The 54,153-nt window shown below is 73.3% G+C and carries 56 protein-coding genes and 1 pseudogene (1 of these 57 running past the window's edge); 38 read left to right on the plus strand and 19 right to left on the minus strand.

All coding sequences use genetic code 11. The annotated features are described in order from the left end of the window. Positions 1-290 precede the first annotated feature (290 nt). Positions 291-560 carry a CBS domain-containing protein gene (locus ACZ7IF_RS14940; RefSeq protein WP_470969824.1) on the plus strand — a complete coding sequence of 90 codons (270 nt, stop codon included), beginning with the start codon at positions 291-293 and terminating at the stop codon, positions 558-560. Between the two features lie 259 nt (positions 561-819). Then, positions 820-1,155 (plus strand): MerR family transcriptional regulator, encoded by a 336-nt coding sequence (locus tag ACZ7IF_RS14945; RefSeq protein WP_470969829.1) that lies wholly within the window; start codon positions 820-822, stop codon positions 1,153-1,155. A gap of 45 nt (positions 1,156-1,200) precedes the next feature. Here ACZ7IF_RS14945 and ACZ7IF_RS14950 read toward each other — a convergent pair whose 3' ends face one another. Then, the gene (locus ACZ7IF_RS14950) at positions 1,201-1,692 is read right to left on the minus strand and encodes a DUF5994 family protein (protein WP_470969833.1); all 492 of its coding nucleotides are present in this window, start codon (positions 1,690-1,692) and stop codon (positions 1,201-1,203) included. A 303-nt stretch (positions 1,693-1,995) separates the two neighbouring features. Between ACZ7IF_RS14950 and ACZ7IF_RS14955 the strand changes: the two genes are divergently transcribed. The 3 genes from ACZ7IF_RS14955 to ACZ7IF_RS14965 all read left to right on the plus strand — a co-directional run bounded on the left by ACZ7IF_RS14955 (position 1,996) and on the right by ACZ7IF_RS14965 (position 4,658). Then, the gene (locus ACZ7IF_RS14955) at positions 1,996-3,195 is read left to right on the plus strand and encodes a PP2C family protein-serine/threonine phosphatase (RefSeq protein WP_470969836.1); all 1,200 of its coding nucleotides are present in this window, start codon (positions 1,996-1,998) and stop codon (positions 3,193-3,195) included. A gap of 95 nt (positions 3,196-3,290) precedes the next feature. Then, the gene (locus tag ACZ7IF_RS14960; RefSeq protein WP_470969840.1) at positions 3,291-3,743 is read left to right on the plus strand and encodes a pyridoxamine 5'-phosphate oxidase family protein; all 453 of its coding nucleotides are present in this window, start codon (positions 3,291-3,293) and stop codon (positions 3,741-3,743) included. A gap of 69 nt (positions 3,744-3,812) precedes the next feature. Then, a complete protein-coding gene (locus ACZ7IF_RS14965; RefSeq protein ID WP_470969844.1) occupies positions 3,813-4,658 on the plus strand; it encodes an alpha/beta fold hydrolase in 846 nt (281 codons plus the stop codon). Here the strand turns inward: ACZ7IF_RS14965 and ACZ7IF_RS14970 are convergent. The 4 genes from ACZ7IF_RS14970 to ACZ7IF_RS14985 all read right to left on the minus strand — a co-directional run bounded on the left by ACZ7IF_RS14970 (position 4,606) and on the right by ACZ7IF_RS14985 (position 7,366). Continuing rightward, entirely contained in the window at positions 4,606-4,800 is a 195-nt protein-coding gene (locus ACZ7IF_RS14970; protein WP_470969847.1) for an antitoxin, read from the minus strand. The genes ACZ7IF_RS14965 and ACZ7IF_RS14970 overlap by 53 nt on opposite strands. Positions 4,801-4,916: 116 nt before the next feature. After that, the gene (locus tag ACZ7IF_RS14975) at positions 4,917-5,225 is read right to left on the minus strand and encodes a hypothetical protein (protein WP_470969850.1); all 309 of its coding nucleotides are present in this window, start codon (positions 5,223-5,225) and stop codon (positions 4,917-4,919) included. Between the two features lie 351 nt (positions 5,226-5,576). Continuing rightward, positions 5,577-6,410: an alpha/beta fold hydrolase gene (locus tag ACZ7IF_RS14980; RefSeq protein WP_470969853.1), complete on the minus strand. Its 834-nt coding sequence runs from the start codon at positions 6,408-6,410 to the stop codon at positions 5,577-5,579. Between the two features lie 101 nt (positions 6,411-6,511). After that, positions 6,512-7,366, minus strand: a complete 855-nt coding sequence (locus tag ACZ7IF_RS14985; protein ID WP_470969856.1) for an L-threonylcarbamoyladenylate synthase — start codon at positions 7,364-7,366, stop codon at positions 6,512-6,514. A gap of 185 nt (positions 7,367-7,551) precedes the next feature. Between ACZ7IF_RS14985 and ACZ7IF_RS14990 the strand changes: the two genes are divergently transcribed. From ACZ7IF_RS14990 to ACZ7IF_RS15015, 6 genes and pseudogenes are all read left to right on the plus strand, one after another. Further along, positions 7,552-8,097: an RNA polymerase sigma factor gene (locus ACZ7IF_RS14990; RefSeq protein WP_470969860.1), complete on the plus strand. Its 546-nt coding sequence runs from the start codon at positions 7,552-7,554 to the stop codon at positions 8,095-8,097. Beyond that, complete coding sequence (locus ACZ7IF_RS14995; RefSeq protein WP_470969863.1) at positions 8,085-8,591, plus strand: hypothetical protein; 507 nt, start codon at positions 8,085-8,087, stop codon at positions 8,589-8,591. Before ACZ7IF_RS14990 ends, ACZ7IF_RS14995 begins: the two co-directional genes overlap by 13 nt. A 58-nt stretch (positions 8,592-8,649) precedes the next feature. Then, complete coding sequence (locus ACZ7IF_RS15000) at positions 8,650-8,982, plus strand: DUF3040 domain-containing protein (RefSeq protein ID WP_470969866.1); 333 nt, start codon at positions 8,650-8,652, stop codon at positions 8,980-8,982. 53 nt (positions 8,983-9,035) lie between these two features. Beyond that, positions 9,036-9,446, plus strand: a complete 411-nt coding sequence (locus ACZ7IF_RS15005) for a VOC family protein (RefSeq protein WP_470969869.1) — start codon at positions 9,036-9,038, stop codon at positions 9,444-9,446. Next, positions 9,446-9,664: pseudogene (locus tag ACZ7IF_RS15010) on the plus strand (helix-turn-helix transcriptional regulator); the annotation flags it as partial. The gene ACZ7IF_RS15005 and the pseudogene ACZ7IF_RS15010, both read left to right, overlap by 1 nt. 106 nt (positions 9,665-9,770) lie before the next feature. Further along, the gene (locus tag ACZ7IF_RS15015; RefSeq protein ID WP_470969872.1) at positions 9,771-10,226 is read left to right on the plus strand and encodes an iron chaperone; all 456 of its coding nucleotides are present in this window, start codon (positions 9,771-9,773) and stop codon (positions 10,224-10,226) included. Between the two features lie 170 nt (positions 10,227-10,396). On the opposite strand, the gene ACZ7IF_RS15020 is transcribed toward ACZ7IF_RS15015, so the two are convergent. After that, the gene (locus ACZ7IF_RS15020) at positions 10,397-10,990 is read right to left on the minus strand and encodes an MBL fold metallo-hydrolase (RefSeq protein ID WP_470969875.1); all 594 of its coding nucleotides are present in this window, start codon (positions 10,988-10,990) and stop codon (positions 10,397-10,399) included. A 105-nt stretch (positions 10,991-11,095) separates the two neighbouring features. Between ACZ7IF_RS15020 and ACZ7IF_RS15025 the strand changes: the two genes are divergently transcribed. Continuing rightward, complete coding sequence (locus tag ACZ7IF_RS15025) at positions 11,096-12,055, plus strand: GlxA family transcriptional regulator (protein WP_470969878.1); 960 nt, start codon at positions 11,096-11,098, stop codon at positions 12,053-12,055. On the opposite strand, the gene ACZ7IF_RS15030 is transcribed toward ACZ7IF_RS15025, so the two are convergent. After that, positions 12,036-12,983 carry an alpha/beta fold hydrolase gene (locus ACZ7IF_RS15030; RefSeq protein ID WP_470969882.1) on the minus strand — a complete coding sequence of 316 codons (948 nt, stop codon included), beginning with the start codon at positions 12,981-12,983 and terminating at the stop codon, positions 12,036-12,038. The two genes, ACZ7IF_RS15025 and ACZ7IF_RS15030, sit on opposite strands and share 20 nt — an antisense overlap. A gap of 107 nt (positions 12,984-13,090) precedes the next feature. Between ACZ7IF_RS15030 and ACZ7IF_RS15035 the strand changes: the two genes are divergently transcribed. Both ACZ7IF_RS15035 and ACZ7IF_RS15040 read left to right on the plus strand, forming a co-directional pair. Then, entirely contained in the window at positions 13,091-13,717 is a 627-nt protein-coding gene (locus ACZ7IF_RS15035) for a TetR/AcrR family transcriptional regulator (RefSeq protein WP_470969886.1), read from the plus strand. A gap of 8 nt (positions 13,718-13,725) precedes the next feature. Continuing rightward, on the plus strand, positions 13,726-14,316 hold the full coding sequence (locus tag ACZ7IF_RS15040) for a TetR/AcrR family transcriptional regulator (RefSeq protein ID WP_470969889.1): 591 nt from the start codon (positions 13,726-13,728) through the stop codon (positions 14,314-14,316). Positions 14,317-14,364: 48 nt separating this feature from the next. On the opposite strand, the gene ACZ7IF_RS15045 is transcribed toward ACZ7IF_RS15040, so the two are convergent. Both ACZ7IF_RS15045 and ACZ7IF_RS15050 read right to left on the minus strand, forming a co-directional pair. Continuing rightward, positions 14,365-15,582: an FAD-dependent monooxygenase gene (locus tag ACZ7IF_RS15045; protein WP_470969892.1), complete on the minus strand. Its 1,218-nt coding sequence runs from the start codon at positions 15,580-15,582 to the stop codon at positions 14,365-14,367. A 131-nt stretch (positions 15,583-15,713) separates the two neighbouring features. Next, complete coding sequence (locus ACZ7IF_RS15050) at positions 15,714-16,757, minus strand: aldo/keto reductase (RefSeq protein ID WP_470969896.1); 1,044 nt, start codon at positions 16,755-16,757, stop codon at positions 15,714-15,716. Positions 16,758-16,853: 96 nt separating this feature from the next. Between ACZ7IF_RS15050 and ACZ7IF_RS15055 the strand changes: the two genes are divergently transcribed. Together ACZ7IF_RS15055 and ACZ7IF_RS15060 are read left to right on the plus strand one after the other, a co-directional pair. Next, on the plus strand, positions 16,854-17,501 hold the full coding sequence (locus ACZ7IF_RS15055; RefSeq protein ID WP_470969900.1) for a TetR/AcrR family transcriptional regulator: 648 nt from the start codon (positions 16,854-16,856) through the stop codon (positions 17,499-17,501). A 29-nt stretch (positions 17,502-17,530) separates the two neighbouring features. Beyond that, positions 17,531-18,163 carry a hypothetical protein gene (locus tag ACZ7IF_RS15060; RefSeq protein ID WP_470969903.1) on the plus strand — a complete coding sequence of 211 codons (633 nt, stop codon included), beginning with the start codon at positions 17,531-17,533 and terminating at the stop codon, positions 18,161-18,163. Positions 18,164-18,172: 9 nt separating this feature from the next. Here ACZ7IF_RS15060 and ACZ7IF_RS15065 read toward each other — a convergent pair whose 3' ends face one another. Further along, on the minus strand, positions 18,173-18,565 hold the full coding sequence (locus ACZ7IF_RS15065) for a TOBE domain-containing protein (RefSeq protein ID WP_470969907.1): 393 nt from the start codon (positions 18,563-18,565) through the stop codon (positions 18,173-18,175). Positions 18,566-18,802: 237 nt separating this feature from the next. Here ACZ7IF_RS15065 and ACZ7IF_RS15070 point away from each other — a divergent pair, with 237 nt between their 5' ends. Continuing rightward, entirely contained in the window at positions 18,803-19,642 is an 840-nt protein-coding gene (locus tag ACZ7IF_RS15070; protein ID WP_470969913.1) for a SigB/SigF/SigG family RNA polymerase sigma factor, read from the plus strand. Between the two features lie 53 nt (positions 19,643-19,695). Here the strand turns inward: ACZ7IF_RS15070 and ACZ7IF_RS15075 are convergent, their stop codons facing one another. Beyond that, positions 19,696-20,124 (minus strand): ATP-binding protein, encoded by a 429-nt coding sequence (locus ACZ7IF_RS15075; RefSeq protein WP_470969916.1) that lies wholly within the window; start codon positions 20,122-20,124, stop codon positions 19,696-19,698. Between the two features lie 469 nt (positions 20,125-20,593). Here ACZ7IF_RS15075 and ACZ7IF_RS15080 point away from each other — a divergent pair, with 469 nt between their 5' ends. Then, complete coding sequence (locus tag ACZ7IF_RS15080; protein WP_470969919.1) at positions 20,594-21,955, plus strand: aminotransferase class III-fold pyridoxal phosphate-dependent enzyme; 1,362 nt, start codon at positions 20,594-20,596, stop codon at positions 21,953-21,955. Between the two features lie 270 nt (positions 21,956-22,225). Then, complete coding sequence (pucL, locus tag ACZ7IF_RS15085; RefSeq protein WP_470969925.1) at positions 22,226-23,143, plus strand: factor-independent urate hydroxylase; 918 nt, start codon at positions 22,226-22,228, stop codon at positions 23,141-23,143. 79 nt (positions 23,144-23,222) lie between these two features. Here pucL and ACZ7IF_RS15090 read toward each other — a convergent pair whose 3' ends face one another. After that, positions 23,223-23,666: a histidine phosphatase family protein gene (locus ACZ7IF_RS15090; protein WP_470969928.1), complete on the minus strand. Its 444-nt coding sequence runs from the start codon at positions 23,664-23,666 to the stop codon at positions 23,223-23,225. 241 nt (positions 23,667-23,907) lie between these two features. Between ACZ7IF_RS15090 and ACZ7IF_RS15095 the strand changes: the two genes are divergently transcribed. The 7 genes from ACZ7IF_RS15095 to ACZ7IF_RS15125 all read left to right on the plus strand — a co-directional run bounded on the left by ACZ7IF_RS15095 (position 23,908) and on the right by ACZ7IF_RS15125 (position 27,900). Further along, a complete protein-coding gene (locus ACZ7IF_RS15095; RefSeq protein ID WP_470969934.1) occupies positions 23,908-24,123 on the plus strand; it encodes a CbtB domain-containing protein in 216 nt (71 codons plus the stop codon). Between the two features lie 41 nt (positions 24,124-24,164). Then, positions 24,165-24,926 (plus strand): CbtA family protein, encoded by a 762-nt coding sequence (locus ACZ7IF_RS15100; RefSeq protein WP_470969941.1) that lies wholly within the window; start codon positions 24,165-24,167, stop codon positions 24,924-24,926. 48 nt (positions 24,927-24,974) lie between these two features. Further along, positions 24,975-25,220, plus strand: coding sequence for a hypothetical protein (locus ACZ7IF_RS15105; protein ID WP_470969945.1), 246 nt, complete (start codon positions 24,975-24,977; stop codon positions 25,218-25,220). Between the two features lie 161 nt (positions 25,221-25,381). Further along, the gene (locus ACZ7IF_RS15110) at positions 25,382-26,422 is read left to right on the plus strand and encodes a PucR family transcriptional regulator (RefSeq protein WP_470970419.1); all 1,041 of its coding nucleotides are present in this window, start codon (positions 25,382-25,384) and stop codon (positions 26,420-26,422) included. A 179-nt stretch (positions 26,423-26,601) separates the two neighbouring features. Then, on the plus strand, positions 26,602-27,186 hold the full coding sequence (locus ACZ7IF_RS15115; RefSeq protein ID WP_470969949.1) for a class F sortase: 585 nt from the start codon (positions 26,602-26,604) through the stop codon (positions 27,184-27,186). 90 nt (positions 27,187-27,276) lie between these two features. Next, positions 27,277-27,633 (plus strand): hypothetical protein, encoded by a 357-nt coding sequence (locus ACZ7IF_RS15120; protein ID WP_470969954.1) that lies wholly within the window; start codon positions 27,277-27,279, stop codon positions 27,631-27,633. Between the two features lie 57 nt (positions 27,634-27,690). Next, positions 27,691-27,900: a hypothetical protein gene (locus ACZ7IF_RS15125; RefSeq protein ID WP_470969959.1), complete on the plus strand. Its 210-nt coding sequence runs from the start codon at positions 27,691-27,693 to the stop codon at positions 27,898-27,900. 71 nt (positions 27,901-27,971) lie between these two features. Here ACZ7IF_RS15125 and ACZ7IF_RS15130 read toward each other — a convergent pair whose 3' ends face one another. Next, a complete protein-coding gene (locus ACZ7IF_RS15130) occupies positions 27,972-28,385 on the minus strand; it encodes a hypothetical protein (RefSeq protein WP_470969963.1) in 414 nt (137 codons plus the stop codon). 163 nt (positions 28,386-28,548) lie between these two features. Here ACZ7IF_RS15130 and ACZ7IF_RS15135 point away from each other — a divergent pair, with 163 nt between their 5' ends. The 4 genes from ACZ7IF_RS15135 (at position 28,549) to ACZ7IF_RS15150 (ending at position 33,950) form a co-directional block, all read left to right on the plus strand. After that, positions 28,549-29,376: a hypothetical protein gene (locus ACZ7IF_RS15135; protein ID WP_470969966.1), complete on the plus strand. Its 828-nt coding sequence runs from the start codon at positions 28,549-28,551 to the stop codon at positions 29,374-29,376. Between the two features lie 71 nt (positions 29,377-29,447). Next, positions 29,448-31,445, plus strand: coding sequence for an FUSC family protein (locus ACZ7IF_RS15140; RefSeq protein WP_470969970.1), 1,998 nt, complete (start codon positions 29,448-29,450; stop codon positions 31,443-31,445). Positions 31,446-31,998: 553 nt separating this feature from the next. After that, on the plus strand, positions 31,999-32,706 hold the full coding sequence (locus ACZ7IF_RS15145; protein WP_470969974.1) for a hypothetical protein: 708 nt from the start codon (positions 31,999-32,001) through the stop codon (positions 32,704-32,706). Beyond that, the gene (locus ACZ7IF_RS15150) at positions 32,694-33,950 is read left to right on the plus strand and encodes a sensor histidine kinase (RefSeq protein WP_470969977.1); all 1,257 of its coding nucleotides are present in this window, start codon (positions 32,694-32,696) and stop codon (positions 33,948-33,950) included. Before ACZ7IF_RS15145 ends, ACZ7IF_RS15150 begins: the two co-directional genes overlap by 13 nt. An 18-nt stretch (positions 33,951-33,968) precedes the next feature. On the opposite strand, the gene ACZ7IF_RS15155 is transcribed toward ACZ7IF_RS15150, so the two are convergent. Further along, positions 33,969-36,068 (minus strand): PhoX family protein, encoded by a 2,100-nt coding sequence (locus ACZ7IF_RS15155; protein ID WP_470969982.1) that lies wholly within the window; start codon positions 36,066-36,068, stop codon positions 33,969-33,971. A 295-nt stretch (positions 36,069-36,363) separates the two neighbouring features. Here ACZ7IF_RS15155 and ACZ7IF_RS15160 point away from each other — a divergent pair, with 295 nt between their 5' ends. After that, a complete protein-coding gene (locus ACZ7IF_RS15160) occupies positions 36,364-38,244 on the plus strand; it encodes a VWA domain-containing protein (RefSeq protein WP_470969986.1) in 1,881 nt (626 codons plus the stop codon). A gap of 81 nt (positions 38,245-38,325) precedes the next feature. On the opposite strand, the gene aspS is transcribed toward ACZ7IF_RS15160, so the two are convergent. Further along, positions 38,326-40,158, minus strand: a complete 1,833-nt coding sequence (gene aspS / locus ACZ7IF_RS15165) for an aspartate--tRNA ligase (RefSeq protein ID WP_470969991.1) — start codon at positions 40,156-40,158, stop codon at positions 38,326-38,328. 136 nt (positions 40,159-40,294) lie between these two features. On the opposite strand from aspS, the gene ACZ7IF_RS15170 reads away from it, so the two are divergent. Next, positions 40,295-42,544: a SpoIIE family protein phosphatase gene (locus ACZ7IF_RS15170; RefSeq protein WP_470970426.1), complete on the plus strand. Its 2,250-nt coding sequence runs from the start codon at positions 40,295-40,297 to the stop codon at positions 42,542-42,544. Positions 42,545-42,635: 91 nt separating this feature from the next. Here ACZ7IF_RS15170 and ACZ7IF_RS15175 read toward each other — a convergent pair whose 3' ends face one another. Beyond that, complete coding sequence (locus ACZ7IF_RS15175; RefSeq protein ID WP_470969995.1) at positions 42,636-43,619, minus strand: pirin family protein; 984 nt, start codon at positions 43,617-43,619, stop codon at positions 42,636-42,638. A 209-nt stretch (positions 43,620-43,828) separates the two neighbouring features. Between ACZ7IF_RS15175 and ACZ7IF_RS15180 the strand changes: the two genes are divergently transcribed. After that, a complete protein-coding gene (locus ACZ7IF_RS15180) occupies positions 43,829-44,263 on the plus strand; it encodes a hypothetical protein (protein WP_470969998.1) in 435 nt (144 codons plus the stop codon). A gap of 285 nt (positions 44,264-44,548) precedes the next feature. On the opposite strand, the gene ACZ7IF_RS15185 is transcribed toward ACZ7IF_RS15180, so the two are convergent. Continuing rightward, positions 44,549-45,010 carry an SseB family protein gene (locus tag ACZ7IF_RS15185; RefSeq protein ID WP_007265129.1) on the minus strand — a complete coding sequence of 154 codons (462 nt, stop codon included), beginning with the start codon at positions 45,008-45,010 and terminating at the stop codon, positions 44,549-44,551. A 176-nt stretch (positions 45,011-45,186) separates the two neighbouring features. On the opposite strand from ACZ7IF_RS15185, the gene ACZ7IF_RS15190 reads away from it, so the two are divergent. From ACZ7IF_RS15190 to ACZ7IF_RS15210, 5 genes are all read left to right on the plus strand, one after another. Continuing rightward, positions 45,187-47,013, plus strand: a complete 1,827-nt coding sequence (locus ACZ7IF_RS15190; protein ID WP_470970003.1) for an acyl-CoA dehydrogenase — start codon at positions 45,187-45,189, stop codon at positions 47,011-47,013. A gap of 136 nt (positions 47,014-47,149) precedes the next feature. Then, the gene (locus ACZ7IF_RS15195; protein WP_470970007.1) at positions 47,150-47,884 is read left to right on the plus strand and encodes a hypothetical protein; all 735 of its coding nucleotides are present in this window, start codon (positions 47,150-47,152) and stop codon (positions 47,882-47,884) included. Between the two features lie 101 nt (positions 47,885-47,985). Next, the gene (locus ACZ7IF_RS15200; RefSeq protein WP_405979838.1) at positions 47,986-49,278 is read left to right on the plus strand and encodes a M18 family aminopeptidase; all 1,293 of its coding nucleotides are present in this window, start codon (positions 47,986-47,988) and stop codon (positions 49,276-49,278) included. A 99-nt stretch (positions 49,279-49,377) separates the two neighbouring features. Continuing rightward, a complete protein-coding gene (locus ACZ7IF_RS15205; protein WP_470970010.1) occupies positions 49,378-49,719 on the plus strand; it encodes a hypothetical protein in 342 nt (113 codons plus the stop codon). A gap of 91 nt (positions 49,720-49,810) precedes the next feature. Continuing rightward, the gene (locus ACZ7IF_RS15210) at positions 49,811-52,060 is read left to right on the plus strand and encodes a hypothetical protein (RefSeq protein ID WP_470970013.1); all 2,250 of its coding nucleotides are present in this window, start codon (positions 49,811-49,813) and stop codon (positions 52,058-52,060) included. A 6-nt stretch (positions 52,061-52,066) separates the two neighbouring features. Here ACZ7IF_RS15210 and ACZ7IF_RS15215 read toward each other — a convergent pair whose 3' ends face one another. Continuing rightward, positions 52,067-53,935: an NHL domain-containing thioredoxin family protein gene (locus tag ACZ7IF_RS15215; protein WP_470970016.1), complete on the minus strand. Its 1,869-nt coding sequence runs from the start codon at positions 53,933-53,935 to the stop codon at positions 52,067-52,069. Positions 53,936-53,985: 50 nt separating this feature from the next. Further along, positions 53,986-54,153 carry the 3' end of an ATP-grasp domain-containing protein gene (locus ACZ7IF_RS15220; RefSeq protein WP_470970019.1) on the minus strand. Its footprint extends 657 nt past the window's final position, so the window shows 168 of its 825 coding nt (coding positions 658-825); its start codon lies off the right edge, out of view; it ends in the stop codon at positions 53,986-53,988.

Below are 54,153 nucleotides of genomic sequence, written 5' to 3' on the forward strand. Positions count from 1 at the left end.
TAAGGGGATGCGCCCGCGGTGCCCCCCCCCCCCCCCCCCCCCCGCCCCCCCCCCCCCCCCCCCCCCCCCCCCCCCCCGGCCGCGCGTTTTTCCGTTGTCCTGCCGCCGCAGGGAAACACCCGGGCACGCCTTCCGCCCCCACCTCCGATTCCGCAGATTCCCCGATTCCGTCGGCGCGGCCTTCGTTCCCGATTCCGTTCGCACCGGCATTTCGGAATTCATTTCACGCCGGTGCGAGTGGTGCGGTTTTCGATTCTGCGACGCCCTCTCCCGCTCCGCAGGAGGTACCCGTGACACCTGTCCGGACCCAGTCCCACGCCGCCCATGCCGAACCCCAGCTCTATGACGACATGACCGTCGAGGTGGCCCTGTCGGTCATGGCGAGCGCCCGCGCCGAGAGCCTGATCGTCCGCGAGGACGACGGCCGCCGCGTCGGCCGGGTCACCCGAGCGCTGCTCGACGCCTTCCGCGGGAGTCCCGCGTACACCGACAGGGTGCGGCTCCGCGAACTCCTCGGCCGCCGGGAACCGTTGCGGACGGGCACTTCCGCGGTGGTCTGACCGCCACACGAGGGCCGGGCCGGCGCACGCCGGCCGGGCCCACCTCCGTCTCCCGCCCCGTCCCGCACCAGCCCCTCCCTGCCCTGCCCTGCCCGCCGCGCCCTGGTACCGGCGACACGGCGGGGAGCAGTACCTTCGGTGAGTCGCGCGGACGCGGGAAGTCGGCGCGAGACTGAGGCCGGCAGATGGTGCGGTTCCCTCGGGGCCCTGGTGCGGTACCGCGCCGGGGCCCCGAGGCGCGGCCCACGGAGAGGTGAGAATGGCAGCAGACAATTCGATCGGCCGTCTCGAGGACGACGACTACCCCGCCTACACGATGGGGCGGGCGGCGGAGATGCTCGGTACGACCCCCGGATTCCTCCGGGCCATCGGCGAAGCCCGGCTGATCACCCCGCTCCGCTCCGAGGGCGGGCACCGCCGGTACTCCCGCTACCAGCTGCGCATCGCCGCCCGGGCCCGGGAACTCGTCGACCAGGGAACCCCCATCGAGGCCGCCTGCCGCATCATCATCCTCGAGGACCAGCTCGAGGAGGCCCAGCGCATCAACGCCGAGTACCGGCGCGCCGCCGAGCCCGAGCCGCCGGCCACCGACTGAGGCGGGCGTGCGGCACCGCCGCCCGCGGGGGTTCCCGGCGCCGGGTCACGTCGGCTCCTCCCGCCGGGGTGCGGCCGTGGGGGCGACGAGGATCTCGGCGGCCGATGTGAGGTTGTCGGCGCGGACCGCGCGGGCCATGGCGGCGCGGGCGGCATCGGGTGCGGTGCCGGGCGGTATCACCAGGAGCGCGAAATGGTCCTGGTCGCCGCGGGTGATGAGGACGGTGCTGTCTCCGACGGCATCGGAGTCGAGGTGGACGATCCGGTCGTCCACGACCAGGCGGGTGGGCAGGCCGTTCCAGGCCGAGGCGTCCAGGCCGACGCGGGTGATGGGCCCGAGGTGCTCGGTCAGCGCGCTGATCAGTGCGGGAAGCTCGCCTTCGACGTCGCGCGAGCGTGGCCACCACGCTCCGTCGAGGATGCCTTCCCGGGAAGCGGTGGTCTCCAGCCGCAGGAGGGCCGTACCCGGCTGGACCGCCGTGTGGATCGCGTCCGGCAGGGTCATCGGGGGTGTGCGCGGGGTTTCGGCGTCAGCCATCGTGGTCCGCCCGTCTACGGGGTCCGGCCGCTCCGGCCCGTGTCTGCCAGAGCCCGCTCTGGCTCTGCCGGGGAGGCCGCGCTGCCGGTCCTCTCACGGTACTCCCGGGCCAGGGCGGCCGCCCGACCGCCGCGGGCCGGAAAGCGCCCGGCGGCAGCCGGCCGGAGGTCCTGGCCGTGGGGTGCCGCCAGGCGTTTTCCGGCCCGGATGCCGTGTGGCGTGCCCGGTCGCCGGGGCGCATCCTGGAGGCCACGCCGCCCGTGCAGCCGGACGCCGGCCCGCCGCCCGGTTGGAGGCAACAGGATGACCGTCGGAGGGTGCGGGGACCGGGACCGCTCGGAGAGCTTCGGGGAGGAACTGCTCGGAGGGCTCCTGGACCGGGCGCACGAGCTGCCGCCGCACCAGGTCGGGCCGCTCGTCGCCGAGACCGTGGCCCGGATGGGGGGCCGCGACCCGCAGATCCTGCTCCAGGACTACGGACAGCAGCAGCTGGTCCCCCTGCCCGCCGACGGCGTGGCCGAAGGCGGTCCGCAGCCCATCGACCGGTCCGAAGCCGGCCGGTGCTTCCTGGAGTCACGCCCCGTCGAAGTCACGACGCCGGACGGCGTGCGGATCCACCTGCCCCTGCTGGACGGCGGCGACCAGGTGGGGGTCCTCTCGGTCACCCTGGACGTGATGGACGACGACGCCCGCCGCCTCCTGGGCAGGATCGCGGGCCTGGCGGCCGATCTGCTGCAGACCAAGAACGGCTACACCGACCTCTTCTTCCGGACCCGCCGCAGAGAACCGATGAGCGTGGCCGCGGAGATCCAGTGGTCCCTGCTGCCCCCGCTGTCGATGGTGATGCCGCGCGTCGCGGTCGCGGGAGTCCTGGAACCGGCCTACGACGTGGCGGGGGACAGCTTCGACTACGCCCTGAACGGCGACGTCCTGCACCTCGCCATGGTCGACGCCATGGGGCACGGCCTGGACGCGGCCACCATGGCCACGGTCGCCATCGGCGCGTACCGCCACGCCCGCAGGATCAGCATCGAGCTGTCCGAGATCTACCTCTTCATGGACCGGGCCGTCGCCGAGCAGTTCGACCCGGACCACTTCGTGACCGCCCAGATGATGCGCCTGGACACGGACACGGGGCGCCTCCAGTGGGTCAACGCGGGGCATCCCGCGCCCATGCTGATCCGCGGCCACCGCGTCGTACGCCGCCTGGAGAGCCCCACGACCCTCCCCGTCGGTTTCGGAGGGGACCAGCCGCAGGTCAGCGCGGTGGCCCTGGAGCCGGGCGACCGCGTCCTCTGCTTCACCGACGGCCTGATCGAGGAACACGAAAGCGGCCAGGAACAGTTCGGCGAGGCGCAGCTGATCGACTGGGTCAACCAGCTGGAGCAGGACGACCGCGGAATCCGCACGGTGGCCCGGGACCTGTCCCACACCCTCAAGAGGGCACGCGGCGAGACCACCTCGGACGACGCGACGGTCGTCCTGTTCGAGTGGCGCGGATGACGGAGGGGCCGTCATGGACGGCTTCGCACCGGGCGCGTAGCGGCAGCACCGTACGCTGAACCGTCCCTCACCCGAGCCGACTTGCCGGAGGAACCATGACGACCGCGCCGCCGCGAAACCTCGGCGAGAGACTGCGGGACACCCGCGAACGGCTTGAGAACGACGTCGACCTGTGGCTCGCGACCTCGGGCGCACCGGGCGGCGCCCACCTCGTACCGCTGTCGTTCCTGTGGGACGGGACGGCGTTCCTCGTCTCGACCCCCCGCGCCTCGGTGACCGGCCGCAACCTCCTGGCCGACGGCCGGGTGCGGCTCAGCCTCGGACCGACCCGCGACGTCGTCATGGTCGACGGCACCGCCGAGCCCGCGGACCTCGCCGGCCTCCCCCCGGGGACCGGCGACACGTTCGGGGCCAAGACCGGCTTCAACCCGCACGACCTCGACGACTACCAGTACTTCCTCATCCGGCCGCACCGCGTCCAGGCCTGGCGCGAAGCGAACGAGCTGCGCGGGCGCGACCTCATGCGCGACGGCCGCTGGCTCGCCTGAAAGAGCGCCCGTTCCCACTGTCCGGCCTGCCCGCACGCGTGGGGCCGGCCCTTGTCCGGAGGACCCCGCATGACCTGGTCGCAACACGTCGTCGTCCGCGAGGGCGTCCGCATCTCCTGCCGCGACTGGGGCGGCTCGGGGCCGCCCGTCGTCCTGCTGCACGGCCTGGCCGGGCACGCGGGCGAATGGGACGCCATAGCCCGGGAGCTGAGCCCCCGCCACCGGGTCGTCGCCGTGGACCAGCGCGGCCACGGTGCCGGCGAGCGGCGGCCGGGGGACGTGTCCCGGGCCGCGTACGTCGCGGACACCGTCGCCGTGTGCGAACGGCTCGGCCTCCGGCGACCCGTCCTGGTCGGCCAGTCGCTGGGCGGCCACACCGCCATGCTCGCCGCCGCCGCGCACCCCGGACTCTTCCGCGCGCTGGTCCTGGTGGAGGCCGGGCCGGGCGGGCCCGCCCCTGACGTGCAGGCGGAGATCGGGGGGTGGCTCGACTCCTGGCCCACGCCGTTCCCGTCGCGGGAGAGCGCCGTCGAGTTCCTCGGCGGCGGCCCGGTCGGCGAGGGCTGGGCGGCCGGGCTGGAGGAACGCGACGGCGGCTGGTGGCCGTGCTTCGAGCGCGACGTGATGGTCGGGTCGCTGGCGGAGAACGCCCGGCGGGCCTTCTGGGACGAGTGGTCGCAGGTGGTCTGCCCGACCCTGGCCGTGCTCGGCCAGTCCGGCTTCATCGCGCCCGAAGAGGTCGGCGAGATGCTCCGGCTGCGGCCGGAGACGGTGGCCCTGAGCGTCCCCGGGACCGGACACGACGTCCATCTGGAGCGGCCGGACGTCCTGCTGGACGTACTCCGTGAACTGCTGGCGGAAGTCAGCCCTGTGGCGGGTGCTCCCGGGGCTTGTCGGTTCCCAGCTGCTCGTTGATCTTCTGCTGGGCCATGTCGACCTGGCTCTGGTACTTGTTGCCGGTCCTCTCGTCGAAGGCGTCGCCCGCCTTGTCGACTCCCTGCCTCACCGTGTCCTCATGGCCCTTCAGCAGGCCCTTGAGCTTGTCGAGCATCGACATGGGTTCCTCCTTGCGGGTGCCGGCACGCCCGGAGCGCGGCCGGCACAACCAGCATCCGCGCCTTCGCCGGGAGCCGCACCCCGGAGCCGGACGGGCCGGGCCGGGGACGTGCGGCGTCAGGGCAGGTCGGGGCCCGCGATCTCGCACACCGTGTCGGTGAAGGCCCGTACGCGGGCGCTCTCGCCGGCCGTCGGCCAGAAGAAGCCGTAGCCGACGGGCGGGGCGTCGCCGAAGGGGATCCAGACCACGTCGGGCCGGGCGTGGTAGCGCTCCGCGCCCCCGCCGGCGGGCGAGACCCCCTTGCCCCGGCCTATGAGGCTCAGCAGCTCCGTCCAGTACGTGACGGCCGGCGCGAGGACGACGCGCAGGAGGTGTACCCGGCGCTGGTCGACGCCCTCTCCGGCACCGGCCTGGCCTGTCTGCACGTCGTCTTCGCCGACCCGGACCAGCCCCTCTTACAGCGCATCCGCAAGCAGTGGGCGGGCACGCTGATCGCCAACCCGGCGCTGCCGTGGCCGGGGCCGCTGCCCGCCGACGGCGGCCGGCACGAGGCCGAGCGGCTGCTGGCCGCCGGAGCCGACCTGGTCTCCCTCGGCCGCGCCTTCCTCGCCAACCCCGACCTGGTGGAGCGGCTGCGCGTGGGCGCCGCCCCCAATCCCCTGCGGGACGAGGGGCTGATGTACGTGGGCGGGGAGGACGGGTACACCGACTACCCGTGCTGGACGACGCCCGCCGCCCGGCCGCGTGACCCGGGCGTGCCGCTCCCCGGAGCGCGGTCATCCGCCGCGCCGACGGGAGCCGTGCCCGTCCGCGAAGGAGATCAGGCGCTCCGCGTAGGCCGCGGGGTGGGTGATGTGGGGGATGTGGCCGGCGCCTTCGAAGGTGTGCGTCTGCGCCTGCGGCAGCGCCCGCGCGACCCGGTCCGTGATCGCGGCGAACCACGGCGGGCTCTCGGTGCCCTTCGACAGCAGGGCGGGCCCGGTGTAGCCGGAGAGCAGGGCGAGGTCGAGATCGGCCCACTGCGGATCGGCCTGCTCGTCCAGGAAGGTGGGGGCGTTGGCGACGAAGGTGTCGCGGACCCGTTCCGGCAGGCGCTCCCAGGCACCGGGTTCCAGCACGACCTCCTCGACGAACTGCCGTACCGCCGCGAGCGGCCGGTCCGCCCGCAGGTGCTCCAGCACGGATTCGATCTTCCGGCCGCCGGCGGCGGCCGACGGCAGCAGTTCGAGGTCGTCGGCCACGAGGCCCATGAGCGGGGGGTCGTGGACGACGATCCCCCGGAAGATCTCGGGCCGTCGTGCCGCCAGGCCGAGTACGGTCGAGGCGCCGAAGGAGTTGCCCGCCACGTACGCCGGGGCGAACCCCAGCACTTCCATGAGCGCGGCGAGGTCCTCCTCGTCCTCGAACCGGGATCCGGGCCCCGCGGGGCGCTCGCTGCGGCTGTGCCCCCTCCGGTCGTAGACCAGCACCCGGAACCTCGGTGCGAGGGCGTGCAGGACCGGTGCCCACGTCTCGTGGTCGCCCCAGGAGCCGTGCACGAGGACCAGCGGGTCGCCGTCCCCGCCCGCCTCGTAGAAGAGTCCGACACCGTTCGCCTCGACCCGTGACATCCCCGTCTCCTCACCGAAGGGCGGCGGCCGGGAGCCGCTGCCCGCGCCCGGTGCCATTGAGTCAGCGCGCCCGGAGCGTGGCAACGCCCCGGCGCCGTACGTCACGCGTCCGGGCGACCGTCGTCCGGGTAGGCCCGGGCCGCCAGGCGGCGGGCGGCCCGGGCCGAGGGGACGAGGGCGAAGCCGTGGTTGGCCGCGATGGCCCGGGTGTGGTCCGCCGAGAGGGAGCCGTGCCGTTCGAGGGTGAGGACGGGCAGTCCCGAGCGGCCGCGGCCGGGTGCGTGGTGGAAGGACAGCACCGTGGTCGGCATCGGGGCGTGGTGGGGGTGGCGGCGGCGGGCCGCGGGCTCGTCGTCGTGGACGAGGATCCTGACGTCTTCCTCGTGGCCGAAGTCGGCGATCACGCCCTCGGCCCGCCAGTGGGCCGGTTCGTGCTCCGCGCCGGTCAGGTACCGGGAGCGGTTCACCGAGGTGACGCAGAGCAGGGCGTCGCCGGTGCGGTCCAGGGCCTCGGCGAGGAAGCCGTTGGACGGGCAGCGGTAACCCGGGCCGATCAGCTGCACGGTCGTGACCCCGTCCTGGACGGCCGTCAGGTGCCGGGGCACGTGCGCGGCGGCCGGTCCCCGGAAGCCGAACGGGCCGAGCAGGAACAGCTCTTCGACGAGCTGGCGGAGCTGCCGGCGCGGCAGGGCCGGGGGGAGCCGGTTCCAGTCGAAGAGCGACGGGACCCGCTCGGGGACGGTGGTGACACTGCCGACCTGCCCGTCGGGACGGCCCTTCATCCGGTTGACCCGCTCGACGACGGCCCGGTCGGCGCGCGCGGTGACGGCGTAGGAGTTCCCGAACCCGTGGGCCACCGCGCAGCCTTCCGCGAGCGCGCCCGCCGCGGCCCTCACGTCCTCGGCGTCGTCCAGGACCAGATGCCGCCCGCTCGTCCTCGTCCGCTGTCCGTTCACTGCCGGCCTCCGAAATGATCTTTTAGGAAGGCCAACGACGGGACTCCCGAGTCGTCACCCCCGGGAGTGGCCGCGGCCCTCCCCGACGGCGGCCCGCGGTGTGACGCGGCTCACCGGGAATGTTCCGGGGCCCTGCGCGCTCTTCCTGGCCGAGACCTCGCCAAGGAGGAAGCCATGGGGATCCCGTGAGCAGAACCGGCACCGCGGGCACGGATACGGACACGGACACGGACACGGATACGAACGTCGCGGAGCTCGTGCGCGCCGCCCAGCGCGGCGACCGGATGGCCGTCCAGGACCTGCTCGACCTGCTGACCCCCTACGTCGGCCGGCTGTGCGGGCCGATCGCCCTCCAGGACGGTCCGGACGCCGCGCAGGAGGCGCTGATCACGATCTTCCGCAAGCTGGGCCAACTGCGCGAGCCCGCCGCCCTGTTCGGGTGGGTGCGGGTGATCGCCGTGCGGGAGGCGGTCCGGGTCGCCCGTACGGCGGCCCGCGCCGTCCCGGACCCGCTCGACGACGTCCCCGCCGCCGGCGATCCCCAGCTCGCCGCCGACATCAGGGACGTGCTGGAGCGGCTCACCCCGGCCCACCGCGCCGTCCTGGTCCTGCGCGACCTGGAGGGCATGGACGAGCACGCCGTCAGCGCACTCCTCGGCGTACCCGAGCCCACCGTGCGGACCCGGCTCTTCCGGGCCCGCCGCAACTTCAGGAAGGCGTGGGGACGTTGAACGAGGACTGGCCCGTCGCCGAACTCGACGCGGTCCGCAGGCTGCGGGTCGTCGCCCGCACCACTCCGGCCGCCGGCTACGCGGAACACCTGGTCCCGGCGCCGTTCGACCGGGTCTGGGGGCTGGCCTCGGACCTGGAGGAACAGCTGCCCCGGCTCATCACCGACATCAGCGCCTTCACCGTGACCTCGGCCCGCGGCGACCGCCTGGAAGCCAGGGCGCGCAGCCCGCTGGGCATGCGGGCGCGCTTCGACATCGTGCTGCGCCCCGGCTGGTGCCTGATGCAGAGCCGGTTCGTCCTGGGCGGGATGGCCGCCGTGCCCGAGGGGGACGGCACCCGCTTCGCCTTCTTCGGCGCCCTGCGGATCCCGGGCGTCCGGCTGCTGGACCGCGCCCTCCACCCCCTGGTGGACCCGCTGGGCGCCAAGGCCCTCAAGCGGCTCACCGACCAGCTGGACGAAGGGCAGGGGTGTGGGCGGCGGCCGGGAGGGTAGGCGCAGTGGGCATCCGTGCCGCGGGAGGTGCGGGTACCGGACTCCCGGGAGGTCTGCCATGGACGGCCCCGAGCTCTCGGAGCACGAGCGCATGATCCTCGCCGGCATCGAGGGCGACCTGCGGTCCGACGGACGCCTCGACCGCAGGCTCCGTACGCTGCGCCGGGGGCTCGGACCGTGGAGCGGCACCTGGAGCCGTGCGGGAGCGTGGACCGTCCTGCTCGTCCTCGCCTGCGCGTGCCTCTTCGTACGGGCCGTGGCGACGGGCTCGCCGGCGCTGCTCTGGCTCTTCGCCGGCGTCTGGGTGGCCACCGTGGTGCGGCTGCTGCGGATGGGCTGCTCGTGGGGGCGCCGCAAGGCGAACGCCAGGGCCCCGGGCAGCGGGAACTGAACCGGTCAGGAATCGAGAAGCGCCCCCCGGTGCCCGCAACTAACGTTGCGGGCATGGACATCACCATTCACACCACGGCCCTCCCGCACGACGACCCGGACGCCTCGGTGGCCTTCTACCGCGACGTCCTCGGCTTCGAGGTCCGCAGCGACGTCGGCCAGGGCAAGATGCGCTGGATCACCGTCGGCCCCGTCGGCCAGCCCGGTACGTCGATCCTGCTGGCGCCGCCCGCCGTCGACCCCGGCATCACCGAGGACGAGCGCCGCACCATCCTCGAAATGATGGCCAAGGGCACCTACGGCTGGATCCTGCTGGCCACCCGCGACCTGGACGCCACCTTCGAGAAGGTGCAGGCCACCGACGCCGAGGTGGTCCAGGAACCGACCGACCAGCCGTACGGCGTGCGCGACTGCGCCTTCCGCGACCCCGCGGGCAACCTGGTCCGGATCCAGGAACTGCGCTGATGTGCCGCCCCGGGTGGGCGCGCGCGCTCACCGAGGCACAGCACCTGAAGGGACTCGTGCGGCTGCGCCGGGTACGCGACCGGATCGACCGGGAGCACGCGCGGCCGCTGGACGTCCTGGCCCTCGCGCGGGCCGCGGGCATGCCGGCCGGACAGCTCAGCCGCGAGTTCCGGCTCGCCTACGGCGGCTCCCCGTACGCCTACGTCACCGCGCGCCGCGCCGCCGTCCGCGCGGCGGCCGCCACCACCTGATCCGGAGCACCAACCGAGTCCCGGGCACCACCTTCCGAGCACTCCGCCACTCCGCGCACGAGGGGAAAACGAGATGACGAGCACCAGCACCGCCGAAGAGAAGTACGACGGGTTCACGGCGGAGGAGCGCGACGCGATGAAGGAGCGCGCCAAGGAGCTGAAGGCGTCCGCGCGCCGCAGCCCGCGCGCCGCCAAGGCGGACCCGGAGGCCGAGGTCCTCGCGAAGATCGCCGAGATGGAGGACGCCGACCGCGTCCTGGCCGAGCGGGTCCACGCCCTGGTCAAGGAGCACGCCCCCGCCCTCGCCCCGAAGCTCTGGTACGGCATGCCCTCGTACGCCCGCGACGGCAAGGTCGTCCTCTTCTTCCAGAGCGCGCAGAAGTTCAAGTCGCGGTACGCCACGCTCGGCTTCAGCGACCAGGCGCACCTCGACGAGGGCACCATGTGGGCCACCTCCTACGCCCTCACGGAGGCGAGCACGGCGGACGGGGAGCGGATCGGCGCGCTCATCGCGAAGGCCGCCGGCTGACCCCCTGGGTCCTGTCCGGGCGATCTTCGTGGATCAGGCCGCGGGGTCTGGCGCGGTGCATCGCAAGGCGGAGGAGCGCAGCTCGTACTCGGCCGTACTCGCGCGCTCCGACAACGCGGCGAGGTGCCGTGCCGGACGTCGCGGGCCCGCGAAGATCGCCCGGCCAGGGCCTAGAGGGGCGCGGTGTCGTCCGCCGGGAAGGCGGGGCCGTGGCCGGGGACGATCACGTCCGCGGCGGCGAGCACCCGCTCCCGGGAGGCCCGCAGGACGTCGTGGTCCGGGGCGACCGGGTCGTCGACCGGGCCGTTGGGGCGCCACCACAGGTCGCCCACGAAGGCGACGACGCCCTCGTCCGTGCCGGCCAGCAGCGTGATGTCCTCGCGGCTGTGGCCCGGGGTGCGGATCAGCCGGAGCGAGGGGGTCAGCTCGTGGCCCTCGGCGTCGCGGTCGGTCCACTGGTCGTTCTCGTAGATCGCCTTGTGGTCGTGGACGCGGGCGTGGCCGAAGAGGCCGACGTTCATGGTGTTGTCGGGGTGGTGGTGGCTGAGCACCACGTCGGTGATGTCGTCGGGACCGAGGCCCATCTCCGCGAGGGGGCCGAGGATCCGGTCGCGGCCGGCGACCATGCCGGGGTCGACGATCACGTGGTGGTCGCCGTCGCCGATGTAGGAGACGGTAGCGGCCACTCCGGGGCCGGTGGAGAGGGTGTAGCCGGTGGTCAGGATGCGGAAGCGGGCGGTGGCGCCGAGCGGTGCGTTCGTCATGTCCCCAAGTCTTCGCCCTGGCGGGCCCCTTCACGAGTGGCCGTACTGCCACTGATCGCGGGAATCGTGCCACCGCCCCGGCCGTCCGCGTGCCAGACTGCGCGCATGCCGCCCTTCGTGTCCGTCGCCGCGTACGCCCCTCCCGGTGTCGGGATGCTCGGGGCGGGGATCGTCTCCGAGGTGTTCGACGAGCGCGGGCAGGGGCTGCCCCGCTTCGACTTCGCCCTCTGCACGGACCGGCCCGGTGCCGTGCGCAGCGATGTCGGGCTGCCGCTGATGGTGGAGCACGGCCTGGACCGGCTGGCCTCCGCCGACCTGGTGATCGCCCTGCCCTGGGCGGACTTCCGTACGCCGCCGGCCCCCGCGGTGCTGGAGGCGCTGGCCGCCGCGCACGGTCGGGGCGCGCTGGTGGCGGCGCACTGCGTGGGGGCGTTCGCGCTCGCGGCGGCCGGGCTGCTCGACGGGCGCCGCGCCACCACGCACTGGCGGTTCGCCGGCCTGCTGGCCGAGCGCCATCCGGGGGTCAGCGTCGAACCGGACTCCCTGTACGTGGACGAGGGGGCGGTGGTCACGGGCGCGGGTGCCGCCGCCGGCTTCGACCTGTGCCTGCACCTGCTGCGGCGGGAGTACGGGGCCGCCACGGCCAACGCCATCGCCCGGGACCTGGTGCTGCCGTCCCACCGCGACGGCGGGCAGGCGCAGTACCTGGCGACGCCGGTGCCCGAGGACTGCCGGGACGAGAAGCTGGCCGAGGTGCTGGCGTGGGCCCGGGAGCACCTGCACGAGCCGCTGCCGGTGGCGGAGCTGGCCCGGCGGGCGCTGATGAGCCGGCGTTCCTTCGCCCGCCGCTTCGCGGCCTCGACCGGCACCACCCCGCACGCCTGGCTGCTGGGGCTGCGGCTCAGCCGCGCCGAGGAGCTGCTGGAGACCACCGGCCTGCCGGTCGAGGAGATCGCCCGGCTGGTCGGCTTCGGCAGTGCGGCGGTGCTGCGCGAGCAGTTCGTACGGCGGCGCGGGGTGCCGCCGCGCTCGTACCGCAGGGCGTTCAGCCGCGCGGCGCGGTGAGGGAGTCGGCGTCCTCCATGAAGGAGAGCATCCGGGCGTTGACCACGTCGGGGTGGTCGATCTGCGGGCCGTGGCCGGTCGCGGAGATGATCTCGGCGCGGGCTCCGGGTACCAGCCGGGGGACGCGTTCGAGCTGCCGCTTCGGGTGCACGAGCAGGCTGTGCTTGCCCATGATGACGTAGAGCGGGGTCCGGATGGACCGCAGCGCGTCCTCGGCCAGCGGCAGGGGCGCCGGGCGGCGGATCCGGTACGCGCGGGCGCCGAGCTGGATCCACTCGCGCATCTCGGGGACGGCGATGACCGGCTGGTCCAGCCACTTGGCGAGGCGGGGGCGCAGCGCCTTGGGGGCGAAGGTGGCGAACAGGCTGACGAAGACCCAGGCGAAGAAGCGCAGGCCGACCTTCTCCAGGCCGCCGGGGTCGAGGGCGGTGACGGAGGCGAGCCGTCCGGGGCGCAGGTGGGCCTGGTTGAGCACCAGCCAGCCGCCGTAGGAGGAGCCGACGAGGTGGACCCGGTCGAGGCCGAGCGCGTCGAGGGCCTCGTCCATCCACTGCGCGGCACGCTCGGGCTGCCACATGGGCTCGCGGTGGACGCTGCGGTTCGCGTCGCCGGGGGTGTCGAGGGCGTAGACGGGGCGGTCGAGGCTGAGCCCGGGGGTGTTGGGGTACCACATCGCCGAGCTGTAGCCGGCACCGTGGATCAGCACGATCGGGGTCCGGGACTCGGCGGCGGGGTCCGTGGGGCCGTACCGGTAGACGCGGGTGGTGCCGAAGCCCGTCTCCACGTCCGTCTCGGAACGGACCGGCGCGCCCATGGCGTAGAGCACGTCGGCGGCGGCGAAGTAGCGGTCGCGCAGGGTGTCGTTGACGTAGCGGCCGACATCGCGGCGTACGCGGGTCGCGCTCTGGGTCACGGCGGTCTCGGGCACGGCGGCACCTCCTGGGAAGATCCGTTCTTCGTGATACGAACGTACCACGTTGTTGATACGGCGGTACCATCAAGGGGGCGCAGGGCTACGGACGGAGACACGAGGACATGCCGAAGCGCGTTGACCACGAGGAACGGCGCGGCCAGATCGCCGAGGCGCTCGTCCGGGTGGCCGGACGGCGCGGACTGCACGCCGTCGGCATGCGCGACGTCGCCGCCGAGGCCGGGGTCTCGCTCCGGCTCGTGCAGTACTACTTCGAGACCAAGGAGAAGCTGCTCCTCTACGGGCTCCGGCACCTCACCGACCGCTTCACCGCACGCGTCGGCGCCCGCCTCGCCGCCGCCGGGCCCGCCCCGGGCCCGCGCGCGACGGCCGAGGCGCTGCTGCTGGCGTCCCTGCCCACGGACGAGGAGAGCCGCACCTTCCACCTGCTCTACAGCTCGTACGCGATCCTGTCCGTGACGGACGCCGCGCTGGCCGCACAGCCGTTCATCGACAACCCCGACGCCGCCGAGGACGCCCTGGCCGGGCTGCTCGCGCAGGCCCGGGAGGCGGGCCTGACCGGCCCGGACATCGACGCGCGCACGGAGGCCATCGGCCTGCTGGCCATGGCGGGCACCCTGGGCACCAGCATCCTGGTGGGCCAGCGGGGACCGGACTCGGCCGTGGCGGTGCTGCGCCACCACCTGGACCGGATCTTCACCCCGCCGCGCCCGGTGGCGGGGCCCCTATAGTCGGTCGGGTGACTGACTCACCGGGAACCCGCACGGCACGGGCGGCCGACAAGCGCAAGCGGCTCGCCGAGGCGGCCGCGCAGGTCCTGCACGAGCAGGGCGTCGAACGGACCACCCTCGCGGACATCGCCCAGGCGGCCGGCGTCCCCGTCGGGAACGTCTACTACTACTTCAAGACCAAGGACGACCTGGTCCGGGCCGCACTGTCCGAGCAGAGCTCCCACCTGGACGGACTCACCCGGCGGCTGGACGAGCTGCCCGACCCGCTGGAGCGTCTCAAGGGCCTGGTCGCCGCCTGGGTCTCCCAGCGCGAGACCGCCGCCCGGCGCGGCTGCCCCACCGGCACCCTGGCCGTCGAACTCGACAAGCGCCCGGACGGGACGCTCGACGCGGAGGCGGGGGCGGTCGTCCGCCGGCTGCTGGACTGGGCCGGCCTCCAGTTCCGGGCCCTGGACCTGCCCGACCCGGACGGCCTCGCCCTCACCCTCGTCGCCGGCTACCAGGGCATGTCGCTCCTGGCCAACGCCCTGCGCGAGCCCGAGGTCATGACTCGCGAGGGCGCCCGCCTCACCGCCTGGCTGGACTCCCTGACCCGCTGAGGGGTGTCCGCGAAGCAGCGCCGTCCGCCCGGAGGCCGGGCCCCCCGGTCAGGGGCGCTCGTACTCCTTGAGCGTGATGGCGTTGGCCGCCCGGTGGATCGGCTCCAGGACCTTCGCCGTCATCTTCTCCTTGCCCGGCAGCCGGTTCATCAGCGCGAGCAGCTTGAGCTGCATCCAGACCTGCCCCCTGGTCCGCATCACCATGTGCTTGATGTTGGCGGGGCCGAGCTTCTGGTTCGCCTCCACGAAGGGCCGCATCGCGCTCTCGTACGCGGCGAAGGCGGCCTCGTGGCCGCCGGCCGCGGCGGCGAGCTCCCCGGCGAGGACGTAGCCGCCGACCAGGGCCAGGCTGGTGCCCTGGCCCGAGGCGGGCGAGGCGCAGTGGGCGGCGTCCCCGGCCAGCACGGTGCGCCCCTTCGACCAGCGGTCCATCCGGACCTGGCTGAGGGAGTCGAAGTAGAAGTCGGGGGCGTCGCCGACCGCCGCCAGCAGCCGGGGCACCTCCCAGCCCTCGCCCGCGTAGGCCTCGGCCAGGAGCCGCTTCTGCGCGACGGGGTCGCGGCGGTCGTACTCCAGCGGCCCGGAGGCGAAGAGGAACATGGCCTTCGCCCCGGTGTCCTTGGCGGTGCTGTAGGTCAGCGCCGTCCGGTTCGGGGAGACGTAGGTCAGCTCCCACCGGTCGAGGCCGAGGTGGTTGGGGACGCTGTAGATGGAGACGTAGTAGCCGAGGTCGTGGACGAAACCTTCCTCCGGCCCGAAGGCCAGGGCCCGGGTGTGGGAGTGCAGTCCGTCCGCGCCGACCACCAGGTCGAACACCCGCCGCCCGCCGCTCTCGAAGACGGCCTCGACCCCGTCCGGCCCCTCCTCCAGCGAGACCACGGAGTCGTCGAAGAGGTACTCGGCCTCGCCCTTGGTGAGGTCGTACAGGATGCGGTTCAGATCGCCGCGCAGGATCTCGGCGTCCTCCCCCTCGCGCCCGCCGAAGGTGTCCCCGTCCATGCTCGCCACCCGCTTGCCGGTGGCGGTGACGATGGATCCGCCCTGGACGTCGGTGCGTTCGCGGCGGACCTCCGCCATGACGCCCATCCGCTTGACGACCTCCAGGGCCGCGCCCCGGACGTCGATCTTGTACCCGCCCTCGCGGAGGGCCGGCGCCCGCTCCACCACCGTGGGCTCGAAGCCGTGCCTCAGCAGCCAGTAGGCCAGCGTGGTGCCCGCGATGCCCGCTCCGGACACCAGCACGCGCCGGTTCTTCACCTGTTCCATGGATCCCCCGATCGTCCGACCGCAGACCGCCGGTCGTCGGCGACCGGCGGCACGCCCCGTGTGCGGCAGGGCGCCTGGACCCTACGCGCCGGGGACCGGTTCCGGCCATGGTTTCGGCCAAGGAAGGACGATCAATTACGTGCGAGCAGCGGCGGGTTGAGGCGCGCGAAGCCCTCCTGGCGCTCGTACGGGAAGTACGGGTACGGCGCCGGCCTGTGGCTGGCGGCGTCCAGCCGGGCCACCTGCCCGGAGGTCAGCTCCCAGCCCACGGCCCCGATGTTCTGCCGCAGCTGCTCCTCGTCGCGGGCGCCGACGAGGACGGTGGAGACGGTCGGGCGGCGCAGCAGCCAGTTGATGGCCACCTGGGGGACGGTCCGGCCCGTCTCCTCCGCGACCTCGTCGAGGGCGTCGACCACGTCGTAGAGGTGCTCCTCCTCCACCGGCGGGCCGTAGTCGGCGGTCTCGTGCAGCCGGCTGCCGGCCGGCAGCGGGCGGCCGCGGCGCAGCTTGCCGGTGAGGCGGCCCCAGCCCAGGGGGCTCCACACCATCGCGCCGACGCCCTGGTCGTGGCCGAGCGGCATCAGCTCCCACTCGTAGTCGCGGCCGACGAGGGAGTAGTACACCTGGTGGGCCGCGTAGCGGGGGAAGCCGTGCTTCTCGGCGGCCGACAGGGACTTCATCAGCTGCCAGCCCGCGAAGTTGGAGACGCCGGTGTAGCGGACCTTGCCGGACCGGACGAGCTGGTCGAGGGTGGACAGAACCTCCTCGACGGGGGTGGCGGCGTCGAAGCCGTGCAGCTGGAAGAGGTCGATGCGGTCGGTGCCGAGCCGGCGCAGGGCGTCCTCGACCGCCCCGATCAGGCGGGAGCGGGAGGTGCCGTACTCGCCGGGGCCGTCGCCGGTGGGCAGGCCCGCCTTGGTGGAGATGAGCACCTGGTCCCGGCGGCCCTTGACGGCCTGCCCGAGGACCTCCTCCGAGGCGCCCGCCGAGTAGACGTCCGCGGTGTCGAACAGGGTGATGCCGGCGTCCAGGCAGATGTCCACCAGCCGGCGCGCCTCCTGGGCGTCGGTGCTGCCCCAGGCGCCGAAGACGGGGCCCCGGCCGCCGAAGGTGCCGGCTCCGAAGCCGAGGGCGGGGACCTTGAGGCCGGACGCGCCGAGCTGCCTGTATTCCATGACGGACTCCTCCCGTGAGCGGTAATGGCACCGCAGACCCTTTAAGGTGGTCCCAACGTAACAGCCGATCACCACTAATGGAACCAGAGACCCGTTATGACTTCGCCGAGTGAGGCCCCTGGCGGCGCGGGAGACATGTGCGCCGAGCCGGGGACCGTGCGCCCCGGGGGCCGTACCGCCCGGGTGCGGGCCGCCGTGCTGGAGGCGGCCGGGGACATGCTGGCCGAGCAGGGCTTCCACGCACTGGACCTCGCCGAGGTCGCCCGGCGGGCCGAGGTCGGCAAGACCACGGTCTACCGGCGCTGGGGCACCGTGGCCGGCCTGGTGGCCGACCTGCTGACGGACATGGCCGAGCAGTCGCTGCCGCGCACCGAGACCGGCTCGCTGGAGGAGGACCTGCTGGCCAACGCCGGGCTCGTCCGGCGCACCCTGTCCGACCCGCGCCAGGGCCCCCTGTTCAAGGCCGTCATCGCTGCCGCCACGGGTGACGCCCGGACGGCCGAGGCACTGCACCGGTTCTACGAGGTCCGGGTCGCGGAGTGGGCGCCCTGCGTCCGGGAGGCCGTCGAGCGGGGCGAGCTGCCCGAGGGCACCGACGCCGCCGAGGTGGTCCGCGCCGTCTCCGCCCCGCTGTACTACCGGCTGCTGACCACGGACGCCCCGCTGGACGAGGCCGCGGCCCGGCGCGCGGCCACGGCGGCGGTGGCGGCGGCCCGCGCGGGGGCCTTCGTACGGACTCCGTAGCCGTCGGCGGCGGTTGTTAGCCTGCGGCGGTGGGACTCGACATCACCGTGGTCACGGCCGACTGGGAACACCTCGCCCGGATACCCGCGGGCGACCGCCTGGACGCCCTGACCGACGCCGTGCACCCGTACTACTGCTGTGACGCCTGCGACGCGGCCGACCGTGCCGTGGAGGGCGGCTGGGCCTCGCCGAGAGGGGTCCCGTGGTGCGCCGAGTACCGCTTCCGCACCACCACCGGCACCTACACCTGGCACTTCTGGCTCGCCGAGGGCTGGCAGGCCGTGAGGACGTCCACCGCCCCCGGCCTGCGGGACGACCTCGACCTCTTCCTCGGCGGCCTCGTATGGGACGGCCCGGACTACCCCGAGGACCCGGACGCCGACGACCCCCCGGCCCTGCCCGGCTTCCCGGACGACCCCGAGCCATGGCGGCCCCGCCTGCTGCTGGGCCGCGCCCCGGACGAGGTGCCGGCGCTCGCCCGCGCCTGGGAGCGGGCCGCGCCCCGGCTGGACGAACTGCGCGGGCCCTTCGCCGCCTGGGACTTCCGCTGGTCGGGCTGGCCCGACACCTTCGACGGTGCCACCGCGCTGATGCGCGAGTGGGGTGAGGTCGTCACGGGCGCCGCCGCCCGGGGCTGGGGGCTGGTCGGACTCCCGTACTGAGGCCGTGCCTCAGACGCGGTCGACGAAGACGCTGGTGGACTTCACCCGGGCGGTGGCGCGCATGCCGACCTCCAGGCCCAGCTCCTCCACCGCCTCACGGGTCAGCAGTGACACCACCCGGTGCGGACCCGCCTGGATCTCGACCTGCGCGCTGACCGAGCCCAGCCTGATGCCCGTCACGATGCCGGGGAAGGCGTTGCGGGCCGAGGTGTACGGGGCCTCCTCGTCCTCCCCGGTCTCCTGGGCCACCTCGACGCAGAACGCCGCCAGGTCCGGCCCGTCGACGATCCTGCGGTTCCCCTCCCGCCGGGTCGGGAAGCGCTCGGCGTCCGCCCAGCGGCGGGCGGTGTCGCTGCTGACGCCGAGCAGCCGCGCCGCCTGGCCGATCGTGTAGGACTCCATGCACCGCAGCGTAGGCGGTGCATGGCCCAGGCGGTGAGCAGGGCGTCCGCTACCGCCGTGCGCGGCCCCCTGTGACCAGGGGTTTCGGCCAGGTGGTGGTTTCACGTGAAACGTGGCGCGGCAGAAAGTGCGGGTATCGACCCGTATCGGCGGGTATATCCACCTGGACGGTGACGGTCCCAACAGCGCATGTCCTCGGCCCGCGACCCGGGGCCCCCGTCGGAGGAGCGCAGAGCGATGGACAGTACCGAGCGCGACCACACCCACCCCGCGGACCTTGCCGACCACGCCGGCCGTATGGACGCAGCCACCATCGAGGCCAGGGCCCTCTCCACGGCCCTGTTCCACCGGCTGGCCGAACTGGACGAGGGCACGGCCGACTACTCGTACGTCCGCAACACCCTGGTCGAGCTGAACCTCAGCCTCGTGAAGTACGCCGCCCGGAGGTTCCGCGGCCGCAGCGAGCCGATGGAGGACATCATCCAGGTCGGCACGATCGGGCTGATCAAGGCCATCAACCGGTTCGACCCGGAGCGCGGGGTGGAGTTCACCACCTTCGCGATGCCGACGATCAGCGGGGAGATCAAGAGGTTCTTCCGCGACACCAGCTGGGCCGTGAAGGTGCCCCGCCGGCTCCAGGAGCTGCGGATCGACAGCGCGAAGGCCCACGACGCGCTGGAGCAGGACCTCGGCCGGGAGCCGACCGACGCCGAGATGGCGCGGGAGCTGGACGTCACGCCGGAGGAGTTCAGCGAGGGCCGCAAGGCGGCCAGCGCGTACTCCGCGCGCTCCCTGGACGCGCCCGTGCAGGAGGAGTCGGAGCGCGACCCGGCCGCGGAGCCGGCCTCGCTCGGCGAGGAGGAGCCCGCGTACGACCGGATCGAGTGCCTGGAGTCCCTCAAGCCCATGCTCGCCGGGCTGCCCGAGCGGGAGCGCGAGCTGCTGTCGCTGCGGTTCGGGCAGGAGCTGACCCAGTCCGAGATCGGGGCCCGGCTGGGCCTGTCCCAGATGCACGTCTCACGGCTGCTGAACCGCACCCTGACCCGGCTGCGCGGCGGCCTCCTCACCGACGCGTAGGTCCCTGGGCGGGCGGCTCGGGGGCCCGGGCGGGTCAGGGGCGCGGGGGCGGGTCAGGGGCGCGGGAGACCGGTGGGCGGCTCGGGAGCCGTCACCTCCAGCCAGACCGTCTTGCCGGGCCGGCCGTCCGCCGCCGGCAGGGAGCCCCAGTTCTTCGCGAGGCGCTCCAGCAGGACCAGCCCGTGGCCGCCCGGCCGGGAGCGGTCACGCGTCGCCCGGCGCACCGGCGCTTCGGGACTGTCGTCGCTCACCTCGACCCGCAGCAGGCCGAGGCCGTTGCGCAGCACCAGCTCGCGCGGGCCGCCCGCGTGCAGGCAGGCGTTGGTGACCACCTCGGAGACCAGCAGGAGCAGGTCCTCCTCGGCCTCCGAGCCCTCGGGCCAGAGCCAGTCGGTGAGGGCCCGCCGGGTGAAGTCCCGGCACCGGGCCACGACCCCTGCCGTGGCGCCGCCCAGGACCAGCCGCCGCGTCTGCTCCGCCACAGGCTCTCCCGTCTCCGACACCGCTCCCCCGGCGCCGCACCTACCCCCGGCCGGGAGGGACAAATCCCGCGCGGACCCCACGCTACTGCCGAGGCGGCGCCCGGAGCGTGATGCGCAGCGGTGAGCGGTCGCGGCGGGGCCCCACGAGGTAGCGGAGGGGCCCTCCGCAGCCCGCCGGGCACGTCGGCCTCGAAGGGGCCTCAACGGCGGATCGACGGACGCCGGGACGGCGGATCGAGGGCGCGCCGGAGGCGGCCCGAAGCCGCCCCCGACGCCCTGCGCGGGGCCGTAAAGGGCTCCCACCATGGGTTTTCCGCCGTTCTCCCCCGTGGAGCGGCCGGTCCGAGGGACGCTATGCGGGCCGTCCGGACCCGTCGAGGACCCGCCCGGGGATCCGTCAAGTCGCCCGCGCGGGGTGTCGTACCCGAGGCACCCCGGCGTCCACATCCTGGACAACTACCCTCGATATATGAACGCAGAAGCCGACGCCCTCGCGGCCGTGAAAGACGCAGTCAAAGAAGCAGACCGGAACCACGTTTTCCATTCGTGGTCGGCGCAGGAGCTCATCGACCCGCTCGCCGTGGCCGGGGCCGAGGGCTCGTACTTCTGGGACTACGACGGCAACCGCTACCTCGACTTCTCCAGCGCGCTCGTCTACACCAACATCGGCTACCAGCACCCCAAGGTGGCCGCCGCCATCGCGGAGCAGGCCGCCAAGCTCTGCACCCTCGCGCCCGGCTTCGCCGTCGACGTCCGCTCCGAGGCGGCGCGCCTGATCGCCGAGCGCACCCCCGGCGACCTCGACAAGATCTTCTTCACCAACGCCGGCGCCGAGGCCGTGGAGAACGCCGTGCGCATGGCCCGGCTGCACACCGGCCGGCCCAAGGTGATGTCCGCGTACCGCTCGTACCACGGGGCCACCACCACCGCGATCAACCTCACCGGCGACGCCCGCCGCTTCGGCAACGACGGCGCGACCGCCGGCGTCGTCCACTTCTGGGGCCCGTTCCTCTACCGCTCGCCCTTCCACGCGACCACCGAGGCCGAGGAGTGCGAGCGCGCCCTGCGCCACCTGGAGGACACGATCGTCTTCGAGGGGCCGCAGTCCATCGCCGCGATCATCCTGGAGACCGTCGGCGGCGCACCCGGCGTGCTCGTGCCCCCGGCCGGCTACCTGGCCGGCGTGCGGGAGCTCTGCGACCGCCACGGCATCGTCTTCATCCTGGACGAGGTCATGGTCGGCTTCGGCCGCACCGGCACCTGGTTCGCCGCCGACCACTGGGACGTCACCCCCGACCTCCTCTGCTTCGCCAAGGGCATCACCAGCGGTTACGTGCCGCTCGGCGGCGTCGCCATCTCCGCCGCCATCGCCGAGACCTTCGCCCGCCGGCCCTACCCGGGCGGTCTGACGTACTCCGGGCACGTGCTGGCCTGCGCCGCCGCCGTAGCGACCGTCAACACCATGGCCGAGGAGGGCATCGTCGAGCAGTCCGCGCGCACCGGCGCCGAGCTGCTGGGCCCCGGGCTGCGCGAGATCGCGGACCGCCACCCCTCCGTCGGCGAGGTCCGCGGCATGGGCACCTTCTGGGCCCTGGAGCTCGTGAAGGACGCGGAGACCCGCGAGCCGCTGGTCCCGTACAACGCCTCGGGCGCCGACAACGCCCCGATGGCCGCCTTCGGCGCGGCCCTGAAGAAGGGCGGCCTGTGGCCGCTCCTCGCCGGCAACCGCATCCACGTCGCCCCGCCCTGCAACATCTCGGCCGAGGACGTGGCCAAGGGGCTGGCGATCCTCGACGAGGCCCTCTCGGTCACGGATGCGCACATGGTCTGACCTGCGGCCCTGTGCGGTCGCCCAATCCGTGGGTGCTGGTGTTCGGATGTTCCGTGCGGTGGTTAACCCGCCGTACACATGGTGCAATCCCGTCAGTACTTCAGTACGAATCAGCACCTACGGACCGGGATGCACGTCAGTCCCGGGGCGGTCCTGCGGGGCCGAACGGCGGGGAGCGGGACGTCCTCCACGAGGGCGGGCGCTGGACGCCGGGCGTACGGGATCCAGAACAACGGACTCCGTGTTCCCGAGTACCCGAAGGAAGACAGCATGAGCAAGCACGTCCTGGGCCAGAACCAGTACGGCAAGGCCGAGAACCGCATCGTCGTGGTGACCCGCAAGGGCAGCGACGGCTCGTGGGCCGAGATCCGCGACCTGAACGTCTCGGTCGCCCTGCGCGGCGAGTTCCGCGACGTCCACCTGACGGGTGACAACGCCAACTGCCTGCCGACCGACACCACCAAGAACACGGTGTACGCCTTCGGCAAGGAACACGGCATCGCCTCCCCCGAGGCCTTCGGCATCCTCCTCGCGAAGCACTTCGTCTCCTCGCAGGCCCCGATCCGCGAGGCGCAGATCCGCATCGAGGAGTTCGCCTGGGAGCGGATCCCCGTACCGACCCGCAAGGAGCAGCACTCCTTCGTCCGCAAGGGCCAGGAAGTGCGCACCGCGCAGATCACCTACAGCGAGACCACCGGTCTCCAGGTCGTCTCCGGTCTGAAGGACCTGACGGTGATGAACTCGACCAACTCCGAGTTCCACGGCTTCATCAAGGACAAGTACACGACCCTCCAGGAGGCGTACGACCGCATCCTGGCGACCAAGGTCACCGCCCGCTGGGCGCACTCGGCGCTGGCCGGCGACGACGCCGGGTACGACTGGGACCAGTCGTACAAGAAGGTCCGGAAGCACATGCTGGAGGCCTTCGCGGAGACGTACTCCTACTCGCTCCAGCAGACCCTGAACCAGATGGCCGAGCGGGTGCTGGACAACTGCCCGAAGGTCAACGAGGTGCGCCTCAACCTGCCCAACAAGCACCACTTCCTCGTCGACCTGGAGCCCTTCGGCCTCAAGAACGACAACGAGGTCTACTTCGCCGCGGACCGCATGTACGGCCTGATCGAGGGCACCGTCCACCGTGACGGCGTGCAGCCGGTCATCGCGACCTCCGACTGGATCGTCGCGTAGCCGATTCGGCAGCAGCAGCCGTTCAGCCCGGCCCGGACCGCGTCGCGGGGTCCGGGCCGGACCTTTGTCGTGCGGGGGGCTACCGGGGCTGTCCGACGAGGAGGTTCCAGCGGCCCGTCCGCCCGCTGAGGGACGTCACGGTGTCCGGCCGCACGTCGAGCCGCCAGAAGGACGCGGCCGGCAGCTCCAGTGCGGCCACCACCGCCGCCCGCACGACGGCCTGGGCGACCACCGCGTGGTGCCGTCCGGGGCCAAGGCCCGCCAGGTACTCGCCCGTTCGGGTGATCAGCGCCGTCACCGGCTCCCCGCCGCCCGGGGGCGCGTACCGCGGGTCCGTGAGCCAGCGCCGGATGCCCTCCGGGTCCTCGGCTGCCACCTCTTCGAGGGTCCGGCCCGCCCAGTCCCCCATGGCCGGCCCGGCCAGGCCCGGGTGGCCGGGGCACGGTTCCCCGTACCCGAACCGCCCCTGGCGGGCGGCGTCGTCGAGCGGGGGTGTGGCGAGGTGTACGCGTACGGATGACATGCGGGGAGCGTAGAGCGCACGCCCAGGGCGTGAAACAACGGCCACGCGCCGTGGTGTTCAAGCCATGAGCGCGGTACGGTCTCGGACGACATGACGAAGGTATGACGGAAGCACCGGTGAGAATCCGGCACGGTCGCGCCACTGTGAATCCTCCCCCAGCGCCCTGGGAGGGAAGTCAGACCCGCCTCCTTCGAACAGAGCACCACTGACCGGGACGCGTGTTCCCCCTGGAGGTTCTGCAATGGCCCACACCGCCGCGCCCGCCTCGGCGCCCGCCACCGTCGCCCCCATCTCCCTCCCCGCGCTGGCGCCCTGGGCCGCCTTCGCCGCGGTCCTGGCCCTCGTCCTGCTCTACTTCGTCGGCATCGAGCAGGGCGCCACCGCCGTCTTCCAGGGCGAGACCGTCCACGAGTGGCTGCACGACGGCCGCCACCTGCTCGGTTTCCCCTGCCACTGACCCCTTCCGATCTCCCTCACGATCACCCAAGGGGTTCATGCGTGAACACCGTCTCCCCCCGCGTCCTGCTGGTGCGGGGCATGCTGGCCGGCCTGCTCGCGGGCGTCGCCGCCTTCCTCGTCGCGTACCTCCTCGGCGAGTCCAAAGTGGACGCGGCGATCGCCATCGAAGAGGCCGGCCACCTCGCGGCCGGCCACGACCACGGCGCCGAGGAGGCCCCGGTCAGCCGGGCCCTCCAGGCCACGGCCGGCCTCGGCACCGGCGTCCTGCTGTACGGGGCCGCCCTCGGCGGCATCGCCGCGCTCGTCTACTGCTTCGCCCTGGGCCGGATCGGGCGCTTCGGCGCCCGGGCCACGGCGGCCCTGGTCACCGGCGCCCTGTTCGTCACCGTGACCCTGGTGCCGTTCTTCAAGTACCCCGCCAACCCGCCGGCCGTCGGGGACCCCGACACGGCCGCCCGGCGGACCGCCCTCTACCTGCTGATGATCGCCCTGAGCGCGCTGCTGGCGGCCGGCGCGCTGATCCTGGGGCGGCGGCTCGCGCCGCGCCTGGGCAACTGGAACGCCTCGGTGGCGGCCTCGCTGGCCTTCGTGGCGGCGGTGGGCGTCTCGTACGCGCTGCTGCCCGGGATCAACGAGGTGCCCGCCGACTTCCCGGCCGCGCTGATCTGGCAGTTCCGTCTCGCGTCGCTGGCCATCCAGGCAGCGCTGTGGACGACTTTCGGCCTGGCCTTCGGTTTTCTAGCCGAACGCGCTCTTGCCCCGGCCGCCGCACCCAAGGAGGCTGTACAGCCGATGAGTTGAGCGCGACACCTGTTGCGCGTGTGACGGGTGTGGAGGTGGGATCCGGCGATGCAGTCCGCGATCTGGGAATGGCGGGGCTGGACCGGCGCCGCGCCGTTCTGGCTCAACTCGGTGCTGCTGATCGCGGCCCCCTTCACCGCCGCCACCCTCCTCGCCCAGATCGGCGTCATCAGCGCCCTGGCCGCCCTCGGCGGGCTGGCCCGGCAGCTCTGGTTCGGGGACTACGGCCACCCCGTGATGCACCTCGCCGCCGCCCTCATGGGGGCGGCGGCGGTGGCACTGGTGGTGGTCTGACCCCTCCTCGGGTCCTGCTCGCCCCCTCTCCCCCGCCCTCCCGGTGAAGTTGATCTTGATGCGGGGGAGAATGACGGTTCGTTCGGAGCGGAGCGGACCGGGGAGCTGGTGTGGAGTCAGGGCGGGACATACCCGAGGAGTATCTGGACGGGTACGTACGCATGCTCGCGGACGCCTCGACCACCGGCCGGCACCCCGGCCGCGAGGAACTCGACGCCCGCCGCGCGCTCGGCGAGCGGGCCGCCGGCGCCGGTTACGGGCTGCGGAGCCTCATCGGCGCACACCTCGCCGCCACCCGCACCGCCATCGGCGGACGTCTCGTCCCCGACCACGTGCTGGCAGTGGTGGAGCAGGCCGTGGACGCCTTCACCGAGGGGTACGAGCGGGCCCACGGGCCGGCCGCGCACCGGGAAGCGGCGGCCCGCCGGGAGTTCGTCGACGACCTGCTGCTCGGCGGAGGCGACCCCGGCCGCCTCGGCGAACGCGCCGCCCACTTCGGACTGGACCCGGCGCGGGCGCACGCCGTGGCCGTCGCGCACGGCCCCGTGCCGTACGAGGACGGGGGCCCGGAGCAGCGCCGGCTGGAGTCGGCCCTGGCCGGCTGCTTCGGGGACCGGGACTTCCTGCTCGCCACCAAGGACGGCCGGCTGGTCTGCGTCGCACCGGGCGATCGGGAGGAGATACCGGCCCGCTTCGCCCGGCTGGCACACCCGGAGTCCGAAGGCCGGGGGCTCGTCGCACTCGGGCGCCCGCACCCCGGCGCGGGCGGGGCCGCGACCTCGTACGCGGAGGCCCTGGACGCGCTCGGCGTCGCGGACCGGCTCGACCTCGGGGGCCCGCTGCTGCGCGCCGCCGACCTGCTGGTCTTCCCGGTACTGACCCGCGACCGGGCGGCGATGGCCGAGCTGGTGCTGACCGCCCTGGGGCCGCTGCGGGCCGGGCGCGGCGGGGCGGCACCCCTGCTGGACACCCTGACCGCCTACTTCGACTCGGGGTGCGTGGCCGCGGAGGCGGCCCGGCGGCTGAACCTGAGCGTACGGGCGCTGACCTACCGGCTGGAGCGGATCCACCGGCTGACGGGCACCGACCCGGGGGACCCCGTGCAGCGGTACACCCTCCAGACGGCCGTGATCGGCGCCCGCCTGCTGGACTGGCCGGCCCGGCCGCTCCAGTCCTTCGCCCCCTCACCCGTTCGGGGGTAGCGGCCCGATCCGGCGCGTACGGCCCGCACACCCGCCGCCAGCTGGGAGGACGCGGACGCCGGGGCACGGAGGGCACATGACGCGCCGTCATTTCCGGTGCGGGCGGCGATGTGCGGCCGGGCGGGGAGCGGTCCACTGCTCCCAGGAACCGGCCGCCCGAGCCGGACAGGAGGAACGCCATGTCCCGCGCCCAGTGGGCCGCCGCCGCGCTGACGGTCACTCTGCTCTGTACCGGTGTCGGCCTGTTGCGCGGCAGCGCGGGCGCGGAGCCCGCCGCCGCGAGCGTCACCGACGCGCTGCCCTCCCGGGCCCTGGGCCTGTCCGGGCACCGCCGCCTCGTACGCGGGCTGGAGCAGTCCGGTGCGCACGCTCCCGGCGCGGACCGCAGGACGGTGTCCGCCCCGCCGATGCGGGCATCACGGCCGCTGCGGCTGCGCATCCCCAGCCTGGGCGTGGACCTCCCGCTGGCCAGGGGCCCGCAGCAGGGCGGGGGCGAGGCCGGCTGGGACACCGACGGCCCGGCTCCCGGCTCCGCCGGCACCGCCGTGGTCACCGGCGACGGGCTCCCGCTCGCCGGGCTGCGGCGGGGCCGTGTCATCGAGATCCCGCGCGCGGACCACCGTACGGCCGTGTTCACCGTCGAGCGGGTCTCCCCCCACGCGGTCACGGCGCCGGCCGGGGACACCGGCCTCGCCCGGCTGCGGCTGGTCAGCGGCGAGACCTCCGTCCTGGCCCGGCTGACGGGGCCGCTGCGTACCGGCTGAGTCAGCCGTGGGGGGTGTCTTCGTCCCCCGGTCGGGGGCTTCTCGGGGGTCCGCGGAAAGTTGCCCGGCGTGTCGGGGCATGCAGGCCCCATGAACGGTGCGCGGTACGCGCGGACGGCGCTGGTGCGGGCCCTGACGGTGGCCTGCGTGGCCCTGCTGTGCCTGTTCGGCGTCGGTCCGGCGGCGACGGCCACGGCCGGCGCGGAGCCCCGCCCCGCCTCCTCGGCACCGGCCGATCCCACCGAGGGACAGTCGGAGCCGGCCGGGGATCCCGTCGGCCGTTCGGCACTGCGGACGGTCGTACGCGTGGCACCCGTCGCACGGCGGCTGCCGGAGCGGATGTTTCACGTGAAACACCCGGGTGGGCCCGCCGGCGCGGCCTCGTACGGGACGGCCGCACCGGCCCTGTCCCGGCTGACGGTACGGAGTGTGGTCCTGCGCTGCTGAGCGGGCCGAGCAGCGTACGCAACCCCCCACACCCCCGAAGCACCGTGAGGTTCCGCCATGCCCATCGACCCGTACGCCGCCCTGAACGCCATGCTCCGCGCCGAGGCCGCCCGCTTCTCCCCGCCGGCCCGGAAGGAGGGACAGGACCACCCGCGCGCGGACCGGGCCCTCGCCGACCGGACGGTCCCGCAGCCCGCCACCGCCGAGCCCGAGTGCGGTTCCGCAGGCGAGCCGCAGCAGGACCAGCCCGCCGGCTCGGCGGCGTAACGACACGCGACGGCGCCGGTCCCGCACCCTCGCAGTGGGCGCGGGGACCGGCGCAGGTCCACCCGCCGGGCTCAGTCCTCCCGCGTGTAGTACCGGTAGAAGGCCCCGATCCCGACACCCAGGCCCACGAACAGGCCGATGCTGGTGGCGCGGAGCACGGACTGGTTGGTCAGGCTGTGGAGGTAGCCGGCGGCGATGCCGGCGAAGACCCCGTACGCGGCGGCGTGCAGCTCCCGCTTCAGCTTCGGGCCCACCCGCGCGAGGGCGAACATGCAGGCCGCGAAGATCACGCCGCACAGGATCCCGTAGAACACGTTGCCCGCGTCGACCGGGCCCATCTGACGCTTGATGAAGGCCGCCCAGACCCCGTAGACGAGGCCCATCAGCAGCGCGCGCGTCAGGCGGTTCCGGTCGGTGTGCCGGTCCGCGTCCGCCGACGTCATCGGGCGGTGCCGCCGCGGAACGGTGGGTGCCGCATGTGCCATGGCGGGGCTCCTCTCTTTCACCCTCAAGGGCACACCCGGCACCCGGGAGCGGCAAGTGGATCACTCGTCCGGGCGGTGCGGACCACGCTCCGAGAGGGAATCCCGCCCCCGGACGCAGCAGCAGGGGTGGCGCCCCGCACCGCGCCCGGCTTTCCCTGGTGACGTGCGCACCTTCCTGTCGGCGGCCCTCATCGTGCTCGTGGCCCTGCTCGTGCCCGCGAGCGCGGTCGCGTACTGGGCCGACCGCCGGCTGGGCGACGCCGACCACTACACCGCGGCCATGGCCCCGCTCGCCAAGGACCCGGCCGTGCAGGAGGTGGTCGTCGCCCAGGTCACCCGTGCCCTCTCCGGGCAGATCGACGCGGGCCCCTTCCAGGGCGCCGTGGACGCCCTCATCGGCGACGCCCTGCACTCCTTCGCCGGCACCCCCGCCTACCGGACGGCCTGGGAGACGGCCAACCGCGCCGCGCACGCCGCCTTCCTCGACGCCCTGAAGACCGGCCACGGGGACGCCGTCTCCGTCGACCTCGCGCCCGTGATCGCACAGGTCAAGGAGGAACTGATCGCGGACGACGTGCCCTTCGCCGACCGCATCCCGGAGACCCATCTCTCCGTGAAGGTCATGGAATACGACAACCTCGGCGCGCTCCGGGAGGGGTTCCACGTGCTCCAGATCGCCGGAGTCTGGCTTCCCGTGCTGACCGTGCTCCTCGCGGTGGCGGCCGTGGCCGTCGCCGTCCGGCGCCGACGGGCCGTCCTCGCCACCGGCGCCGGGCTCGCGGCCGGCGCCGTACTGCTGTGGACGGCGGTGGCCGTGTGCCGCCGCATCACGCTCGACGACCTGCCCTCCGACGTCGACCGCCCCGCCGCCGCGGCCGTGTACGACGCGCTCACCGCCTTCCTGCGGACCACCGCCTGGGTGGTCCTCGCCGTCGGGCTGGCCACCACGCTCGCCGCATGGCTGGTGGGCCGGCTACGCCGCACCCCATAAGCTCGGAAGGTAACCATCCTCCGCAGAACTCCCCAGAACGACCGATTCGCGAGCGGCGACACGGAAGCGGAATGACCACCGAACGACGCACCGAGCACATACCGTCCGGGCGGCCCCGGCCCCACCCCCTGGCTCCCCCCACCTGGCTGCTCGCGGGACTGCGGCCCGGCAGCGCACCCGTCCCCTGGGCGGCGGCCGCCCGCGCCGGGATCGCGATGGCCGCCCCGCTCGCCGTCGGCTTCGCCGTCGACGAGCCCGAGTACGGGGCCCTCGTCTCCATGGGAGCCCTCGCCGGGGTGTTCGGAGACACCGCCGACGCCTACCGGATGCGGGTCCTGAACATCGCCGTCCCGCAGGCCTTCGGCGCCATCGGCGTGGCCGTGGGCACCCTCGTCTACGGGCGCGGCTGGCTGGCCGTCGCCGTCCTCACCCTCGTCGCCCTCGTCTCCGGGATGATCTCCTCGATCGGCACGGTCGCCTCCGTGTCCGGGCTGCTGCTCCTGCTCAACGCCGTCGTCGGGGCCGGCCTGCCGATGCCCCAGCCCTGGTGGACCGCGCCGCTGCTGCTCACCGCCGGCGGCCTGTTCGTGCTCGCGCTGACCCTGCTGGCCTGGCCCCTGCGCGGCCGGCAGCCCGAACGGGCCGCCGTCGCGGCCACCTACCGGGCACTGGCCGACGCCCTGGAAGCCTGCGGCGGACCCCAGGACGTCTACGACGAACGCCGCCGACAGGTCACGCAGGCCCTCAACCAGGCCTACGACCTCGTCCTCGGCCGCCGGGCCCGGGTGCACGGGCGCAGCCCCTCCCTGGTGCGGATGCTGGCCCAGCTGAACGTGCTGATCCCGCTCGTGGAGGCCGCGCCCGCCGCCCACCTGCGGGGGCGGCCGCTGCCGGCCGAGATCCCGGCGGCCGTACGGGAGCTGGCCGTGGCCGTCGAGGAGGGCCGCACCGGGGCCCCCGTCCTCACCCTGCCCGCCCCGCACACCCCGTCCGAGCGGGCCATCGACTCCGCGCTGCGGCACGCGGCGGCCATCGTGCACCTCGCCGAACCGGACCCGTACAACGTCGACGACCGCCTCGGCCGGCCGGCCGGCCTGCGCGTCCGGGCCCGGCGCGGGGTGCGCGACATGATGCTGTCCGAGGCCTCCTGGCGGTACGGGCTGCGGCTGGCCCTGTGCATCGGCCTCGCCCAGTCCCTCGTCTCCCTGATCGAAGTGGAACGCTCCTACTGGGTGGCCCTGACCGTCACCTTCGTCCTGAAGCCGGACTTCGGCTCGGTCTTCTCCCGGGCGGTCCTGCGCGCCCTGGGCACGGCGGCCGGGCTGGTCCTCGCCGCCGCCGTCCTCGCCGAGGTGCCGCGCGGCTGGTGGGACGTACCGGTGATGATGGTGCTCGCCGCGCTGATCCCGGTGTTCTCCGCCAAGGGGTACGCCTTCCAGACCGCGGCCATCACCCCCGTGATCCTGCTGCTGTCGGACCAGCTCAACCACGAGGGCTTCGACCTCATCCTGCCCCGGCTGCTCGACAGCCTGATCGGCTGCGCGATCGTCCTGGTCGCCGGCTACCTGATGTGGCCCGAGAGCTGGCACACCCGCATCGGGGACCGGCTCGCCGACGCCGTCGACGACGCCGCCCGCTACGTGGAGCGTGCCTTCGCCCCCGTCGCGGACGACGCCGAGCTGCGCGCCGCCCGGCAGTCCCGCCTCCAGGCCCGGCGCCGCATCTACCGCGACCTGTCGGGGGTGCGCAGCGAGTTCCAGCGGGCCCTGACCGAGCCGCCGCCGACAGGGAGCCGGGCCGCGGCGTGGTGGCCGCTGGTGGTGGCCGTGGAACGCGTCGTGGACGCCACCACCGCCGCGCGGGTCCGCGTCAACCACGGCGCCGATCCGCCCGCGGCGGGCGAGGTCGACCGGATCGCGCGGCAGCTCCGCGAACTCGCCGAGGGGGTCCGCAGCAGCCCCACCCCGGTCCGCGTGGACGTACCGCCCCAGGACGACGAAACCAGCGTCCTGGCCCCGGTCCACCACGAACTGGCGGCAGCCCGAGCCATTTCCACGCTCCCTTCTTGACGCGCCGCACCCCTCCTTGACGCGCCGCACCCCTCCTTGACGCGCCGCACGCACGGCTCGGCCGCGGGCGGCCTCCCCGGCTTCGCGCCGCTGCGCCGGACTCCGTCCGTCGGGCGCGGGGCGGGGCCGGTTCCGATGGCCAGGGCCGGTGGGTCGGGTGCGGGTGCTGTGCCGCTGCGCGGGGCTTGCCCCTCCCCGCCCTTCAACCGTTCTCGCCCTCATCGCCGGGCGCGGCTCACCGCACGGCGCCACCGCGCCCGCGCCTCAAACGCCGGCGCGGCTGGTAGTGCCATGCGGGTGCTCCGGCCGCCGAGCGGCACATCCGAGCCCAGCGCGGCCAAACCCAGCCCCGCCGGCGTTTGAGGCGCGGGGTTTGGGGGCGGAGCCCCAGAGGGTCCGGGGCGCAGCCCCGGGGAACGGGCGAAGGGCGGGTAGGGGACCGCACCGCGCGGCGGCACACCCCCGCCCCACACGCGGCAGCGCCCGGCAGGGCAAGGGCCCCGGATGGAGCAGTGGCCGGGCCGGGAGGCCGGGGGCGGGGGAGCATCGGTACATGCGGAGCCCCCACGCACTGGCCCTCGCCGCCCTCCTGGCGGCCGCGACCGGCTGCGCCGACGTGGAAGGACTGCGCAGCTCCGGCGACCTCGGCACCGTCCACGCCCCCAAGACCCTGTGGAAGGAGTACCACCCCGACCCGCCGGGCCCCGGGCAGCAGCCCGGGGCGGCGGCCGTGGTGCCCGGGCTGCCCGAGCCGGACGGCCCGGGCATGCACGGGGTGGACGCGCTGGCCGTCGTACGGGCCGACATCACCTCCGCCGTCGCCCAGGACGCCGGCACCGGCCGGCTCGTCGACCCCCGGGCCGCCCAGCGGCTCGCGCTCTGCACACAGGCTGTGGACGGCGGCCCGTACTGCCCGGTCCGCCCCGGCGTCCTCCACGACCTGACCGGAGACGCCAAGGACGAGCTGATCACCGCCCTCGACGTGGACGGCAGGGTCAGCGAGCTGCGCGTCTACACCGTCCAGGACGACGGCACGATCGCCCGGATCCTGGCCCGGCGCGCGGTGCTGGAAGGGGTCGAGGTGGCCGCCGAGCACCTGGCGGTCCGCGAGCCGACCTCGAACCCCGCCTACATCTCCGTCTCCGACTACGTGTGGGACCCGAAGGCCCGCAGCATGAGCCTGACCCAGCTCACCCTCGACGACTGCCCGGCCATCACGGACGCCCCGCTGAGCGAGGGACGGGCCCGATGCGCCCGCTGAGCAGCCTGCGCTGGAAGATCGCCCTCACCACCACGCTGGTGTGCTGCACGGTGGCCGCCGCGCTGGGGATCCTGGTGCACAACGTGGTCTCGCGGCAGGTCGTCGGCGAGGTCCGCAAGGACGTCGAACGGGACCTCGACCACGCCCTCGGCCACTACGAGTACGGCACCTCGCACGGGGACGTGAACGTCGCCCTGGACCCGCCCGGCCTGCCCCGCCCGCTGCGCGAGCTCGTCGCCCGCGGACGGACCGGCAGCATGGTCGGCACCCAGGACGGCAAGCCCGTCATGTGGGCCGCCGGGCCGGCCGACCAGAAGGCCCTGGCGGTCTGGATCCCGTACGCGAACACCCGCCACCGGCTGCGCGACATCGACACCGCGATCCTCGCCTCCTCGGCGGTCGCGGCCGGGGTGGTGGCCCTGGCCGGCGTGTTCCTCGCCGACCGCATCAGCCGCCGGCTCGCGACGGCCGCCGCCGTCGCCCGCCGGATCAGCTCCGGGGACCTCGACGCCCGGGTGGCCCTCCCCTCGGACACCGGACCGGGGACGCACCGCTACCACGACGAGGTACGGGACGTCGCACAGGCCCTGGACTCGATGGCCGCCTCGCTCCAGGAACGGCTGGAAGCGGAGAAGCGGTTCACCGCCGACGTCGCGCACGAGCTGCGCACCCCGCTGACCGGTTCGCTGGCCGCCGCCTCGCTGCTGCCCGAGGGCCGGCCCAAGGAGATGATCAACGACCGGCTGAAGGCCCTGCACCTGCTCACCGAGGACCTGCTGGAGATCTCCCGGCTGGACTCCGGGGTGGAGCGGGCCGACCTGGCCCAGGTGGAGCTGGGCCGGGCCGTGGAACGGGCCGTCGCCGGGACCCGGCTGCCCGCCGAGGTGCGGGTCGTGCGGGACGCGGTGGTGTTCACCGACCGCCGCCGGCTGGACCGGATCCTGGCCAACCTTCTGGTCAACGCCCACAAGCACGGGCGCCCGCCGGTCGAGGTGACGGTGGAGGGGCCGGTGGTGGTGATCCACGACCACGGCTCCGGCTATCCCTCCGAGCTCATCGAGCAGGGCCCGAAGCGGTTCCGCACCGGGGACCCCGGGCGCGGCCGCGGCCACGGGCTGGGCCTGACGATCGCGGCGGGCCAGGCGGCGGTGCTGGAGATCGAGCTGGGCTTCGCCAACGCCCCGGACGGGGGTGCGCTGACGACGCTCCGGCTGCCGGTGGGACGGCTGCCGGAGCCGGGTTGACCCCCGCCCACCGGCGGATCAGACGCCGATGTTCTTGCCGTCCTTGCGCCACACGGACACCACCGCCGGGCGGACGATCTTGCCCGGGCCGTCGGGCCACACCGACTGCGGCTTCTCCACGGACGCGCCGTCGATCTCGCCCGGGTGCTGGACCGAGACGAGGACGCGCTTGTCCTGGACCAGCGGGCCGCAGGTCTCGGCACCGCGCGGAACGGTGAGGAACTGCTTCAGCTCACCGCGGCGCTCGCCGAACGTCGCGACGCCGTACAGGCCGTCGTGCGAGCCGAGCTGGTTGCCGTCGGTGGAGATCCACAGGTTGCCGTGCGGGTCGAAGGCCACGTTGTCCGGGCAGGAGATCGGGCTGACCTTGTCCTTCGGGAACCCGGCGAAGTAGGTGGCCGGGTCGTTCGGGTCACCGGCGACCAGGAAGAGCCGCCAGGCGAAGCCGTCGCCCGCCGGGTCGTCGAAGTTCTCGGCGAGCTCCAGGATCTGGCCGTGCTTGTTCAGGTTGCGCGGGTTGGCCTCGTCCGCTCCGGCCTTTCCGGGCTTGCCGCGGTCGGTGTTGTTGGTCAGCGCGATGTAGACGCGGCCGGTGCGCGGCGACGGCTCGACGTCCTCGGGGCGGTCCATCTTGGTGGCGCCGGCCTTGTCACCGGCCTGGCGGGTGAAGACGAACACCTCCTCGGCGGTCATGCCCTCGACGTGCGAGACGTTGCCGGAGGGGGAGGCCGTGGCCAGCTTGATCCAGACGCCGGAGCCGTCGAACTCGCCGTCGGAGGGCAGCTTGCCGGAGCCGTCGACCGAGGCGGCCGGGGAGTCGCCGGTGAGCTTGGCGACGTAGAGGGTGCCCTCGTCGAGCAGCGTGAGGTTGTGCTCCTTCGCCGCGCGCGAATTGCCCTTCATCATCCGCTTCGAGGAGACGAACTTGTAGAAGTAGTCGAAGCGCTCGTCGTCGCCCATGTAGACGACCGGGCGGCCGTCCTCGGTGACGCGGGGCTGCGCGGCCTCGTGCTTGAAGCGGCCGAGGGCGGTGCGCTTGCGCGGGACGGAGTTCGGGTCGTAGGGGTCGAGCTCGACGACCCAGCCGAAGCGGTGCGACTCGTTGGGCTCCTGCGCGACGTCGAAGCGCTTGTCGAACCGCTCCCACTTGCGCTCGGAGGCGCCGGCGGTCACGCCGTAGCGCTTCAGGCGGGCGGCCTGGGCGGGATCGGTGACCTGGCCGGCGTTGGCGAAGTACTGGTTGAAGTTCTCCTCGCCGTGGAGGGTGGTGCCCCACGGGGTGGTGCCGCCCGCGCAGTTGTTGAGGGTGCCGAGCACCTTGGTGCCGGTGGCGTCGACGGAGGTCTTCAGCAGGGCGCTGCCCGCGGCCGGGCCGGTCAGCCGGAACTCGCTGGTCGCGGTCAGGCGGCGGTTGAGCTGGTGGCGGGTGACGGCCGTCAGCTTGCCGCTGCGGTGGTCCTCCTGGACGACGACCACGGACAGGCCGTGCGCGGCCCAGGCGATCTCGACCTGCTCGCGGGTGGGGTTCGCCGGGTCGTAGCCCTTGAACATGAGGTTCTCGTCCGTGTACTCGTGGTTGGCCACGAGGAGCTGCTGGCGCTCGTAGTTGCCGCCGAGCGGGAGCAGGCTGAGGAAGTCGTTGTTGTAGCCGAACTGGCCGGCCTGGGCGGCGGCGGTCTGCTTGTCCGAGTTGAAGCCCGGGGCGCCCTTGAGGATCGGGTCGCCCCAGCGGATCACCACGTTCTGCTCGTGGCCCTCGGGGATGGTGACCTTGTCGTCGGTGTTCGGGGCGACGGGCTTGAAGCGCAGGCCGCGGGCGGCCTCGCCCCCCGCGCGCTTGGCAGCCTCGGCGTCGGACGCGGGGGCGGCGCTGGCGCTCTGGCCGCCGCCCGCACCGAGGGCGATACCGGTACCGGCAGCGGTGGCGACCGTGACGACGGCGGCGGAGCGCAGCATCGAGCGGCGGGAGTAGGCGCGGGCTATGACGTCGCCGACGTACTCGTTGTCGCTGGTGTTGGGCACCTCGTGGAAGCATGCGTCGCCGCAGCGGTAGCGGCAGGTGAGAGCGGAACGGCCGCTGCCATGCGGGTTGCCGATGAGCGGCAGGAGCTTGCGCACGAGGGTGTCCTCCGGTGAGTGCACGGCGCCGACGACGTGTCGGTACGAATCAGCGGTGACGGTAGGCGCGGGTTGCGCCGATGCGGCGGCGCGGGGATGAACGGTGGATGAACCCGGCACGGCGGAGGGGCAGTTCGGACGGGGGGTCCGGTTGTGTGAGAGGCCGGGCGCCACGAATGGCGCCCCTGCCGAAGTTCCAGCCAAGGGGCCGATAACCTTACGTGTCCACTCTGGGCAGGGATCAACCGCGCAGCACGGACAAATGACGCACGCACTCATGCGAAAGGCCTGGCCCATGGGTATTCGGAGCTTGTTGCGCAAGGTGTTCGGACGGACTGCGGATCCGGTCCCCGAGACGTCGGACACCCCTTCGGCGGCCCTCCCGAGCCAGGCCGAACGAACCCCCCTGGACGCGGCCGCCGAACTGGTGGCGGCGTCCTTCGACAACCCCACGGTCCCGCCGCAGTCCGCGCCGCGCGACCGCGAGCCGGGCACGCTGCTCACGGCCGCCCCGGCCCCGGCGGCGGACCCCACGGTCCCGGAAGCCCGCCGTCCTTCGACTCCGGCGGCCGCGGAGGGTGCGGGCGGTCCCGCGACCCCCGAAGAGCCCCAGCCCCCGGCCACCGTGCCGGCACAGTCGGCCGCCGAGGCCGCCCCTGAGGCCGTGGCCGAGCCGGCCGCCGCCGAGGACACCGCGCCGCAGGCACAGGCCGAGCCGGAACCCGCCGCAGAGGCGGAGCCCGAGGCCCAGGCGGCTCCCGCAGCCGCCGAAGAGACCCTGCCGCAGGCGCAGGCCGAGCCCGCCGCGGAGGCGGAGCCCGAGAACCCGGCCGAGGCCCCCGCCCCGCAGGCGCAGACGGACACCGCCGCCGAGACGGAGCCGGACGCCGAGCCGGCCGACGCCACGGCCTCCGAGGCGGAGCCCGCCGCCGAGACGGAGCCGGAAGCCGAGGCCGCGCCGCAGGCCGAGGCCACCGCCGTCCAGGCGGAGCCGGAGGCCGAGGCCACCGCCGCCCAGACGGAGCCGGAGGCCGAGGCCGCGCCGGAAGCCGAGGCCGCCGCCCACGCCGCGCCGGAAGCCGAGGTCGCCGCCGCCGAGGCGGAGCCGCAGGCCGAGGTGGACGCCGCCGAGGCGGAGCCCGCCGTTGCCGCGCCGGAGGCCGAAGCCGAGCCCGAAGCCGCCGCAGAGGCGGAGCCCGAGGCCCGGGGAGCCGCCGAGGACACCGCGCCGCAGCCGGAGGCCGAGCCGGCCGAGCCCTCGGCCGTGGCCGAGCCCTCGGCCGTGGCCGAGCCCGAGCCCGTCGCCGCCGAAGCGTCGCCGCAGGCGGACCCGGCGGACCCGGCGGAGCCCGAGGACACCGCGCCGCAGGCGCAGCACGAGCCCGCCGCCGAGCCGGAGGCCGAGCCCGTCGTCGCCCGGGCCGAGCCGGAGCCGGAGGCCCGGGCCGCCGGGACGGAGCCCGGGGGCGGAGCCCTCGTGACCCCCGAAGCGTCGCCGCAGGCGGACCCGGCGGACGGGCCCGCCATCGCCGCGGCAGCGGTCCGGCGGCGGGCCGCCGGGGTCGCCGGGGCGTACAAGGCCGCCGGGCAGGTGCTGCGGGCCAAGGGGAAGGCCGGGGCCCGCGCGAAGGTGTACCTCGTACTGGACCGGTCCGGCTCCATGCGCGGCTTCTACAAGGACGGCAGCGCCCAGCACCTCGCCGACCACGCCCTCGCCCTGGCCGCGCACCTGGACGAGGAGGCCACCGTCCACACGGTGTTCTTCTCCACCGAGCTCGACGGCACCGCCGAGCTGACCCTCGACGCGCACGACGCGACCTGGGTCGAGGCCCGCCACGCCGAGCTCGGCCGGATGGGCCGCACCAGCTACCACGTGGCCGTCGAGGCGGTCGTCGAGCGCTACCAGAAGGACGGCGGCACGGGCCCGGCCCTGGTCGTGTTCCAGACGGACGGCGCCCCCGACAACCGCCAGCCGGCCCGCCAGGCCATCACCGACGCGGCGGCCGCCGCCCCCGGCATCCACTGGCAGTTCGTCGCGTTCGGCGACCACGACGCCAAGGCCTTCGACTTCCTGCGCAAGCTGGACGCCGAGAACGCCGGCTTCTTCCACGCCGGCCCGGCCCCCACGGAGCTGACCTCCGCCGCCCTCCTCAAGGGCATCCTCGACCGGTTCTGACCCCCGGCAGGAACGCGGAAGGGCCCGGGATCACCGATCCCGGGCCCTTCCTCATGACCGGCCGGCCATGCAGCGGCAGCGTTAGCGCGCGGCGTCCGGGTGGACGGCCTCCGCGACCGGCTTGGCGTCGGCCGCCTTCGCGTCCGCGGCCTTCGTCTCGACCGGCTTGCGCAGGGCGATGTTCAGCTCGCGCAGGCGGGACTCCTCCAGCACCGTCGGCGCGCCCATCATCAGGTCCTGGGCGTTGCCGTTCAGCGGGAAGGCGATGGTCTCGCGGATGTTCGGCTCGTCGGCCAGCAGCATCACGATGCGGTCCACACCCGGGGCGATGCCACCGTGCGGCGGGGCGCCGAGGCGGAAGGCGCGCAGCATGCCGGCGAACTCGCGCTCGACGGTCTCGGCCTCGTAACCGGCGATCTCGAAGGCCTTCAGCATGACCTCGGGCTCGTGGTTGCGGATGGCGCCGGAGGACAGCTCGATGCCGTTGCAGACGATGTCGTACTGCCAGGCCAGGATGTCGAGCGGGTCCTTCTCCTCCAGGTCCTTCATGCCGCCCTGCGGCATCGAGAAGGGGTTGTGGGAGAAGTCGATCTTGCCGGTCTCCTCGTCCTTCTCGTACATCGGGAAGTCGACGATCCAGCAGAAGCGGAAGACGTTCTCCTCGAACTGGCCCGCGCGCTTGGCGGCCTCGACCCGGACCGGGCCCATGATCTTGGAGACCTCGTCGAACTCGCCCGCGCCGAAGAACACCGCGTGCCCGGCCGCCAGGCCCAGACGCTCGGTGAGGACCTTGACGTTCTCCTCGGTGAGGAACTTGGCGATCGGGCCGGTCAGCGAGCCGTCCTCGCCGACGCGGACCCACGCCAGGCCCTTGGCGCCCAGCGAGATCGCGTACTCGCCGAGGCCGTCGAAGAACTTGCGCGGCTGCGCGGCGGTGTCCGGGACGGCCAGCGCACGCACGTGCTTGCCGGCGAACGCCTTGAACTCCGAGCCCTCGAACACGTCGGTGATGTCGACGAGCTCCAGCTTGGCGCGCAGGTCGGGCTTGTCGTTGCCGTACTTCAGCATCGACTCGCGGAACGGGATCCGCGGGAACGGCGAGGTGACCGGGCGGCCGCCGCCGAACTCGGTGAAGAGCTCGGTCATCAGCTTCTCGATCGGCTGGAAGACGTCCTCCTGCTCGACGAAGGACATCTCCACGTCGAGCTGGTAGAACTCGCCCGGCGAGCGGTCCGCGCGGGCGTCCTCGTCGCGGAAGCAGGGCGCGATCTGGAAGTACCGGTCGAAGCCGGAGATCATCAGCAGCTGCTTGAACTGCTGCGGGGCCTGCGGCAGCGCGTAGAACTTGCCCGGGTTGAGACGGGACGGCACGACGAAGTCACGGGCGCCCTCGGGGGAGGTCGCGGTGAGGATCGGGGTCGCCATCTCGTTGAAGCCGAGCGCCACCATCTTCGAGCGGATGGAGGCGATGACCGCCGAGCGCAGCATGATGTTGCGGTGCATGCGCTCGCGGCGCAGGTCGAGGAAGCGGTACTCCAGGCGGCGCTCCTCGTTCACACCGTCGTCGGTGTTGATCGTGAAGGGCAGCGGGGCGGCCGCGCCGAGCACCTCGACCTCGGCGGCCTCGATCTCGACCTCACCCGTCGGCAGGTCGGGGTTCACGTTCTCGGTGCCGCGGGAGACGACCTTGCCGTCGATCCGGACGACCGTCTCCTTGGACAGCTTGTCCAGGACGTCGGCGGCCGCGGTGCCGGGGCGGGCGACGAGCTGCGTGATGCCGTAGTGGTCGCGCAGATCGATGAAGAGGATGCCGCCCAGGTCTCGACGATTGTGCAGCCAGCCGCTCAGCCGGACGTCGGTGCCGACGTCAGAGGCACGGAGCTCGCCGCACGTGTGGGACCTGTACCGATGCATCAGTCATCCAGTTCTACGCGATACCAGGGTGGATTCAACCGTCCCAAGGTTACCGTCCGGGCGGGGCACCGCGCGGGCGCGCCCGGGCAGGCTCCCGAACAGGCAGGCCGACGGGATGACCTGTAAAGATGACCGGGTGCGCACCGAGGACGTCCTGGCCGCCATCGCGACCGGCCTGTGGCGATGGGACAACGCCTCCGGGACGGTCACCCTCGACAGCGAGGCCGCCCGGCTGCTCGGGCTGCCCGCCGAGCCCGTCGTCCTGCCCGAGGTCGCGGTTCGCTCGCGCTTCCACCCGGTCGACTGGAACGAGATCAACGGCATCGTCAACCTCGCCGTCGCCGAAGGCACCCTCGCCGAGGCCCGGCTGCGGATCATGGACGAGGACGGGCGCGTGCTGCGCACCGTACGCAGCCGCTCCAAACCCCTGGAGAACCGGACGGCCGACGGCCGCGTCGACTACGAGCTGATCGGCACCATCCAGGAGATCGCCGAGCCGCAGCCCGGCACCACCGCCTTCCACACCCCGATCACCGGCGACTGGCGGCGCTCCCGCGAGGCCTTCCTGCTCGATGCCGGACGGGCGCTCGCCGAGGCCCGGTCCACGGCCGAGGTGCTGCGGGTGGCCGCCTCGCTGTCCATGCCGGGCTTCAGCCCCGACGGGCTGGCGGTCTTCGGGGTGGCGGGCGAGAAGCTGTCGGTCATCGGCCACCACGGGCACGCCCCCGGCGACGAGGCCCCCTTCACGGACATGGTCCTGGACACCGCCTACCCGGCCGCGGAGGTCGTCCGCACCGGCCGGGCGATCTACCTGCCCACACCGGAGGAGTACGAGCGGCGCTTCCCGGTCACCTGGCCGCTGGCCAAGCCCTTCGGCCGGGTCTCCTGGGCCTTCCTGCCGCTGATCGTGGCCGGGCGGACCATGGGGGCCTGGATGGCCGCCTTCAGGCAGCCGGTGACCTTCTCGCCCGACGAGCGGTCCGTGCTGACGACGGTCGCCCGGATGCTGGCCCAGGCCCTCCAGCGGGCCGGAGTCGCCGAGTCGGAACGGGAGCTGACCACCGGACTCCAGCGGTCGATGATGCCGCAGCTCGGGCCCGAGATCCCCGGCATGACCCTCGCCGCGCGCTACGTCCCCACCGGCGGCGGGCTCCAGGTCGGCGGCGACTGGTACGACATGATCCCGCTGCCGTCGGGACGGTTCGCGCTGGTCATCGGCGACGTCCAGGGGCACGACGTACGGGCCGCCGGGCTGATGGGACAGCTGCGGATCGCCGTACGGGCGTACGCGTCCGAGGGCCACCGGCCCGACGCGGTGCTCTCCCGGGCCTCCCGCTTCCTCGCCGGGCTCTGCTCCTCCCAGGAGGAGGAAGCGGAGGCGGGGGCGGGCGGACGCGGCCCCGGCGGCGAGTCCGACTACCTCAGCCCCCGCTTCGCGACCTGCCTGTACGTGGAGTGCGACCCGGAGACCGGCACGCTGGAGGTGGCCCGCGCGGGGCACCCCGACCCGGCGATCCGGATGACGGACGGCACCGTCCTGATGCGGCCCACGGCCGGCGGACTGCCGCTCGGGATCGTCCCCGACACCGACTATCCGACGACCCGGTTCACCCTGGAGCCCGGCGAGACGATGATGCTGTGCACCGACGGGCTCATCGAGACCGGCGGGCACGACCTCGACACCGGCTGGGCCCGGCTGCGGGCGATCCTGGAGGCCGACGCCGAGACGTACGGGCCCGGCGCGGACGGCGGCACGGACGCCGCCGCCGGACTCACCGCCGGGCACCTGGAACGCCTCGCCGACCTGCTGGTCCAGGCCGTGCACGGGCCCTCCTCGCACCACACCACCGGCCCGCTCGCCGACCGCCGCGAGGACGACATAGCCGTGGTGCTGCTCTGCCGCGAGGGCGCCGGCTGCGGCTGCGGGACCGGCCCGCTGCACCCGGCCCGGCCCGCCCGGCGCACGATGCTGACCGTGGCCCAGGCCGAACCGGAGCGGATCGCGGGCGCCCGCCGCCAGATCCGGGAGCTGCTGCACGACTGGGCGGACCCGGAGCAGGTGGACTCGGCGGAGCTGATGGTCTCCGAGATGGTGACCAACGTGCTGGTGCACACCGACGGGGACGCGCTGCTGGTCGCGGAGGCGGCCGGCGAGCTGGGCACCCGCCGGCTGCGCGTGGAGGTCGCCGACGGCAGCGACGAGCCGCCGCACAAGCGGCACCCGGGCGAGATGGCCTCCAGCGGGCGCGGGGTGCTGCTGATGGAGATGCTCGCCGACACCTGGGGCGTGGACCCCAGGGGCGCGGGCAAGTCGATCTGGTTCGAGCTGTACGAGCGCTCCAAGCCCGCCGACGAGACCGGGTACGAGGTCGCGGAGGACGAGTAGGGGCCCGGCTCCCCCGGGAGCCGAAAGGGGGACACGCACTGCCGGCGTGTGGCCGACACCCCGCCGGCCGCCCGGCGGGGGGCTGCCGTGCTTACGAGTGCTGCTCCGCCGAGACGGTGCGCTCCCGGGCGGTGGTGGGGATCCGGCCCAGCCGGCCCGCCTGGAAGTCGTCGAAGGCCTGCTGGAGCTCGTGCCGGGTGTTCATGACGAACGGCCCGTAGTGCGCCATCGGCTCGCGGATCGGCCGGCCGCCGAGCAGCACGATCTCCAGGTCCGGGGTGTGGGAGTCCTGCGACTCGTCCGCGCGCACCGTGAGGGAGCCGCCCTCGCCGAAGACGACCGTCTGCCCGGTGTGGACCGGCCTGCGGTCGGTGCCCACCGTTCCGCGCCCGGCCAGTACGTACGCGAGGGCGTTGAAGTCCTCGCGCCACGGCAGGGTGATCTGCGCGCCCGGGGTGACGGTCGCGTGGATCATCGTGATCGGGGTGTGGGTGATGCCCGGGCCCTCGTGCCCGCCCAGCTCACCGGCGATGACGCGGAGCAGCGCGCCGCCGTCGGGGGTGGTGAGCAGCTTGACCTTGCCGCCGCCGATGTCCTGGTAGCGCGGGGGCATCATCTTGTCGGAGGCCGGGAGGTTCACCCACAGCTGGAGGCCGTGGAAGAGCCCGCCGCTGACGACCAGGTGCTCCGGCGGGGCCTCGATGTGCAGGAGGCCCGAACCGGCGGTCATCCACTGGGTGTCGCCGTCGTTGATGACTCCGCCGCCGCCGTTGCTGTCCTGGTGGACGAAGGTCCCGTCGATCAGGTAGGTGACGGTCTCGAAGCCGCGGTGGGGGTGCCACGGGGTGCCCTTCGGCTCGCCCGGCGCGTACTCCACCTCGCCCATCTGGTCCATCATGATGAACGGGTCGAGGTACTGGTAGTCGATGCCGGCGAACGCCCGGCGCACCGGGAAGCCCTCGCCCTCGAATCCCCCCGGAGCCGTGGTCACGGCGAGCACCTTGCGGGCGGCGGCCGTCTGGGGCTCGGCCACGCGCGGAAGGGCCAACGGGTTCTCAACAGTCACTGCGGGCATGGTCAGGACCTCCTTCTGCGTCGAGTTTAGTTGAAACTCGAACTTTCTGCCACACCGCACGGAACAGCGCACCCGTCCGGGGCATTCCCGGGCGGGCGCGTGCGGCTCCGCGGGGCGGTGGGCGGGCGATTCCGGCCGCTTTCCGCCCCGGACCGTGCTTTTTGCCCGCACCTGACAACCAGGGGCCGCGGTGCGCGGTCTTCCGGGTCATGGACACCAGCACCCCCCCGACCGACCCCGACCGCGACACCGAGCCCGCCCCCGCGCGGCGGTGGAGCACGCCGGCGTGGCTGCGCGTGCTCGGACCGGCCGTGGCGATGACGGCGCTGATGACCGGCGCCGGGTACGCCGTGTACCGCTGGGCGGCCACCGGCCTGCCGATGGAGCCCCTGCCCGGCTCGCCCTGGCCCTACCTCGGCGCGTGGGCGGTGCTGACGTTCCTCGCCGGCCTGCTGCTCCAGTGGGCGACGTCCGGGATCGACTACGACGGCCGCTGGGGCCTGATCGGCTTCCCCTTCTTCGCCGGGATCCGCATCTGCCTGGCCTACCGCCCCGACCCCGCGCTGCTGTACGCGTACGGGCTGGCGGCCCTGGCGGTGGCCGCCGCGGGCGTCGCCCTGTGGCGCCGGCGCCGGGCGGCCTGACCCGAAGGGGGCTGGGCGGGGGACTCCCCCGTGGATCCCCCGCCGCTCCCGATGGTGCGCGAGGGCGGCCGCTCCGGCGATCCTTTCGGCGGTGGCCGAAACCTCGGGGCGGCCCGCACGGTCCTCAGCCGCCGCCCCGCAGCAGTTCCACGCCCAGGCCCTTCGCCGAGTGGGCGGCTGCGCTCCCGAGGCCGACGGGAGTCGAACAGGTCCTCGGCCGTGAAGCGCACCCCCGGCAACGCCCGCCCACCCCCGGCGCCGGAACCGCTACGGGACCACGACGGGTCAGCCGTACATGCGGCGCATGGCGAAGTCGACCATCTGCTCGACGGCCTTCGCGTCGAACACCATCCGGTGGTCGCCCTCCATGTCGAGGACGAAGCCGTACCCGGTCGGCAGCAGGTCGATCACCTCGGCGCCGGTGATCACGAAGTACTTGGACTCCTTGCCGGCGTACCGGCGGAGCTCCTTGAGCGTGGTGAACATCGGGATGACCGGCTGCTGCGTGTTGTGCAGGGCCAGGAACCCCGGGGTGTCACCGCGCGGGCAGTAGACCTTCGACGTCGCGAAGATCTGCTGGAAGTCCTCGGCGGACAGCGACCCGGTGGTGAAGGCCCGGACCGCGTCGGCGAGCGACGGCGGCGAGGGCTCGGGGTAGAGCGGCTGCTCGCCGTACCCGCCGGCCATCTGCTGCGGGGCGGCGTACTGCTGCTGCCCTGCGCTCACGTTCTGGTCGTAGCCGTACATGGACCGAAGCCTACCGAGCGGGCCCCGCCCCCAGGCACCCTCCAGCCGATCCCACTTGACGCTGGTCACAGTGGTCAATCAAGGGTTGATTCTTATTACTGGTGGGTAGCATCATGACGTTACCGATTGGTATGTACGAGGAACCTGTCTCCCCGAGCCTTAACGGAGCCGTCGCCATGGGGCACTACAAGTCGAATCTCCGCGACATCGAGTTCAACCTCTTCGAGGTGCTCGGCCGCGACAAGCTGTACGGCACCGGCCCGTTCGGTGAGATGGACACCGAGACCGCCAAGAGCATCCTGTCCGAGATCGCCCGCCTCGCGGAGAACGAGCTCGCGGAATCCTTCGCGGACGCCGACCGCAACCCGCCGGTCTTCGACCCGGCCACCAACACCGCCCCGGTCCCGGCCTCCTTCAAGAAGAGCTACGAGGCCTTCATGGACTCGGAGTACTGGCGCCTGGGCCTGCCCGAGGAGATCGGCGGCACCACCTCGCCCCGCTCGCTCATCTGGGCGTACGCGGAGCTGCTCCTCGGCTCCAACCCGGCCATCTGGATGTACTCCTCCGGCCCGGCCTTCGCCGGCGTCCTCCACGAGGAGGGCAACGAGGCCCAGAAGCGCATCGCGCAGATCGCCGTCGAGAAGCGCTGGGGCTCCACCATGGTCCTCACCGAGCCGGACGCCGGCTCGGACGTGGGCGCCGGCCGCACCAAGGCGATCCAGCAGGCGGACGGCTCCTGGCACATCGAGGGCGTGAAGCGCTTCATCACCTCCGGTGAGCACGACATGGAGGAGAACATCCTCCACTACGTCCTCGCCCGCCCCGAGGGCCACGGCCCGGGCACCAAGGGCCTGTCGCTCTTCCTCGTCCCGAAGTTCCACTTCGACTGGGAGACCGGCGAGCTGGGCGAGCGCAACGGCGTCTACGCCACCAACGTCGAGCACAAGATGGGCCTCAAGGCCTCCAACACGTGCGAGATGACCTTCGGCGACCAGCACCCCGCCAAGGGCTGGCTGATCGGCGACAAGCACGACGGCATCCGCCAGATGTTCATGATCATCGAGTTCGCCCGCATGATGGTCGGCACGAAGGCCATCGCGACGCTCTCGACGGGCTACCTGAACGCCCTGGAGTACGCCAAGGAGCGCGTGCAGGGCCCCGACCTCGCGAACTTCATGGACAAGTCCGCGCCCAAGGTCACCATCACGCACCACCCCGACGTGCGCCGCTCGCTGATGACGCAGAAGGCCTACGCCGAGGGCATGCGCGCGCTGGTCCTCTACACCGCGTCCGTCCAGGACGAGATCGCCGTCAAGCAGGCCGCCGGCGAGGACGCCTCCGCCCAGATCGGCCTCAACGACCTGCTCCTGCCGATCGTCAAGGGCTACGGCTCGGAGAAGTCCTACGAGCAGCTCGCCCAGTCCCTGCAGACCTTCGGCGGCTCCGGCTACCTGCAGGAGTACCCGATCGAGCAGTACATCCGCGACGCCAAGATCGACACCCTCTACGAGGGCACCACGGCCATCCAGGGCCAGGACTTCTTCTTCCGGAAGATCGTCCGCGACCAGGGCGCCTCGCTGAACATCCTCTCCGAGACGATCAAGAAGTTCCTCGCCGAGGGCCCCGGCGGCGAGGACCTCGCCCCCGCCCGCGACGCCCTCGCGAAGGCCGCCGTGGACCTGGAGGCCATCGTCGGCCAGATGATCGTCGACCTCACCGCCACCGGCGAGGACGTCAAGAACATCTACAAGGTCGGCCAGAACACCACCCGCCTGCTGATGGCCTCCGGTGACGTCGTCGTCGGATACCTGCTGCTCAAGGGCGCGGCCGTGGCCGCCGAGAAGCTGGAGGGCGCCTCCGCGAAGGACGTCGCCTTCTACACCGGCAAGATCGCCGCCGCGAAGTTCTTCGCCGGCCAGGTCCTGCCGGGCGTCTCGGTCCAGCGCGCGCTGGCCGAGGCCGTCGACAACTCCCTCATGGACCTCGACGAGGCCGCCTTCTAAGGCACCGCCCGCCTCGCCGACCAAGAACGTACGCGGTGTACGTACGCACAGTGGCCGGACCCTCCCTGTCGGGGGTCCGGCCACTGCTGTCGGGCCGTTTCGGCCGTTGTCGGTGGTTCGTGGCACGCTCGTAGACATGAGTCCACAGGAGCAGCACGGCAGCAGGGGGTATTCCGTCCCCACGGGGCGCCCGTACGCCCTCAAGGAGCTCCAGGCCAACGTGGGCGCGCTCGGCGACCGGATCAAGGACCTCTACGACGGCGCCCACCCCGCCGAGTACGACCCCGTGGCCGACGCCCTGTACGTGGCCTTCCAGACGGCAGCGGGCCTGGCCCCGGCCAAGAGCTACACCGGCTGCCCCGAGCACCCCAACGGCGCCCTCGACCCCGAGGCGCCCGAGGGCTGGGGCCGCTGCCTCATCTGCAACGACCGGCGCCGCCTCGGCCGGCGCCTCCAGGGCGGCCGGCCCGCGGGCCCCGCCCCCGCGGGCGAGCAGCGGCGCCTCGGGTACCCCGTCCCCGAGCCCCCGTACACCCTCGACGTCCTGCGCCACTGCCTGCGCGTGATCGACGAGCAGCGTTTCCACCTCACGCTCGGCTCCGCCGACCAGGACTTCGTGCGCATCGCGGACGACCTCCACCGGGCCTTCATCGTGGCCCGGGAGCTGTCGCGGCCGCGCAACGCGTCGGGATGCTCCGAGCACCCCGGCGCGCCGATCGACCCCGATGCCCCTCCGGGTGAGGCCTGTATCTTCTGCGCCGGACGCAAGAGACGCGCGCAGCGCCCGCCGCAGACCCCCGAGATGCTCCCGCGCATCCGCCGGGGCGAGCGCAGACAACTGCAGCGCAGATTCGAGCGCCCGCCGGGCTGAGAACGACGGGACCGCGGGGCAAACCCCCCGCGGTCCTCGACCTTTCGGCTATCCGCCGCAGTCCGGCATTGGCGAACACGACCGTCGTTAAGGTGAACCACATGAGCTCTCCCGCCCGCTTCGACCGCGGCCACACCGACGATCTGATGACCTACCTGACGGCCAGTCCGTCGCCGTACCACGCAGTGGCGAACGCGGCGGAGCGGCTGGAGAAGGCGGGCTTCAGGCAGTTGTCGGAATCGGACGCCTGGGACTCGGGCACGGGAGGCAGGTTCGTCCTGCGCGGCGGCGCGCTCATCGCCTGGTACGTGCCCGAGGGCGCGGCCGCGCACACCCCCTTCCGGATCATCGGCGCCCACACCGACTCCCCCAACCTGCGGGTCAAGCCCGTACCGGACACGGGCTCGCAGGGCTGGCGCCAGGTCGCGGTGGAGATCTACGGCGGGACCCTGCTCAACACCTGGCTGGACCGCGACCTCGGCCTCGCGGGGCGGCTGACCCTGCGCGACGGCACCGAGCGCCTGGTGAACGTGGACCGCGCCCTGCTGCGCGTCCCGCAGCTCGCCGTGCACCTGGACCGGTCGGTCAACACGGACGGCCTCAAGCTCGACAAGCAGCGGCACATGCAGCCGATCTGGGGCCTGGGCGAGGCCCGCGAGGGCGACCTGATCGCCTTCCTGGAGGAGGAAGAGGGCCTGCCGCAGGGCTCGGTGGCCGGCTGGGACCTGATGGTCCACTCGATCGAGCCGCCCGCCTACCTGGGCCGCGACCGCGAGCTGCTGGCCGGCCCGCGCATGGACAACCTGCTGTCGGTGCACGCCGGTGTCGCGGCCCTCGCCGCGGTCTCCGCCTCCGAGGGCCTGGACCACATCCCGGTGCTGGCGGCCTTCGACCACGAGGAGAACGGCTCCCAGTCGGACACCGGCGCCGACGGCCCCCTGCTGGGCAACGTGCTGGAACGTTCAGTCTTCTCGCGCGGCGGCACGTACGAGGACAAGGCCCGCGCCTTCGCCGGCACCATCTGCCTCTCCTCGGACACCGGGCACGCGGTCCACCCCAACTACGCCGAGCGGCACGACCCCTCGCACCACCCGCGCGCCAACGGCGGACCCATCCTGAAGGTCAACGTCAACCAGCGCTACGCCACCGACGGCAGCGGCCGCGCGGTGTTCGCCGCGGCCTGCGAGCGGGCCGGGGTGCCGTGGCAGACCTTCGTCTCCAACAACTCCATGCCGTGCGGCACGACGATCGGCCCGATCACCGCCGCCCGCCACGGGATCCAGACGGTGGACATCGGCGTGGCGATCCTGTCGATGCACTCGGCCCGCGAACTCTGCGGCTCCGACGACCCGTTCCTCCTCGCGAACGCCCTGCTGGCGTTCCTGGAGGGCTGATCTCCCGCAGCAGCGGGGCGAGTTGAGGACGAGGCCCTGTCCGCGCGCAGCGGGCAGGGCCTTCACAACTCCACAACCAACTGAGTAATGTACTTGGTTATGGACTTGATGATTGTCAAGCACGCAGTGGAAGCCGATGACGGCATCAAGCGACTTTCCATGGCCTTCATCAAGAAGCACGCCGCACCCAATCGCACACGGCTGAGCCCCGAACTCTGCGGAGACATCAACAGGGAGCTGGACAAACTGGGACTCATCACGCTCCCGAAGCGACTCCCCACCTCCGAGAACGAGTTCGTCTTCGTCATCGAGAAGGACGGTCCGCTCGGCCACGTCGTCGCCGTCGCCGCTTCCATCGCCGCCCTCGATCACGTCGGGGCCAACCCGCTGCCCCAGATTTTCGAGAACTATCCGCAGGCCAAGGCCCAGTTGGGCCTATAGAGCCCACCCCTAACCAAATAACTTCCGCGACAATAGGGCGACTTGAACCATAGGCTGCGCGCACGCCCAAGCGTCACGGAGGCAACCACTGATGTCCCAGCACACGCCCCGGTCACTCACCGTCACCTGGGGGCCGGAGCAGATCCTGGTGTCCAACACCGGGCAGGACCTGCCGGTACCGCCCGCCGACGACGTCGCGCGGAAGGTCGTCGAGGCGGGCCGCGCCAACCCGTCGACCCTGCTGACGGAGGACGCCTGGTCGGCCGTGGGGCGCGCCGCGATCGACGCGGAGGGGGTCGCCGTACAGCTGCGCCCCACCCGGCAGGACCCCGGCGGGGTCCTGATGGTGGAGAACGTCGAGGGCGCGACCCTGCGTTCGCTCGTCACCCGGGTCTACCTGAGCGAGCTGCTCCCCGGCATCCAGCCGCGCACCGGGATGGAGGCCACCGAGATCCCGGACCCCCAGGTCCAGGGGATCACCGAGGACGGGCGCCCCTGCGCGACGGTCCGGTACCGCTTCAAGGACCTCTCCCACCTGCGCGAACACGTATGGCAGACGATCAACGGCACCCTGTCGCTGAACAACTACGTCGGCTCGATCCTCGCCCGGACGATCACCCGCAACCTGATCGTCCACCCGGTCGAGATCTCCTTCGAGGACGGCACGGAGTCCTTCCACACCCTGGCCGTACGCGACGGCATCACCCGGCTCGCCAGTGCCTGGGCCGTCCTCGCCGGCCCCGGCGCCGAGAGCGACGAGGTCGCCGACCTGGTCGTGAACGCGCTGTTCGGCAAGGCGGAGACCCCCGTCCCGCCCGGCGTCCCGACCGGCCGCCACCTGGCGTCGGTCCGGGAGAAGTGGCGCGGCTCCCTGCGCGAGGAGTACGCACAGGCCGTCGGCGTCCTCGAACCGGGTCCCCGCGCCGCCCAGATCGGGCAGACCTTCGTCGCGCCCACTCAGATCGCGGTCGGCATCGAGGGCCACCCGGGGCACCTGCTCGCCCCCGAGGACATCTTCGACGACGCCATCAGGAGCGTACTGGCCAGCGTCCACGTCGAGTTCAAGGCGTGGGACGACGCCGCCCAGAACGTCGAGGTCATCACCCGGGCCCTCAAGCGGGTCATCCAGCTCGGCGACTCGCTGATCCCGCAGGACGACCTCCAGGCCGTCTACGGCCTCGCCGTCGGCCGCACCCCCTCGTCCGACCTGCCCCGGCTCTTCCCCGGCTCGACGCCCCCGCCCGGCACCGCGCTGTGGCGGGCCGTCTACGTCGTCCACGCCCTCACCCGGCCCGAGCTGCTCGAACGCCTCAAGGACCAGGCCAAGGCCATCAAGGGCGGCAAGCGCATGGGGCTCAAGGGCTTCGGCGAACTCCTCGGCCCGATCATCGACCTGCCGTGGCGCAGCTACAAGAAGCTCGTGACCAAGCAGGCCCGGAACGCCTGGAACAACGGCGGTGTCCTCACCTCGGACGTCATCGGCGAATGGGACCCCGTCCCCACCGACGACTTCACCACCCTGGTGGCGCCCGCGCTGGCCGGCGACACCAACGCACGCTGCACCCTGGCCGTGGCCGGCGGTGTCGCGCTCATCGCCGACAAGCTGCTGACCCGCAACGTCGGCTCCGCGCTCAACGCGGCCAAGGAGAAGGGCGGTGTGCCCTTCCGGGCCGACGTCAGCCTGATCGTCGAAGGGCTCTCCCGGCAGGACAACGAGCTGGGCCTGTGGACCCTCGCCCTGGTGGCGAACGGCTTCCGGAGCGACGCCCTGCCGGAGAACGCGGTCACCATGCGCACCCTGACCCGCAAGGAGAAGCCCGAGGGCGAGGGCGGCAGCCCGTACATCCACTTCGGGGTGGACCTGGACGGCGACCACAAGGTCGCCCGGGACGCCGACGGCGTGCCCGAGCTCCTGTACCAGTGGGACGTCGTCTACGCGGCGGACCCCGAGCGGGCCCGGAAGAACACCGCGCCCCCGGCCGACCCCGCGCCCGCCCTGCCGCTGCCGCTGCCGGAGCCGCGTACCGGAGAGGCCGACGACCGGCCCGGGGCGGCCGCCACGGCCCCCGGCGCCGTGGACACCCGCCCGGCGAGCCGGCGCGCCGCCGATCACCGTACGGTGCTGCGCCAGAGCGTCACCGCGGCCCGGGACGCCATGGACCTGCTGCACCAGCTCGAACCGGAGGTGGCCGGGCACACCCCGATCGTCCCCCTGGCCGTCCTCGACGAGCTCCACATGCAGCTGATCGGCCTGCAGACGGACATCGAGAACCTCCGCCGGAGGATCACGCCGGCGGAGGACCCGGAGACGGAGGAGGAGCCGGCCGACCAGCTCGGGTAACGCCCGCTAGGCGCCCTGGCCGCCCTGGTCCTGCGCGGGGTCCATCCCCGCGAGGACCAGCGGCAGGCGGCCGGTCCCGTCGGCGGACACCTTCACCGGGACGCCCCAGTCCTGCTGGTGGACGTGGCAGGCCGGGTACTCGTTGGCCGGGTCGTCGTCGCAGGACGCGGCCATCGCCGAGACGTGCAGCACCCCTTCGGTGACGTCGGGGTGCAGCACCAGGTCCCGGAACAGGTCCGTCCCGGCGCCCTCGCCCTCCGCCAGCAACTCCGGCGGGGTCGAGGAGACCAGCAGCCGGGTGGACGGCCCGTAGCGGGTGTCCAGCTTCTGGCCGGCCGGGGCCTGGAAGACCACGTCCAGGCGGAGCGTGCCGGGGGCCACCTCGGTGGCCGCCCGCTGGGTGCGGTGGGCGACCGCGTCCACGCGTACGGCCTCCTCCGGGAGCCGCAGCCGGGTCAGCCGGTGCCGGGCGGACTCCACCACCACGATGTCCTCGCCGGCCAGCACGGCGGCGCTGGGCTCGCGCAGATCGGTGGCGAGGGTGGACACCTGCCCGGTGGCGGGGTCGAACCGCCTCAGGGCGTGGTTGTACGTGTCGCAGACCGCGACCGAGCCGTCGGGCAGCGCGGTCACCCCCAGCGGGTGCTGGAGCAGCGCCTGGGCGGCGTCGCCGTCGCGGTGCCCGAAGTCGAACAGCCCGGTTCCGACGGCGGACCGCACGACGTACCCGCCCTCCCCTTCGCGCTCCACGTACCGCAGGGCGCTGGTCTCGGAGTCGGCGATCCACAGCCGGTCCCCGGCGGCCGCGAGCCCGGACGGCTGCGCGAACCAGGCCTCGGCGGCGGGCCCGTCGACGAGCCCCTCGTTCGTCGTCCCGGCGGCGACCCCGACGGTCCCCGCCTCCGGGTCCCAGGTCCACAGCTGGTGCACGCCGGCCATGGCGATCCACACCCTGCCCTGCCACCAGGCCACGTCCCACGGCGAGGACAGGTCCACCTCCAGCGCCGGCCCGGAGGTCGGGGACCCCTGCCACCACTGCCGCCCGGTCCCGGCGACGGTCTCCACGGCTCCCGTCTCCGGGTCGAACACCCGCAGCGCGTGGTTGACGGTGTCGGCCACCACGACCCGCCCGTCGGGCAGCAGCGCGAGCCCCTGCGGCTCGCTGAAGGCGTCCGGCCCGAAGCCGCGTTCGCCGCTGCCGACACGGCGTACGACGGTCTCCCCGTCGGCGGCCAGCTCCACGAGCTGGTGCCGCGTCGAGTCGGACACCAGCAGGTTCCCGGAGGGCAGCACGAGCGCCTTGCCGGGGAAGCGCAGGTCGGTGGCGACGGGCTCGGGCGCCACGTAGGGCCCGTCCCCGCGCCGCAGGGTGCCCTTGGCCTCGTGCTCGGCCTCCAGCTCCTCCACGAGCCGCGCGATGGCGTGCGCGTGCCCCTCACCGGCGTGCTGCGCGACGACGTACCCCTCGGGGTCGATCACCACGAGCGTCGGCCAGGCCCGCACGGCGTACTGCTTCCACGTCGCGAGCTCGGGGTCGTCGAGCACGGGGTGGTGCACCTCGTACCGCTCGACGGCGTCGACGACGGCGGCGTGCTCGGCCTCGTGGACGAACTTCGGCGAGTGCACCCCGATGATCACCACGGTGTCCCGGTGCTTCTCCTCCAGCTCCCGCAGCTCGTCGAGGACGTGCAGGCAGTTGATGCAGCAGAACGTCCAGAAATCCACAACAACGCACTTACCTCGCAGGTCAGCGAGGGTGAGCTCTTTGCCGCCGGTGTTGAGCCAGCCGCCCTTGCCGATCAGCTCGGGGGCACGGACACGGGCACGCTTGCGGGGTGCGGGCGCAGGGGTGGGCGCCGGGGCAGCATCGTTCATCCTTCAAGCTTGCCATCCGGGTGTGAACACCGGGTCACACGATCGGGGACTCAGGTCCCGGCGGTGAACGCGCGGAGCGAGGCCGTCAGGGCGTCCACGAAGGCGTCCCGGACCGGCTCCGGGAGGAGGTCCAGGGACAGGTACGGGTTCAGGTCCTCCAGTTCGACCAGCAGCAGCTCCCCCGACGGGGCGCGACAGGCGTCCACGCGCTGGACGCC

The organism is Streptomyces sp. NPDC037421, from assembly GCF_055602105.1.

Bases quoted from the DNA above. Each gene is read 5' to 3' on its own strand.
- ACZ7IF_RS14945 (WP_470969829.1), top strand. From the start codon at position 820: ATGGCAGCAGACAATTCGATCGGCCGTCTCGAGGACGACGACTACCCC.
- ACZ7IF_RS14950 (WP_470969833.1), bottom strand. From the start codon at position 1,692: ATGGCTGACGCCGAAACCCCGCGCACACCCCCGATGACCCTGCCGGAC.
- ACZ7IF_RS14955 (WP_470969836.1), top strand. From the start codon at position 1,996: ATGACCGTCGGAGGGTGCGGGGACCGGGACCGCTCGGAGAGCTTCGGG.
- ACZ7IF_RS14960 (WP_470969840.1), top strand. From the start codon at position 3,291: ATGACGACCGCGCCGCCGCGAAACCTCGGCGAGAGACTGCGGGACACC.
- ACZ7IF_RS14965 (WP_470969844.1), top strand. From the start codon at position 3,813: ATGACCTGGTCGCAACACGTCGTCGTCCGCGAGGGCGTCCGCATCTCC.
- ACZ7IF_RS14970 (WP_470969847.1), bottom strand. From the start codon at position 4,800: ATGTCGATGCTCGACAAGCTCAAGGGCCTGCTGAAGGGCCATGAGGAC.
- ACZ7IF_RS14980 (WP_470969853.1), bottom strand. From the start codon at position 6,410: ATGTCACGGGTCGAGGCGAACGGTGTCGGACTCTTCTACGAGGCGGGC.
- ACZ7IF_RS15000 (WP_470969866.1), top strand. From the start codon at position 8,650: ATGGACGGCCCCGAGCTCTCGGAGCACGAGCGCATGATCCTCGCCGGC.
- ACZ7IF_RS15005 (WP_470969869.1), top strand. From the start codon at position 9,036: ATGGACATCACCATTCACACCACGGCCCTCCCGCACGACGACCCGGAC.
- ACZ7IF_RS15015 (WP_470969872.1), top strand. From the start codon at position 9,771: ATGACGAGCACCAGCACCGCCGAAGAGAAGTACGACGGGTTCACGGCG.
- ACZ7IF_RS15020 (WP_470969875.1), bottom strand. From the start codon at position 10,990: ATGACGAACGCACCGCTCGGCGCCACCGCCCGCTTCCGCATCCTGACC.
- ACZ7IF_RS15025 (WP_470969878.1), top strand. From the start codon at position 11,096: ATGCCGCCCTTCGTGTCCGTCGCCGCGTACGCCCCTCCCGGTGTCGGG.
- ACZ7IF_RS15035 (WP_470969886.1), top strand. From the start codon at position 13,091: ATGCCGAAGCGCGTTGACCACGAGGAACGGCGCGGCCAGATCGCCGAG.
- ACZ7IF_RS15045 (WP_470969892.1), bottom strand. From the start codon at position 15,582: ATGGAACAGGTGAAGAACCGGCGCGTGCTGGTGTCCGGAGCGGGCATC.
- ACZ7IF_RS15050 (WP_470969896.1), bottom strand. From the start codon at position 16,757: ATGGAATACAGGCAGCTCGGCGCGTCCGGCCTCAAGGTCCCCGCCCTC.
- ACZ7IF_RS15055 (WP_470969900.1), top strand. From the start codon at position 16,854: ATGACTTCGCCGAGTGAGGCCCCTGGCGGCGCGGGAGACATGTGCGCC.
- ACZ7IF_RS15065 (WP_470969907.1), bottom strand. From the start codon at position 18,565: ATGGAGTCCTACACGATCGGCCAGGCGGCGCGGCTGCTCGGCGTCAGC.
- ACZ7IF_RS15070 (WP_470969913.1), top strand. From the start codon at position 18,803: ATGGACAGTACCGAGCGCGACCACACCCACCCCGCGGACCTTGCCGAC.
- ACZ7IF_RS15080 (WP_470969919.1), top strand. From the start codon at position 20,594: ATGAACGCAGAAGCCGACGCCCTCGCGGCCGTGAAAGACGCAGTCAAA.
- pucL (WP_470969925.1), top strand. From the start codon at position 22,226: ATGAGCAAGCACGTCCTGGGCCAGAACCAGTACGGCAAGGCCGAGAAC.
- ACZ7IF_RS15090 (WP_470969928.1), bottom strand. From the start codon at position 23,666: ATGTCATCCGTACGCGTACACCTCGCCACACCCCCGCTCGACGACGCC.
- ACZ7IF_RS15095 (WP_470969934.1), top strand. From the start codon at position 23,908: ATGGCCCACACCGCCGCGCCCGCCTCGGCGCCCGCCACCGTCGCCCCC.
- ACZ7IF_RS15105 (WP_470969945.1), top strand. From the start codon at position 24,975: ATGCAGTCCGCGATCTGGGAATGGCGGGGCTGGACCGGCGCCGCGCCG.
- ACZ7IF_RS15110 (WP_470970419.1), top strand. From the start codon at position 25,382: ATGCTCGCGGACGCCTCGACCACCGGCCGGCACCCCGGCCGCGAGGAA.
- ACZ7IF_RS15115 (WP_470969949.1), top strand. From the start codon at position 26,602: ATGTCCCGCGCCCAGTGGGCCGCCGCCGCGCTGACGGTCACTCTGCTC.
- ACZ7IF_RS15120 (WP_470969954.1), top strand. From the start codon at position 27,277: ATGAACGGTGCGCGGTACGCGCGGACGGCGCTGGTGCGGGCCCTGACG.
- ACZ7IF_RS15125 (WP_470969959.1), top strand. From the start codon at position 27,691: ATGCCCATCGACCCGTACGCCGCCCTGAACGCCATGCTCCGCGCCGAG.
- ACZ7IF_RS15130 (WP_470969963.1), bottom strand. From the start codon at position 28,385: ATGGCACATGCGGCACCCACCGTTCCGCGGCGGCACCGCCCGATGACG.
- ACZ7IF_RS15140 (WP_470969970.1), top strand. From the start codon at position 29,448: ATGACCACCGAACGACGCACCGAGCACATACCGTCCGGGCGGCCCCGG.
- ACZ7IF_RS15145 (WP_470969974.1), top strand. From the start codon at position 31,999: ATGCGGAGCCCCCACGCACTGGCCCTCGCCGCCCTCCTGGCGGCCGCG.
- ACZ7IF_RS15150 (WP_470969977.1), top strand. From the start codon at position 32,694: ATGCGCCCGCTGAGCAGCCTGCGCTGGAAGATCGCCCTCACCACCACG.
- ACZ7IF_RS15160 (WP_470969986.1), top strand. From the start codon at position 36,364: ATGGGTATTCGGAGCTTGTTGCGCAAGGTGTTCGGACGGACTGCGGAT.
- aspS (WP_470969991.1), bottom strand. From the start codon at position 40,158: ATGCATCGGTACAGGTCCCACACGTGCGGCGAGCTCCGTGCCTCTGAC.
- ACZ7IF_RS15175 (WP_470969995.1), bottom strand. From the start codon at position 43,619: ATGCCCGCAGTGACTGTTGAGAACCCGTTGGCCCTTCCGCGCGTGGCC.
- ACZ7IF_RS15180 (WP_470969998.1), top strand. From the start codon at position 43,829: ATGGACACCAGCACCCCCCCGACCGACCCCGACCGCGACACCGAGCCC.
- ACZ7IF_RS15185 (WP_007265129.1), bottom strand. From the start codon at position 45,010: ATGTACGGCTACGACCAGAACGTGAGCGCAGGGCAGCAGCAGTACGCC.
- ACZ7IF_RS15190 (WP_470970003.1), top strand. From the start codon at position 45,187: ATGGGGCACTACAAGTCGAATCTCCGCGACATCGAGTTCAACCTCTTC.
- ACZ7IF_RS15195 (WP_470970007.1), top strand. From the start codon at position 47,150: ATGAGTCCACAGGAGCAGCACGGCAGCAGGGGGTATTCCGTCCCCACG.
- ACZ7IF_RS15200 (WP_405979838.1), top strand. From the start codon at position 47,986: ATGAGCTCTCCCGCCCGCTTCGACCGCGGCCACACCGACGATCTGATG.
- ACZ7IF_RS15205 (WP_470970010.1), top strand. From the start codon at position 49,378: ATGGACTTGATGATTGTCAAGCACGCAGTGGAAGCCGATGACGGCATC.
- ACZ7IF_RS15210 (WP_470970013.1), top strand. From the start codon at position 49,811: ATGTCCCAGCACACGCCCCGGTCACTCACCGTCACCTGGGGGCCGGAG.
- ACZ7IF_RS15215 (WP_470970016.1), bottom strand. From the start codon at position 53,935: ATGAACGATGCTGCCCCGGCGCCCACCCCTGCGCCCGCACCCCGCAAG.